The 57,671-nt window shown below is 64.8% G+C and carries 43 protein-coding genes (1 of these 43 only partly in view); 10 read left to right on the forward strand and 33 right to left on the reverse strand.

Features of this window, described 5'->3' with window-relative positions; translation table 11 throughout:
- Positions 1-113: 113 nt before the first annotated feature.
- Positions 114-473, reverse strand: a complete 360-nt coding sequence (locus NTV05_09130) for an STAS domain-containing protein (GenBank protein ID MCX6544563.1) — start codon at positions 471-473, stop codon at positions 114-116.
- A gap of 425 nt (positions 474-898) precedes the next feature.
- Between NTV05_09130 and nifJ the strand changes: the two genes are divergently transcribed.
- Positions 899-4,462: a pyruvate:ferredoxin (flavodoxin) oxidoreductase gene (nifJ, locus tag NTV05_09135; GenBank protein ID MCX6544564.1), complete on the forward strand. Its 3,564-nt coding sequence runs from the start codon at positions 899-901 to the stop codon at positions 4,460-4,462.
- Positions 4,463-4,519: 57 nt separating this feature from the next.
- Positions 4,520-5,515 carry a dihydroorotate dehydrogenase-like protein gene (locus NTV05_09140; protein ID MCX6544565.1) on the forward strand — a complete coding sequence of 332 codons (996 nt, stop codon included), beginning with the start codon at positions 4,520-4,522 and terminating at the stop codon, positions 5,513-5,515.
- A 7-nt stretch (positions 5,516-5,522) separates the two neighbouring features.
- On the opposite strand, the gene NTV05_09145 is transcribed toward NTV05_09140, so the two are convergent.
- Positions 5,523-5,771 carry a zf-HC2 domain-containing protein gene (locus tag NTV05_09145; GenBank protein MCX6544566.1) on the reverse strand — a complete coding sequence of 83 codons (249 nt, stop codon included), beginning with the start codon at positions 5,769-5,771 and terminating at the stop codon, positions 5,523-5,525.
- Positions 5,768-6,394: an RNA polymerase sigma factor gene (locus NTV05_09150; protein ID MCX6544567.1), complete on the reverse strand. Its 627-nt coding sequence runs from the start codon at positions 6,392-6,394 to the stop codon at positions 5,768-5,770. The genes NTV05_09145 and NTV05_09150 overlap by 4 nt, the downstream gene beginning before the upstream one ends.
- A 96-nt stretch (positions 6,395-6,490) precedes the next feature.
- On the opposite strand from NTV05_09150, the gene NTV05_09155 reads away from it, so the two are divergent.
- The 6 genes from NTV05_09155 (at position 6,491) to NTV05_09180 (ending at position 13,742) form a co-directional block, all read left to right on the forward strand.
- Positions 6,491-7,825: a TolC family protein gene (locus tag NTV05_09155; protein MCX6544568.1), complete on the forward strand. Its 1,335-nt coding sequence runs from the start codon at positions 6,491-6,493 to the stop codon at positions 7,823-7,825.
- Complete coding sequence (locus NTV05_09160) at positions 7,825-9,018, forward strand: efflux RND transporter periplasmic adaptor subunit (protein ID MCX6544569.1); 1,194 nt, start codon at positions 7,825-7,827, stop codon at positions 9,016-9,018. The genes NTV05_09155 and NTV05_09160 overlap by 1 nt, the downstream gene beginning before the upstream one ends.
- Positions 9,018-12,212 (forward strand): efflux RND transporter permease subunit, encoded by a 3,195-nt coding sequence (locus tag NTV05_09165; protein MCX6544570.1) that lies wholly within the window; start codon positions 9,018-9,020, stop codon positions 12,210-12,212. The genes NTV05_09160 and NTV05_09165 overlap by 1 nt, the downstream gene beginning before the upstream one ends.
- 32 nt (positions 12,213-12,244) lie before the next feature.
- Positions 12,245-12,964 carry a universal stress protein gene (locus tag NTV05_09170; GenBank protein ID MCX6544571.1) on the forward strand — a complete coding sequence of 240 codons (720 nt, stop codon included), beginning with the start codon at positions 12,245-12,247 and terminating at the stop codon, positions 12,962-12,964.
- Between the two features lie 42 nt (positions 12,965-13,006).
- Entirely contained in the window at positions 13,007-13,195 is a 189-nt protein-coding gene (locus NTV05_09175; GenBank protein MCX6544572.1) for a DUF2892 domain-containing protein, read from the forward strand.
- A 118-nt stretch (positions 13,196-13,313) separates the two neighbouring features.
- The gene (locus NTV05_09180; protein MCX6544573.1) at positions 13,314-13,742 is read left to right on the forward strand and encodes a DUF302 domain-containing protein; all 429 of its coding nucleotides are present in this window, start codon (positions 13,314-13,316) and stop codon (positions 13,740-13,742) included.
- Between the two features lie 222 nt (positions 13,743-13,964).
- On the opposite strand, the gene NTV05_09185 is transcribed toward NTV05_09180, so the two are convergent.
- The 12 genes from NTV05_09185 to NTV05_09240 form a co-directional block, all read right to left on the reverse strand.
- On the reverse strand, positions 13,965-14,528 hold the full coding sequence (locus NTV05_09185) for a hemerythrin domain-containing protein (protein MCX6544574.1): 564 nt from the start codon (positions 14,526-14,528) through the stop codon (positions 13,965-13,967).
- 88 nt (positions 14,529-14,616) lie between these two features.
- Positions 14,617-14,859: a FeoA family protein gene (locus NTV05_09190; protein ID MCX6544575.1), complete on the reverse strand. Its 243-nt coding sequence runs from the start codon at positions 14,857-14,859 to the stop codon at positions 14,617-14,619.
- The gene (locus NTV05_09195; protein ID MCX6544576.1) at positions 14,846-16,636 is read right to left on the reverse strand and encodes a ferrous iron transporter B; all 1,791 of its coding nucleotides are present in this window, start codon (positions 16,634-16,636) and stop codon (positions 14,846-14,848) included. The genes NTV05_09190 and NTV05_09195 overlap by 14 nt, the downstream gene beginning before the upstream one ends.
- 354 nt (positions 16,637-16,990) lie before the next feature.
- Positions 16,991-19,408, reverse strand: coding sequence for an MtrB/PioB family outer membrane beta-barrel protein (locus NTV05_09200; GenBank protein MCX6544577.1), 2,418 nt, complete (start codon positions 19,406-19,408; stop codon positions 16,991-16,993).
- Between the two features lie 15 nt (positions 19,409-19,423).
- Positions 19,424-20,380 carry a DmsE family decaheme c-type cytochrome gene (locus tag NTV05_09205; protein ID MCX6544578.1) on the reverse strand — a complete coding sequence of 319 codons (957 nt, stop codon included), beginning with the start codon at positions 20,378-20,380 and terminating at the stop codon, positions 19,424-19,426.
- A 372-nt stretch (positions 20,381-20,752) separates the two neighbouring features.
- Entirely contained in the window at positions 20,753-22,123 is a 1,371-nt protein-coding gene (locus NTV05_09210) for a NapC/NirT family cytochrome c (GenBank protein MCX6544579.1), read from the reverse strand.
- Positions 22,124-22,128: 5 nt separating this feature from the next.
- Positions 22,129-22,977: a hypothetical protein gene (locus NTV05_09215; GenBank protein MCX6544580.1), complete on the reverse strand. Its 849-nt coding sequence runs from the start codon at positions 22,975-22,977 to the stop codon at positions 22,129-22,131.
- Positions 22,974-24,254, reverse strand: coding sequence for a cytochrome c3 family protein (locus NTV05_09220; GenBank protein ID MCX6544581.1), 1,281 nt, complete (start codon positions 24,252-24,254; stop codon positions 22,974-22,976). The genes NTV05_09215 and NTV05_09220 overlap by 4 nt, the downstream gene beginning before the upstream one ends.
- A gap of 104 nt (positions 24,255-24,358) precedes the next feature.
- On the reverse strand, positions 24,359-24,580 hold the full coding sequence (locus NTV05_09225) for a hypothetical protein (protein ID MCX6544582.1): 222 nt from the start codon (positions 24,578-24,580) through the stop codon (positions 24,359-24,361).
- Between the two features lie 546 nt (positions 24,581-25,126).
- Positions 25,127-25,372 (reverse strand): hypothetical protein, encoded by a 246-nt coding sequence (locus NTV05_09230; protein MCX6544583.1) that lies wholly within the window; start codon positions 25,370-25,372, stop codon positions 25,127-25,129.
- Between the two features lie 107 nt (positions 25,373-25,479).
- Entirely contained in the window at positions 25,480-26,736 is a 1,257-nt protein-coding gene (locus tag NTV05_09235; GenBank protein MCX6544584.1) for a hypothetical protein, read from the reverse strand.
- A 33-nt stretch (positions 26,737-26,769) separates the two neighbouring features.
- A complete protein-coding gene (locus NTV05_09240; GenBank protein MCX6544585.1) occupies positions 26,770-29,001 on the reverse strand; it encodes a DUF5916 domain-containing protein in 2,232 nt (743 codons plus the stop codon).
- 598 nt (positions 29,002-29,599) lie between these two features.
- Between NTV05_09240 and NTV05_09245 the strand changes: the two genes are divergently transcribed.
- Entirely contained in the window at positions 29,600-30,331 is a 732-nt protein-coding gene (locus tag NTV05_09245; protein MCX6544586.1) for a radical SAM protein, read from the forward strand.
- An 8-nt stretch (positions 30,332-30,339) separates the two neighbouring features.
- Here NTV05_09245 and NTV05_09250 read toward each other — a convergent pair whose 3' ends face one another.
- The 15 genes from NTV05_09250 to NTV05_09320 form a co-directional block, all read right to left on the reverse strand.
- A complete protein-coding gene (locus tag NTV05_09250; GenBank protein MCX6544587.1) occupies positions 30,340-30,669 on the reverse strand; it encodes a hypothetical protein in 330 nt (109 codons plus the stop codon).
- Between the two features lie 268 nt (positions 30,670-30,937).
- The gene (locus tag NTV05_09255; GenBank protein MCX6544588.1) at positions 30,938-31,945 is read right to left on the reverse strand and encodes a sigma-54 dependent transcriptional regulator; all 1,008 of its coding nucleotides are present in this window, start codon (positions 31,943-31,945) and stop codon (positions 30,938-30,940) included.
- A 164-nt stretch (positions 31,946-32,109) separates the two neighbouring features.
- On the reverse strand, positions 32,110-33,738 hold the full coding sequence (locus NTV05_09260; GenBank protein MCX6544589.1) for a family 43 glycosylhydrolase: 1,629 nt from the start codon (positions 33,736-33,738) through the stop codon (positions 32,110-32,112).
- A gap of 8 nt (positions 33,739-33,746) precedes the next feature.
- Positions 33,747-34,352, reverse strand: a complete 606-nt coding sequence (locus NTV05_09265) for a LamG domain-containing protein (protein ID MCX6544590.1) — start codon at positions 34,350-34,352, stop codon at positions 33,747-33,749.
- Between the two features lie 107 nt (positions 34,353-34,459).
- Positions 34,460-35,986, reverse strand: a complete 1,527-nt coding sequence (locus NTV05_09270; protein ID MCX6544591.1) for a pectate lyase — start codon at positions 35,984-35,986, stop codon at positions 34,460-34,462.
- Between the two features lie 62 nt (positions 35,987-36,048).
- The gene (locus NTV05_09275) at positions 36,049-40,686 is read right to left on the reverse strand and encodes a GDSL-type esterase/lipase family protein (protein ID MCX6544592.1); all 4,638 of its coding nucleotides are present in this window, start codon (positions 40,684-40,686) and stop codon (positions 36,049-36,051) included.
- Between the two features lie 38 nt (positions 40,687-40,724).
- Positions 40,725-42,314 (reverse strand): carboxylesterase/lipase family protein, encoded by a 1,590-nt coding sequence (locus NTV05_09280; GenBank protein MCX6544593.1) that lies wholly within the window; start codon positions 42,312-42,314, stop codon positions 40,725-40,727.
- An 87-nt stretch (positions 42,315-42,401) separates the two neighbouring features.
- Positions 42,402-45,908, reverse strand: a complete 3,507-nt coding sequence (locus tag NTV05_09285; protein MCX6544594.1) for a TonB-dependent receptor — start codon at positions 45,906-45,908, stop codon at positions 42,402-42,404.
- 41 nt (positions 45,909-45,949) lie between these two features.
- On the reverse strand, positions 45,950-46,978 hold the full coding sequence (locus tag NTV05_09290) for a sugar kinase (protein ID MCX6544595.1): 1,029 nt from the start codon (positions 46,976-46,978) through the stop codon (positions 45,950-45,952).
- Between the two features lie 6 nt (positions 46,979-46,984).
- Positions 46,985-47,659, reverse strand: coding sequence for a bifunctional 4-hydroxy-2-oxoglutarate aldolase/2-dehydro-3-deoxy-phosphogluconate aldolase (eda, locus tag NTV05_09295; protein MCX6544596.1), 675 nt, complete (start codon positions 47,657-47,659; stop codon positions 46,985-46,987).
- A complete protein-coding gene (locus NTV05_09300; GenBank protein ID MCX6544597.1) occupies positions 47,656-49,017 on the reverse strand; it encodes a divalent metal cation transporter in 1,362 nt (453 codons plus the stop codon). The genes eda and NTV05_09300 overlap by 4 nt, the downstream gene beginning before the upstream one ends.
- Positions 49,018-49,072: 55 nt before the next feature.
- Positions 49,073-49,834, reverse strand: coding sequence for a 2-dehydro-3-deoxy-D-gluconate 5-dehydrogenase KduD (gene kduD / locus NTV05_09305; GenBank protein ID MCX6544598.1), 762 nt, complete (start codon positions 49,832-49,834; stop codon positions 49,073-49,075).
- Between the two features lie 18 nt (positions 49,835-49,852).
- Complete coding sequence (locus NTV05_09310) at positions 49,853-50,212, reverse strand: cupin domain-containing protein (GenBank protein MCX6544599.1); 360 nt, start codon at positions 50,210-50,212, stop codon at positions 49,853-49,855.
- On the reverse strand, positions 50,209-51,042 hold the full coding sequence (locus NTV05_09315) for a 5-deoxy-glucuronate isomerase (GenBank protein ID MCX6544600.1): 834 nt from the start codon (positions 51,040-51,042) through the stop codon (positions 50,209-50,211). The genes NTV05_09310 and NTV05_09315 overlap by 4 nt, the downstream gene beginning before the upstream one ends.
- A gap of 20 nt (positions 51,043-51,062) precedes the next feature.
- Positions 51,063-52,280 carry an ROK family protein gene (locus NTV05_09320; protein MCX6544601.1) on the reverse strand — a complete coding sequence of 406 codons (1,218 nt, stop codon included), beginning with the start codon at positions 52,278-52,280 and terminating at the stop codon, positions 51,063-51,065.
- An 806-nt stretch (positions 52,281-53,086) separates the two neighbouring features.
- Here NTV05_09320 and NTV05_09325 point away from each other — a divergent pair.
- A complete protein-coding gene (locus tag NTV05_09325) occupies positions 53,087-53,311 on the forward strand; it encodes a NifU family protein (GenBank protein MCX6544602.1) in 225 nt (74 codons plus the stop codon).
- Between the two features lie 114 nt (positions 53,312-53,425).
- Here NTV05_09325 and NTV05_09330 read toward each other — a convergent pair whose 3' ends face one another.
- The 3 genes from NTV05_09330 to NTV05_09340 all read right to left on the reverse strand — a co-directional run.
- Positions 53,426-56,602, reverse strand: a complete 3,177-nt coding sequence (locus NTV05_09330; protein MCX6544603.1) for a type I restriction endonuclease subunit R — start codon at positions 56,600-56,602, stop codon at positions 53,426-53,428.
- Between the two features lie 221 nt (positions 56,603-56,823).
- Entirely contained in the window at positions 56,824-57,135 is a 312-nt protein-coding gene (locus NTV05_09335; GenBank protein ID MCX6544604.1) for a hypothetical protein, read from the reverse strand.
- On the reverse strand, positions 57,129-57,671 hold the end of the coding sequence (locus NTV05_09340; GenBank protein MCX6544605.1) for a restriction endonuclease subunit S. The gene runs 720 nt beyond the window's last position; 543 of the gene's 1,263 nt are visible here — the last part of the coding sequence; the start codon falls outside the window, past its right edge; its stop codon occupies positions 57,129-57,131. Before NTV05_09340 ends, NTV05_09335 begins: the two co-directional genes overlap by 7 nt.

A 57,671-nucleotide genomic window follows, 5' to 3' on the forward strand; every position in this document is an offset into this window, starting at 1 on the left:
CGAGATGGACTGGCCAGATGAGGTGCCCGTGACCTCTCTGTTCACTCTTGAACACCTCCTGGTGCCGGTTCATCCCGGTCTGGCGCCATGCACCCGCGCACGCCCGGTGGCGCTCAATGGGGCACGGTTGCCTGCTCAAAGCTGGCCAACGCCTCTGGTTCGTCCTCGAAGCAGTCGAACACCGTCACGAGCTTCGTCAACACCAGGAGATCGTTGAGCCGCTTGTTGACGTTGACCAGCTTGACGGCCGCGCTCCGGTTCCGCGCGGCGGATTGCGCCTGGACGAGATCCCCGAGCCCGGCGCTATCCACATATCGCACGTGCCCGAGATCGAGCACGAGACGGGTATGCCCTTCCTGAATGACGCGTCGAACGGTGTCCGCCACTCGAGGGACTCCGCTTCCAGTCATGGTGATGTCGCCCAGAATCGACAACACGACCACGTCTCCCACGGCCCGTTGCTGGATGTCCATGACACCCTCGCTCCCATGACGTGTGTCTTCCCGGAAGGACGGACCGCCCCGCGAACCATGATGGTCGCCGCGGCGGTCCGCCACGCGCGCATTCGGCATCGTGCTCGTTCTATCCGATGAGACGATCGGTCCCCCGTCGGGGACATGAAGTCGGGATTAATTGCACTTAATATTGATCGTGGTTCCGCCGCCGCGCGCGGGACTTCACAAAGGCGCGCCAGCGTAGTACGCTTTAAGGGAGATCGGTGAGCGGTTTGCCACCGGCGTGGGCGTCTGTTCAGTTCCCCCCGCTTGACCCTCGCGGCGCTATCCAACGTGTGGCCCCAGCGGCAGTTCGCACCCGACGCCGAGACGAGGCACATCGTGTGGCCGTGACGTCGGCACCGATAGTCTGCGCTCGAACCAATTCCGGAGACACGAAACACATGACACGTGCGCACATCACGATCGACGGCAACGAGGCGGTCGCCTCCGTTGCGCATCGCACCAACGAAGTCATCGCCATCTACCCGATCACGCCGTCGTCGAACATGGGGGAATGGTCTGACGAATGGTCCGCCAAGGGGAAGACAAACATCTGGGGCACGATTCCGCTCGTGGCCGAACTGCAGTCGGAGGGAGGCGCGGCCGGGGCCGTCCACGGCGCACTCCAGTCCGGCGCGCTGACGACGACGTTTACGGCGTCGCAGGGCCTGCTCCTGATGATCCCCAACATGTACAAGATCGCCGGTGAGCTGACCTCGTTCTGCATGCACGTGTCGGCGCGCACGGTCGCCTCGCACGCGCTGTCGATCTTCGGTGACCACTCCGACGTGATGGCGTGCCGGCAGACCGGATTCGGGTTGCTCTCGTCCGGCTCGGTCCAGGAGGCGCACGATTTCGCGGCCATCGGCCAGTTGGCTACCCTCCATGCCCGGGTGCCGTTCCTGCACTTCTTCGACGGCTTCCGCACGTCGCACGAGGTCGCCAAGATCGAAGAACTGACCAACGAGGATCTGCTGGCGCTCCTGCCGGCCGACCTGATTGCGGCGCACCGGAAGAGGGCGTTGACACCCGATCGCCCGGTCCTGCGGGGCACGGCCCAGAATCCCGACGCGTTCTTCCAGGCGCGTGAGGCCTGCAACTCGTACTACACCGCGTGCCCGGGGCACGTTGAAGCCGCGATGCGCGCGTTTGAGGCCCGCGTCGGGCGCCAGTACCAGCTGTTCGAGTACGTCGGCGACCCGCATGCCGAGCGCGTCATCATCATGATGGGATCGGGCGCCGAAGTGGCGCACGAGGCCGTCGAATGGCTCAACGCACGGGGCGAGAAGGTCGGCCTCATCAAGGTCCGGCTGTTCCGGCCGTTCTCGATCGCCCACTTCGTCAAGGCGCTGCCCGCCACGGTCAAGGCGATTTCCGTGCTCGACCGGACGAAAGAACCCGGCTCCATCGGCGAGCCGCTCTATCTCGACGTGGTGACCGCGCTGCGAGAGGCCCGCGATGCCGGCTTGTCGGCCTTCACGACCGACCCGAAAGTGGTGGGCGGACGATACGGACTCTCGTCGAAGGAATTCACGCCGACGATGGTCAAGGCGGTCTACGACAATCTCTCGCAGCCGACACCGCGTAACCACTTCACCATCGGCATCATGGACGATGTGACGCACCTGTCGCTGCCGTACGACATGGACCTCGACATCGAGCCGGATTCGGTACGACGCAGCGTCTTCTTCGGTCTCGGCGCCGACGGCACGGTGGGGGCCAACAAGAACTCCATCAAGATCATCGGTGAGGAAACCGACAACCACGCCCAGGGCTACTTCGTGTACGACTCGAAGAAGGCCGGCGCGATCACCATCTCGCACCTGCGGTTTGGCCCGAAACAGATCCGGTCCTCGTACCTCGTCAAGCAGGCCGGGTTCGTCGCCTGTCACCAGTACGAGTTCATGGACCGGTACGACGTGCTCTGCTACGCCGCGCCGGGCGGCACGTTCCTGTTGAACAGCCCATTCGGTCCGAAGGAAGCGTGGGACCACCTCGCGAAGGAAGTCCAGGAGGCCATCGTCGAGAAGAAGCTGGCGTTCTACGTGATCGACGCCTATCAGGTGGCGCGCGAGACCGGCATGGGCTCGCGCATCAACACCGTGATGCAGACCTGCTTCTTCGCCATCTCCGGCGTGCTGCCGCGCGACGAGGCCATTGCGCAGATCAAGAAGGCGATCCAGAAGACCTACGGCAAACGCGGGCCGGAGGTGGTGCGGAAGAACTTCGCGGCGGTCGATCAGACCCTGGCAAACCTCCACAAGGTTGACGTGCCCGCCGCCGTCACCGCCACGCGCGCCATGCCGCCGGTTGTCTCCGACAAGGCGCCCGACTTCGTGAAACGTGTGACGGCCGTCATGCTCGCCAACAAGGGCGACCTGCTGCCGGTCAGCGCCTTCCCGGTGGATGGCACCTGGCCGACCGCCACCGCACAGTGGGAGAAGCGGAACATCGCGCAGGATATCCCGGTGTGGGACGAGTCGATCTGCATCCAGTGCAACAAGTGCATCCTGGTCTGTCCGCACGCCGCCATTCGCGCGAAGGTGTACGAGTCGGACTGCCTGAAGAACGCCCCGGCCACGTACAAGACGATGGATTTCAAGGGCAACGAGTTCAAGGGCTTGAAGTACACCATCCAGATCGCGCCGGAGGATTGCACCGGCTGCACCCTCTGCGCGGCGGTTTGCCCGGCCAAGGACAAGTCGAACCCGAAGCACAAGTCGCTGGACATGCACCCGCAGCGGCCGCTCCGCGACAGCGAGCGCGAGAACTATGCGTTCTTCCTTGATCTGCCGGAGGTCGACCGCACCAAGGTGAAGCCCGACATAAAGGGCTCGATGTTCCTCCAGCCGCTCTTCGAGTATTCGGGCGCGTGCGTCGGGTGCGGGGAAACGCCCTACGTCAAGCTGCTCACGCAGTTGTTCGGTGACCGGACCCTCGTGGCCAATGCGACGGGCTGCTCGTCCATCTACGGCGGCAACCTGCCGACCACGCCCTTCGCGGTGGACCGGAACGGACGCGGCCCGGCCTGGTCGAACTCGCTGTTCGAGGACAACGCGGAGTTCGGCTTCGGCTATCGCCTCGCGATCGACAAGCACGCCGAACAGGGCCGGGAACTGCTCAAGAGCATGGCCTCGCAGATTGGCGAGTCGCTCGTCGACGACCTGCTCAAGGCCGATCAGTCGTCCGAGGCAGGCATCAGCGAACAGCGGAAGCGGGTGGTGATCCTCAAGCAGAAGCTGTCGGACATCAATTCCGATCAGGCGCGCTGGCTTCAGAACCTCGCCGATTACCTCGTGCGCAAGAGCGTCTGGATCGTGGGAGGCGACGGCTGGGCCTACGACATCGGCTACGGCGGACTCGACCACGTGCTGGCGATGGGCAAGAACGTCAACATCCTGGTGCTCGACACCGAGGTGTACTCCAATACCGGCGGCCAGCAGTCGAAGGCCACCCCCATCGGGGCATCGGCCAAGTTCGCGACGGCCGGCAAGGCCACGGGCAAGAAGGATCTCGGGATGATGGCGATGGCGTACGGCAATACGTACGTCGCCCATGTGGCCTTCGGCGCGAAGGACGTCCAGACGGTGCGGGCGTTCCAGGAAGCCGACGCGTACCCCGGGCCCTCCATCATCATCGCCTACAGCCACTGCATCGCGCACGGCTACGACCTGGCCCTCGGGCTCGAACAACAGAAACTGGCCGTGGATTCGGGCTACTGGCCGCTCTACCGCTTCGACCCAAGGCGGGCAGCCAACGGCGAGAGCCCGCTGGTTCTGGATTCTCCGGCCCCGAAGATCGACCTGGTCAAGTACACCGGCAACGAAAGCCGGTACCGAGTGGTCGAACAGATGGACCCGGCCCGTTACAAGATGCTCCAGGCGCTTGCGCAGCACGAGGTCACGACGCGCTTCAGTGTCTACGAGCAGCTGGCGAAGCTGGCGTTCCCGGTGACCAAGCAGTAATCGCCTTGCACATCTGCCCGGTCTCCCGTATCGGGAGCCGGGCGTTGGAGAGCCCACATGGATCTGTCGACGACCTATCTCGGACTGAACCTGCCGCACCCGATCATGCCCGGCGCCTCACCGTTGGTGGACCACCTCGACGTGGTGAAGCAACTCGAGGACGCGGGCGCGGCGGCCATCACCATGCACTCGCTGTTCGAGGAGCAGATCACCCGCGAGCAGCAGGGCATGGTGTACCACATGGAGCTGGTCAACAACAGCCATGCCGAAGCCCTGTCCTACTTCCCGCAGGCCGATCAGTTCCGGCTCGGGCCGCACCAGTACCTCGAACAGATCCGCCTCATCAAGCAGGCGGTGAACATTCCGGTCATCGCGTCGCTGAACGGCACGACGGCGGAGGGCTGGATCAACTATGCCGCGCTGGTCGAACAGGCGGGCGCGAATGCGCTCGAACTGAACGTGTATCACGTGGCCGCTGACCCGTCCGAGCCCGGCGCCGCCGTCGAACAACGGCTGCTCGACATCGTCCGGGCCGTCAAGGGTTCGGTCAAGCTGCCGATTGCCGTCAAGCTCTCGCCGTTCTACTCATCGGTCTCGCACCTCGCCGTCAAGCTCGACGCGCTGGGTGTGGATGCGCTGGTGCTCTTCAACCGCTTCTACCAGCCCGACTTCGACATGAGCGTGCTCGAAGCCGTGCCGACGCTCCACCTGTCGAACTCCCATGATCTGCTCCTGCGGCTGAGGTGGCTCGCCGTGTTGTTTGGCCGCACGAAGGCTCGGCTGGCGGTGACGGGCGGAATCCACACGTCCGAGGACGCCTTGAAGGCCGTCATGGCGGGAGCGAGCGGCGTGCAGGTCGTGTCGAGTCTGCTGCAACACGGCCCCGGACACATCAAGACGCTGGTGAACGGGATGCGGACGTGGCTCGAAGAGCACGAGTACCACTCTCTCAAGCAGGCGTTGGGCAGCATGAGTCTTGAGCGGAGCCCAAGCCCGGCGGCGTTCGAGCGCGCCAACTACATGAAGGTGCTGGCGGCCTACCGGATGGAGTAGGCAGGAACTAGGGATTCAGCAGCGTCGCCACACGAGCCTTGGCTCTGGCCCGCACGGCGGCCGGCAGACGCGTGGCGCTGGCGTCCCGGCAGAGCGACACCGTGTGCCTCAGACTCTCTTCCAGGCTGTGACAGCACGGACAGCGACGAAGGTGCGCCGTCAACGCCCGGCGCTCGGCGGCGCTCAGGTCGCCATCGATGTAACGGGACACCCGCTCCAGCAATTCACGACAGCGATCCGATCGGACGGACTTCATCGCGCCTCCAGTTGTTGACGCAAGAGTAACCGCGCTCGGTGCAACCTGGTCTTGACGTTGGCTTCTGAAATGCCCACGACCGTGGCGACGTCTCGGGTGGACAGCCCCTCGATTTCGCGCAAGAAGACAATGACCCGAAACTCGGGGGACAACGTCTGAAGCGCTCGCCGCAGTGTCCGTCGCAGGCGCGAATTCGCCACGACCTCGTCTGGCCTCGGTCCGCTGTCGGGTACGTCCATCGTCTGAACCGAGCCGTCCTGCCCGACCGCCAACTCGTCGAGCGACACCATGTGTGCGGGTTCGTGCACGCGCTTGCGCCGGCCGATCAGGCACGCGTTCTTCACAGTCCGGTACAGCCACGTGCGGAATGCCGCCGGATCCTTGATCTGGCTGGCGAACCGATAGGTCTTCAGCAACGCCTCCTGCATGGCATCATCGGCGTCGTCGGCATGGCCGCACACGAGGAGACTGAACCGGTACGCCACTTCCTGTGCCCGCATCAAGAGGCGTTCCATAGCCTGCTTGTCGCCAGTCTGCGCCGCCACCAGCAGCGCCTCGTAGTCGATCTCTCGACGATGGCCGGCTGCCCCGCTTGAAGGATTCGCGTTTCCTGAATCGGTCACAACGCCCGTGATTGTACAGCGAATGTCGTTCCGATTCGCCGGTCGAGAGCGAAACTGTAACCTCCGGACCCAACCGTGAATCTCTGGATGGCACCTATGAATATCCAGAGCACGAAGCGCATCTCCATTGCCGCCATTCTGGCGCTCCTCGCCTTTCCCGGGTGGACGGCGGCGCAGAATCCGTTGGCACTTGAGGAGGCCATCGGTCGAGCCTCCCGGAACAACCCGGGCGTACGCGCAGCCCGTGCCTCCGAGGTAGAGGCCGCGTCGCGCGTGGATCAGGCGCGGTCGATCTTCCTTCCCCGGGTCGACGTGACCGAATCGTGGCAGCGGGGAAACCAGCCCGTGTTCGTGTTCGGATCGCTGCTCGGGCAGCGCCAATTCGGGCCGGCCAACTTCGATATCGTGGCGCTTAATCACCCTGACGCCCTCACGAACATCCGAACCGCCTTCAGCGCCGAGCAGGTGGTATTCGATGCCGGGCGCATGAGCGCCGGGATGCGCATGGCCAATCTGGGCGCGCAGGCGGCTGCGCTTGGCACCCGCGATGCCATCCAGGCGCTGAGACTGGCCGCGACGCAGGCGTATGGCGGGGTCCTGATGGCGCAGGCCCAACGCCGCGTGGCCGAATCCGCCATCACTGGCGCGCAAGAGGATGTGTCGCGCGCCGAGCACCGCCGCGACGCGGGTCTGGCCACCGAGGCCGACGTGCTCGCGGTTCGCGTCTACTTCGCCCAGATGCGGCAACGCGCGATTTCGGCGGCCAGTGCGGAAACCATTGCGCGGGCCCTTCTGAACGAAGTGATGGGCGAGCCAATCGACTCGATCTTCCAGCTGCAGGAGCCGGTGCAGCCGCCTGACGACACACGGCCGGCAGCGTCCGGCGACGATTCGGAGATTCTGAAGAACCGAACCGACGTGGCGCGCGTCGCTATCCAGACGCAAATCGCCTCGGCTCAGGTGTCGGCCGCACGATCGGCCTGGCTGCCCCAGGCGGTCGTGCAGGGGGACTATGAATTCAACGGCGGCTCCCTCTCGAGCCACGTCTCCTCCTGGACGGTCGGCGCGGCCGTTCGCTGGAACCTCTTTTCTGGTATGGCCGACGCGGCGAAGCTCAGGGAGGCTCGTGCCGCCCTGGAGCGGGCACAGGCCGAACGCGATCGGGCCGAGGCCCACGCGCGCGTCGAATGGCGTTCAGCCGTGGCGCGTCTTGACGAGTCCCGGGCGCGCGGTGACGTCGCCCGCACGGCCCGTGCTCAGGCTCGCGAAAGCCAGCGCATCATCCGCGATCGGTACGAAGCGGGTCTCGTCACCGTCAATGACGTGCTGCGTGCCGCCACGGCGGTCGTCGACTCGGATCTCCAATACACGTCCGCCATCGTGGATATTTTCGTCAACCGGGCGCTCGTCGATCGGGCGCGAGGTCAGTAATGCCGATGACACAATACCTGTTCGCGGCTGCGCTGGGATGCGCGGCCCTCGTCTCAACAACCAGTTGCGCCAGGCCAGAATCCCGCGCGACGAGTGCCTCATCTCCGGTCGCCGTCACAGTGATTGACGTTCGGTCACAGGACCTCCGGCAGACGTTCGAAGCCGGCGGTGTGGTGCGCGCCACGACGTTGGCGAACATTACCGCCAGAATCATGGCGGAGGTGCGCCGCGTCCCGGTCAAGCCGGGCGACCGTGTCCGTGCCGGACAGGTGCTGATTGTGCTCGACGGACGCGACCTCCAGGCCAATAGGGCTCGTTCGATGGCGGGTGAAGCCGGCGCCAGGCAGGCCGCGTCGATGGCCGAGGCTGACCGGCAGGTGGCGCTGGCCATGCTCTCGCTCGCTCAGGTCGGCCACAAGCGCGTCAGCGAACTCAAGGCGAAGAACTCCGCAACCCAGGGAGAACTTGACGACGCCGTCGCCGCGCTGCGATCGGCCGAGGCACGCGCGAAGGGCGCTGAGGCTCGCGTCACTGCGTCGCACGACGAAATCGAGGCGGCGGCTGCCGCCGTCGCCGGGGCCAGCGCCATGGCGTCGTATGCCACATTGACCGCACCGTTCGATGGTGTCGTCACGGAGAAGTCTGTCGACGTTGGCTCGATGGTCGCGCCGGGCCAACCCTTGCTCAGCGTCGAGGACACGCGGCGATTCCGGCTTGATGTGCGCCTCGACGAATCCCGCGCCGCTCTGGTCAGCGTGGGCGCAGTGGTCCGAGTGTCGCTCACAGACGCCAGTGGCTCGGGCCGGCCCGAAGCTGCCTCGGACGAGGAGTTCGACGGCACGGTTTCAGAGGTCTCCCGGATGCTCTCAGCCGAGAGTCACGACTTCCTCGTCAAGATCGAGTTCCCACCGACGACGAAGGCGCGCTCCGGGATGTACGGCAGGGCGCGATTCCTGGCTTCGACCCGACCCGGCCTGGCTGTGCCTGTCTCCGCGCTCGTGCGACGAGGCCAGCTGGCGTTCGTGTACGTAGTTGAACGTGACAATCGAGCGCATCTTCGGATGGTGAATGCGGGTGAACCGTCAGACGGCGTCGTCGAGATTCGATCGGGCCTGCTCCAAGGCGAACGCGTCGTCGCGGCGCCATCGCCCGCGCTGACCGACGGATCACCCGTGCCGGCGGGTGCACGCTGATGACGCGACCACACGGGCTCGCTGGCCGCCTCGCGGCGGCCTTCATGGATTCCAAGCTGACGCCGTTGTTCCTCCTGGCCGCTATCGGTGTGGGCGTCCTGTCGATTGTCGGCCTTCCGCGCGAGGAAGAGCCGCAGATCATCGTGCCGATGATCGATGTGATGGTCGCGATGCCCGGTGCGTCCCCGACCGAAGTCGAACAGCGTGTCACTCGGCCGATCGAGAAATTGCTCTGGGAGATTCCCGGCGTCGAGTACGTCTATTCCACCTCGAGTCCGGGCATGTCGATTGCCATTGTCCGCTTCCTGGTCGGCCAGGACCAGGAACAGGCCATTGTCCGGTTGAACCAGAAGCTCCTGGCCAACATGGACCTGATGCCGCCCGGCGTCACGCCTCCCCTCGTCAAGCCGCGTTCGATCGACGACGTGCCGGTGATGGCGCTCACGCTGTGGGGTGCCCGTTACCAGGACACCGAACTTCGTCGCATCGCCGAGCAGATGCACGACGCGATCAAGGAACTCGCCGATGTCTCGGAGGTCACTATCACGGGCGGTCGGCCGCGTCAGATCTCGGTCGATTTGGATCCGGCCAGGCTGGCGTCGTATGGGCTCGATCCGCTGTCGGTGTCGAGAGCTATTCAGGGCGCCAACGCGCGCCAGCGCGGCGGTGACGTGGTCAGCCGAAACCAGGTCAGCCTCGTCGAGTCCGGGGGATGGATTCGCACGACAGCCCAACTGGCCGATCTCGCTGTGGATAGCCGCGGCGGACGTTCGGTCTGGCTCCGGGATGTCGCTGCGGTCCGCGACGAAGATGGCGAGCCGACCAGCTATGTCACCTATCACACGCCCGATGGTCGTGCCTACCCCGCCGTCACCGTCTCGGTCGCCAAGCGCAAGGGCGTCAACGCCATTGAACTGACACGACGAATCGCCCAGAAGGTCGACACCCTGCGCGGCGTCGTCCTGCCTGCCGACCTCAACGTCACTGTCACGCGAAACTACGGCGACACGGCCTCGCACAAGTCCAACGAACTGCTCTGGCACATGCTGATTGCGGTGTTGTCGGTCGGCCTGCTGATCTGGATCACGCTCGGCCGGCGCGAGGCCGCCGTCGTGCTCGTCGCCATCCCGGTGACGCTGGCGCTGACGCTGTCAGTCTTCTACATCTACGGCTACACGCTGAACCGGATCACCCTGTTCGCCCTCATCTTCTCAATCGGTATCCTGGTGGATGACGCCATCGTCGTCGTCGAGAACATCGTGCGGCATGCCCGTCTCTCGAATGAGGAGTCGGCCAGTTTCTCCGCTATCGTCGTCAAGGCCGTCGACGAGGTCGGCAACCCCACCATCCTGGCCACGCTCACCGTGATCGCGGCGATTCTCCCGATGGCGTTTGTCGGCGGTCTGATGGGGCCCTACATGCGGCCGATCCCGGTTGGAGCGATCGCCGCCATGGTGTTCTCGCTGATTGTCGCGTTCGTGGCGACCCCCTGGGCGGCGAAGCGGCTGCTCGGCGGCGCAGGCAGCCACGAGCACGTCGCCGAGGACCGGCTCACCGGGCTCTATCGCCGGCTGATGACGAGGATCATCAGCGACGCCCGGGTGCGCTGGTCGTTTCTGGGCGGCGTGGCCATCTTGTTGCTGGGTGCCATGGCCCTGGTGCCGTTGAAGCTCGTCACCGTCAAGATGCTTCCGTTCGACAACAAGAGTGAGTTTCAGATCATCGTCAACATGCCAGAGGGCACGCCGCTCGAAGATACCGCGCGTGTGGCCAACGAAATCGCTCGAGCCACTGCCGTCGAACCCGAAGTCACCAGTGTCCAGACCTACGTGGGCGCCGCCTCCCCGTACAACTTCAATGGCCTCGTGCGGCACTACTTCCTGCGCACTGGTCAGAATCAGGCTGATCTGCAGGTGAATCTCGTCTCGAAGGATGAGCGCAGCGCTCAGAGTCACGCCATCGCGAAGCGGGTCCGCCAGGCCATCTTCCCGATCGCGCAGAGGGCTGGCGCACGGGTTCAGGTGGCCGAAGTCCCGCCCGGGCCGCCCGTCCTGCAAACCCTGGTTGCCGAGGTGTACGGCCCGGACCAGGCACGGCGCATGGAACTCGCACGACAGGTCCGGACGATCTTCGAACAGGCCCCCGGCGTCGTCGACGTCGACTGGTACGTCGAAGCGCCGCAGATCAAGGTGCGGCTCGAGGTCGACAGCGAGAAGGCCGCCGCGGCCGGCGTTCCGGCTTCTGCCGTGGCTGCCATCGTCAGCATGTCTGGTGCCGGCCAGCCGGCCGGTCTGCTGCACGACGACCAGGCCCGGCGCGATGTCCCGATCATCCTGCGCCTGCCCCGCGCCGATCGGGGATCGCTGGACGCGATCCGGAGCGTGCGCGTGGTAGGGCAATCGAACGCCGCGATCGGCGAACTCACACGGACGGTGACGACGAGTGAGCCGCCGAGCGTGTACCACAAGAACCTGCAGCCGGTCACGTACGTGGTGGGCGACGTCGGCGGGGCATTCGAGAGCCCCGTGTATGCGATTCTCGCGATGAACCGCGCGATCGACCAGGTGCGCATGCCCGAGGGATATCGGTTCGAGATCTTCAACGCCAGGCAGCCATTCGACACGTCGCGCTACGCGATGAAGTGGGACGGCGAATGGCATATCACGTACGAAGTATTCAGAGATCTCGGCCTGGCGTTTGCCGCCGTGCTGCTGCTCATCTACATCCTGGTGGTCGGCTGGTTCCAGAGTTTCCTGACGCCGCTCACGATCATGGTCGCCATTCCGTTTTCGCTGGTCGGCATCCTGCCGGCCCACGCCATATTCGGAGTGTTCTTTACGGCGACATCCGTGATCGGGTTCATTGCCGGGGCCGGCATCGTGGTCCGCAATTCCATCATCCTGGTCGACTTCATCGAGCTGCGCCTCAGTGAGGGCATGCCGCTCGAAGAAGCGGTCGTGGATGCGGGCGCCGTCCGATACAGGCCGATGGCACTCACCGCAGCCGCCGTGGTCGTCGGAGCGGCCGTCATCCTGTTCGATCCGATCTTCCAGGGACTGGCGATTTCACTCATGGCTGGAGGACTCGCCTCGCTGCTGCTGTCGCTGCCGACGGTGCCGGTGATGTACTACGTGACCAACAAACGCCTGCAGCGGCGGGCTGCCAGGCAGGCGTCCGACGTGGCCGGAGTCTGAGGCTCTCTCGGGAGCTGGGAGGAGGAAGCATCATGTGGACCTATCCGCCACGACACATCCTGGTGCCGGTCGACTTCGGGGAGGCGTCCGCTCGCGCGCTGGCGATCGCCGGTGTGTTGGCGACGGCCCATCACGCTTCCGTGGCGGGCCTGCACGCCGAGACGCTGGACGTGCCGCCCTACTTCACGCACGATCAACTCAGCAGCGTGGAGCGGCATCTGGCCGCCTCGCGCACCGAAGCGGCGCGCTACCTGGCCGCGTTCGTCCACCGGGCTGTCCCCCACGCCACGACGCAACTGGTTGACGGACCGCCGGTGCCCTCCATCCTCGTGGCCGCCGACGGCGCCGATCTCGTCGTGATGGGAACGCACGGACGCCGCGGCCCGAGCCGCTGGTGGATCGGTTCGGTGGCAGAACGCGTCGTGCGCGAAGCTCGCGTTCCGGTGCTGGTCACACGGGCCACCTCGCCGGAGGCAGATCCGGTGCGGATCTTCAGCCACCTGGTCGGGGTGGCGGGACCAGAGTTTGATGGTGAGGCGCGGCACTACGCCGGGGGGATCGCCGGGAGTTTCGGCGGGCGTGTCGGCGAACGAGCCATCGGCGCGGTGGATGACATGTTGTGCGATCCCCAGGCTTCGATGATGGTGGTCGGCCTGGCCCGCCGGCATGGACACGCGTGGTTTGGCGACATCGCCGAGCGTCTCGTCAGGGCCTGCACGCTTCCGATGCTGTTTGTACCGGTCGATCAGTGAGTGCGCGCGGCTGGACGCCGCGGTGGAGAGGGAAGAGAATCGATGAATGTCGAACGGACGTTGAGGCTCATCGCCGGCATCTTTGTCCTGGCCAGCGTACTGCTGGGAATCTGGGTACACCCGGGGTTCTTCTGGTTCACCGCCTTTGTGGGCCTCAATCTGGCGCAGTCCGCGCTGACCAACTGGTGCCCCATGATGAGCATCCTGCGGACGCTGGGAGTTCGAGGGTAAAATGGGGACGGCGTCAACGCCTGCGTACGCGGGCGGGATTTCGATCCGCCAGAACGGGCGTTGACACCGGTTTTTCAAACAGTCGCTGCTCCCTCGGCGGCTCGGATTGGAGTGGTTCATGAACGAAACACGTTACGGAATGGGCATCGAGGTCGCGCTGGTCTACGAGGTGGCGCTCGAGCGCACGATGGAGGCACTCAAGGCCGAGGGCTTCGGCGTGCTCACCACGATTGACGTCAAGCGGACGCTGAAAGAGAAGCTCGACAAGGACTTCCGGAAATACACGATTCTCGGCGCGTGCAATCCCCCGCTGGCCCATCGCGCCATTCAGGCCGAACTCGAGGTCGGATTGCTGCTGCCGTGCAACGTGATTGTGTACGAAAGCGAGACCCCCGGCCGCAGTGTCGTGTCGGCGATGGCGCCGATGGCCGCGCTCGGCATCGTCGGCGGCAATCCTGAACTCAAAGAGGTGGCGCGCGAGGCCGATGAACGCCTCCGCCGCGCATTGAAGACGTTGGAAACCGCGCACCGGGAAGGGACGGCGTAGCCTGATGGATTATCTCGGTCCGATCGCATTTCTGGTGATCTGGGTGGTGCTGCAGGTATGGGTGCTGCCGCGAATGGGCGTCCAGACTTGAATGAGCGGTGCCTGCGACGTCGAGTCTCGACGTCCCGCTTCGCCTCACCCCAGCGCCGACAAGACCGTCATGAACAAGAGAGCCGGCGGATAACGAAGGAAAGGGGGCGAGGTCCGCCCCCCTTTTCTCTCCTACTTCCAGGCGGCCACAATTCCCGGATAGTCATCGAGCATGCGCAGGAACCGTTCCTGCTCTGCACCCGCGGCAGGCCCGCCGACAGGCACGCTGAATTCGCTCATGACGCCCTGCTGTTCGGCTTCGGTCAGCAACGAATCCGCCAGCTTGTAGAAGTACCCGTCCTCAATCCGGATATGTTCCCGGATCAATTCGCAGTAGCCGAGTGCGTGCGACACGAAGTCGTCGGCGCCTGCGGGATCGCCCGCCAGCAGGCGCGACTGATCGTTCCGGAGCTTCCGGGCGTAGGCGCGCCCGGCGTCGTGCTGCGCGAGCAGCGCGTGAACGACGGTCTGGTCTCGACTCATGCCGTGGCGCGCCAGCACGGGAAACAGCGCCTGTTCCTCCCGTGCGTGGTGCCGATCGCTGAACGTCTCGAAGAAGTCGAGAACATCGGCCATCATCCGGGGGGCCACCTCACCCCGCCCGCGGAGCCGCGCGGCCATCGCTTCGAGCACCGACAGCATCAGTTTGAAGCCGCGGTGTTCTTCGATCAACACGTCAACAAACGACGTCGCCATCGGCCACCCTCACACCTGCGGAAACCCGGCACACAACGGACCCTCTGATGCCCCCATGGCAAATGCCGTGCCTGGAGGCTGGGACCGCCTATCTGGCCAGTTCGATCAGGATGGCACTGGCCACCGCCGGTTCGATGGCGACCTCGGTCTGGTCACACATGAACACGACGCCGGGAAAGGTCTGGAGCACGTGAACCGGGGCCCCGGGAGTGACGCCGAGCGCCCCGAGCCGATCGGCCCGGGCGGGGTTGTCCCGCAGGACTCGCGCGACGCGGCCCCTGTCGCCAGCCGCCAGCGAGGACAGCCGGCGCGTCGATTCAAAACGTGACATGAAGCACCCTCAGCGCCGCGTTGAGCCCGGCGCCAGTTCCAATCGCAATCACGGTAACGACCCCTAGAATGGCAAAGGCCGCCCGCGAGCCCTGTTCCTTGATCATCATGAGGAAGTTGGCGACGCACGGCACGAAGAGCGTCATCACCGTCAGCGCCACCACCGCCTGCGCGCCTGACAGCTGGCCGCTGCGGGCCATGGCGAACAAACCTGCCGCGCCGTAGTCCCGGCGCAGGAACCCCATGATGAGGACCTGCGCGGTCTTGGCAGGCAGCCCGAGGAGACCGACAACGAGCGGTTCGGCGCTCCGAATGAGGACCGCAAGCCACCCAAGCCGGCTCAGGCCAAACAGAATCACGGTGCCGACCAGAAACAGCGGCACCGCCTCGCCGAGGTACCATCGGACCCGCAGCCCGGTCTTGTAGACAACGTTGCGCATGTGGGGCCAGCGGATCGGCGGCAGCTCGAGGATGAACTCCGATCGCTCTCCGGGCAGCGCCCGCGCGGCAAGGAAACCGACCAGAAACATCTGCCCCAAGACGACGGCAAACAACGTCACGACCGCCGCGAAGGAAATCCCGCCGAGAATACCGAGGATCGTCGCGAGTTGAGCTGAACAGGGAATGCCGAGCGCGAGCAGGAGTACCGCGATCAGTCGTTCCTTCGGCGTCCCCAGGATTCTCGTCGTCATCGTCGCCATCGTGTCGCAGCCCAGTCCGAGCACCATCGGCAGGACCGCCTTTCCGTTGAGCCCCATCGCGCGGAAGATGCGGTCACTGAAGATGGCCAGACGCGGGATGTACCCGGAGTCCTCGAGGAAGCCGAACACGAAGAAGAACGTCGCCACCACGGGCAGCACGATGGCCACCGCGTAGGTCAGACCCATCGTGATCAATCCGTATTCCCCGACGAACAGGTCGCGCACGAACGCCACAGGCACGAAGCGATCGAAGAAAGCGACCGCCCCGGGATTGATGAAGGCCTGGAAGACGTGCGTCTCGATCAGGCCGACCAGCGTCTGCGCGCCGAACACGCCGACGGCCAGATACATCAGGTAGAGCACCACAGCCAGGATAGGCAGCCCAGTCAGCGGTTCGCGCACGAGTCGGCTCAGCCGTTCCTGCACGCGTCGGCCCGCTCTGGGACGCTGCCGACGAAACTCCGAGGCGAGCGCATGACCCCAGGCCGCATGATCGCGGCCCGGTTCGAAGCCTGTCGACGGCACGACGGCATCCGGCAACACCCGGCGCAGCGCGGCGACGCCTCGACCTTCTGTCGCGACCGTTTCGATGACCGGCACGCCGAGACGCCGCGCGAGCGCCTCCGAATCGACATCGATCCCGTGGCTGCGGGCTTCGTCGACCATATTGAGCGCCAGCACCAGGGGCTTGCCGTAGAGAGCCAGCTGCGACGTCAACATGAGGCCCCGACGCAGGTTGCTGGCGTCGACCACCTGGACGACGACGTCGACGCCGTCGCCAGCCACGATCCGGCGCGTCACCATCTCGTCTTCGCTGACTGCTCCCTCGAGTGCATTGACGCCCGGAGTGTCGATCAGATCGCAGACTTCGGCCCCGATCAGGGCGCGGCCGTTGGTGACGGCGACGGTCGTGCCGGGGTAGTTCGACACGATGGCGTACTGGCCCGTGAGACGGCCGAAGAGGACGCTCTTGCCGACGTTCGGATTGCCGACCAGGGCGATGCGGAGCGGGCGTGCCCGGAGCCGGAGCAGCGGCTGGGCAGCTGTCTTGGAGACAGCGGTCTGGGCACAGGACATCAGGACCTCTTCGAGCGGATCACGTCATTTCACCTCTTGCCGGGCTGGAGCCCGTCCTTCGGCGCTGCTCAGGACGCCCCGAGCAAGGTCGAGGGGCGGCGATCCCGGGTCCGAGTCCCCAATTCCGGCTCACCAATTCCGAATCCCGCTTGCCCGCCGAAGCCATCGGACATCGCGTAGGGCGAAGGCGGGAATCCGATCAGAGAACCCAGGGACCGCGAGATGTGATACTGAGACTCTGTCTCAATATTAGCCGATACGCGGCCCCGCTGGACAAAAAAAGAGACCCGGCCGCCAACGCGGGCGACCGGGTCGAGTCAGATCCTTGCGGGCGCGATCGCGCCGTCGTCAGTCCTACAGCTTCACGATGACACGGCCGAAGAACGTGCTGCCCTTGTAGGGCCGGCTACCGTAGCCGGTCGTCAATGCGCCGAGGTAATCAATCCGCGGTGTGCCGTCCGCGTTGTTAATGGCGGCATAGTCGCTGACATCGAGCTTCTCGTACCAGTACGACACGCCCAGATCCACGCGTTTGTTGACGAAGATCTTCGCGTCCGCTGTCAGCCGCTGCCATTTGTTGGTGACGTTTGGCAGAGGCTCGAAGCAGGAGGTGTACCCGGTCGCGCAGGGCTTGGTGTCGCCCGGCGTCAGGATGGCGTTGGTCAGCAGCGCCGTGATGCGCGGCCCGCCGTGGATGAACGAGTTGTTCGAATCGCTATAGGTGTAGGCGAATCGGAGATCCGCGTTCGGAATGAGTTTGAAGAGATCGAGGAACAGGTCGAAGTTCTTGACCTTCTCGTCAGTGGCCAGCGACCATTCACGGTTCGGGTCGTTCCAGCTCTCATACGCGCCGGCCACGCCGGAGAACGGGTTTGCCGTGCGCGACCGCTGCAACGAGTTGAACGTGTCCTGTCCGTAATTGGCCCCGAAAGCCACCTGGCTGTTCGGCGTCACGGTGATCCCCGCATTCGTCGAGGTGTTCTTGTTGCTGAGCAGCCCGAACGCCTGTTCCGCTTCGTCGTACTTGTCGTTGCCAGACGCGTACGATCCGGTGATATCGAGATACGCCAGCGGCGAAATAGTCAGCAGCAGCGTGCCGCGATCCCGCGTCCGGTCGGCATCGTCGTACCAGCGTGACGCCGGCTGACCGCCACCATCCGGTATGGCAGCCTCATCGAAGCCCTCGCCGACCCTGCGGCTGCGTTCGAAGATCGCCCGCACCTGTACGTACTGGTTGCCGACCGTATCGATTGACGACCGGATGGTCGTCTCGTTCAAGACCGCGAACGCCCGCGCCGAGTGCTCGTACTTCTCGTTACCCATGCCAAAGCGAATCGCGGTGAAGGGAATCGGCGTGAACGTCGCATCCACGTTCAAGCTGGTGCGGGTGGCGTTCAACGCTTCGGTCTCATACAACAGGGGGGTCGCAATCCCGCCCTCGGGCACGCCGTCGAACCGGACCGTGCTGTCCGACACGAACTGCGGCATCCGGTCCTTCCGATCGCTGTAGCGATAGCGCGCGGTCACGCCCGCCCACGGCGCCGGCCGCGAGGTGAAGTTGAACACCGCGTTGATGATGTCCATCTGCGCTTGCGCCGAACTGCGCGGGAGCGACGCGAGACCCGGGAACCAGGCGTAGGTCGCGCTGTTGGCGATCACGGGGTTAATCGTCCACGGAATGAACGCATCGTTCTGCTTCGAACTGCCGAACGACACGCTCGCGTTGAACGTGCTGTGGGCCGGCAAGTGATGGGCCACGGCCGTGGCACTCATCATATCCAGCGTGTTGCTGGGCGCCATCGCGATGCGGCCTCTGGCTGGCCCGTTGCCGTTGCTGTAGGCGCTCGGGTCCCAGGGGCCGTTGACCCCGTCAATCGCCTGGCCGTCGTTCCAGTCGGTCGCACGGATCGGGTTGTCCCAGGTGACCGACGCGATGTTCTGCGTGAACACCGAGCGGTCGTAGGCGAGACGCACCATGCCGTGGGCACCGCCCCAGGAGACGCCGAACCCGTAGTCGTTGGTCCGGTTGTCCAGGCTCATTGGGAGTTCGTTCGCATTGTTGAAGGCGAACGACATGCCGTACGGCTGGTTGCCGCTCTTCTTGGCGCTCTGGAACGTGACGTCGACGTCGACATCTTTCGCCGCCGCGATGCCCACACCAAAGCCGAAGGTGTCGCGTTGCGCCGTGATGTCGAACGGCTTCGCCAGGTTCCGGTAGATCGACGGATAGCCGAGCACCGCCGCTGCCGTGCTGACGTTGCAGGTCGCGGTAGCCGCCAGGCCTGGCGCGCACAGCACGCCAGTTGCGGTCTTGGCTTCAACCGCGGCCCGGGCCGCCGCGTCGAGGGTCCACACGCCCTTGGATGACTCGACCCACGGGGTCCTGGTCATCCCGTCGAGACCGTAGTTGAGCGGCAACTGATCAAAGAACGCCGTCACGTTCACCATCTTGTTGACGAAGCTGGCGTTGATGTTCTCGTCTTTGTAGCCCAGATTCGAGCCGTTCAGGCTGAACTCGTGGGTGCTGGTCTGCTTGCCGAGCGCGAGGTTGATATTCGCACCGTTACGCAGATCCTGATACCGCATGAAGCGGGCCTTGTCGCCGGTCACCGAAATGCCACGGACGCCGAAATCAATGGTTCCGAGCGACACCGTGTCTTCCGTTGTTGCCGGCGCCGCCGGCGGGGTCTTCTTCTGCTCTGTCTGGGCCATCGCAAGGGTTGCGGAGGCCAGCAAGAGCGCCGCAGTCACTGTCATCACTCTGTTGCGCATTGCATTCCTCCTTCGTTACCGCAAGAACGCCTTGCCGGTTGGCGCGTTGGATCCATGAAGCATCTGGTGACACGCCGCGCAGGCACGTCCGTAGATCTTGTTGGCGTTGCCGGACGTCTTGAGCGTGAGGTTGTCATAGATCGTTGGAGGATGGCGCGAGGTGACGTGGCAGCGCTGGCAGAGGAACGGCTGCTTGGCCACCAGCATGCGGTCGTTGTTCGTGCCGTGCGGATCGTGGCAGGTCGTGCAGTTCTCCACGACCGGCATGTGCTCCCACAGGAACGGGCCGCGCTTCTCGGAGTGGCAGCTCGTGCAGGCCTCGTTGACCGTCGTGCCGGTCTTGAGCAGCTTGACGTTGGCGCTGCCGTGCACGTTGTGGCACGACGAGCAGCTCAGCTTGCCTTCGCGAACCGGCATGTGGTTGAAGCGGTTCTGCTTGTTGGTGATGTTCTTGTGGCAGTTCCCGCAAAGCGCAATCTCGGTTGCCGCCTTCAACTGCTTGGGCCCTTTGGCCGCGTGCACACTGTGACAGCTCGTGCAGCCCACATTGCGCTGATCGTGCTGGCTGCCGCCCCACAGGGCGTGCTTGGTCCGGTCGTGGCAGGTCGTGCAGATTTCACTTGCCCGCTGCCCCGACAGCTTGCCAATCGCGATGATCTTCGTCGTATCACCACCCGCGGCGGCATGTTCCTTCCCGGCGCCGTGGCAGCTCTCGCAGCCCTGGGCCGAGATCGGCGACTTCGGATTGAAAACGCGGGCATGGGGGCCGTCCTTCAACGCGCTTCCCTTGTCCTCGTGGCAACCCAGGCAGGTGTCCTTGCCGGCAAACTCGCCGGTCGCGTGCGCGGCCGGCGCTTTGGCGGCCGCCTGCGGCGACGTCGCGGCCGAGGCCGTCCCCGGTGTCGCCAGCCAGGCCACCACGAACCCGGCTAGCACAACCCCGCGGATGAGGGTCTTGCAGAGAGAATGCATAGCGTGCTCCTTAAGGAAGTGAACCGAACGAGGTCTCCCGTCAGCCATCGCTCCCCCGCTTCAGATGGTCACGCCATCGCCAGTCTGGCGCGATTCCGGGAGACTGCGGCTTGATCGAAATTAGGGGGCAACCGACAGCCATTAGTCGAGACCCGATTGCAAAGATGCAACAATGATGCCGAATATGAAAGGGGGATTATCTAGACGTTTCGTGAATCAACGTTCAAATAATCAATGAATATTCACTCATACACCTTCGAGCCGCCGCGCTGCTTACGATTCAACGTCATCGCCGGCGGATTCTCGGCGAACGAGCGGCAAGGCGGTCCAATCATTTGGATTGAAACCGCCGCCGACTGACCCTCTGGGGGGCTACGAGAGCTGAGTGTGGCAGAGTGAACAATCCTGAGGTATCGCCTTGCCGGACTTCGACTTGTGGCTATCGTCGTGACACCGGAAACACCCCGGGAACGCCGCGTGTCCGATGTTGTTCGCGTACGATCCCCAGCCCACTTTCATGGTCGGAAAGATGTTCCGCTGGTAGAGGGATTGGACCGTCGCGGTCGCCTGCTGGACAGCCGATTTCGGCGCAGCCGGATAGCTCTCCCGGTAGAACTTGTCGATCGCCGACGCCATGCCGGGCAGCGCCGCACCCGACGTCGGATAGCTGGCCGTCAAGGCCTTCACGGCTTCGCGCCGGATGAAGGGAAGACTCCGATCGATCGCGCCGTCGGCGATGGCGTCATCCACGGCCCGCTCGGCTGACAACGCGAACGTGTGCGAGGGGCGATTGTGGCAATCGACGCAGTCGAGGGTCCGCAGTTCGCCGGCGGGCGGGGTGTCTCCGGCCACACCGTCCGACCGAAACACTGAGACGTTTCCCCGGCCGTCGTCGAGCTTGACGTACGGGATCACCTGTCGCTTCTCGTCGCTGGCAACGTACTGGATCGTGTTCATCGCGCCGACGTGCCAGTGGATTCCGGAAGCGGTGTTCTTGGCGACGCTGACGCCGCCGATGTGCAGCTGCAGCGTCGTCACCGACTCGGTACTGGCCTGGTCGTTGGCGTACTCGCGAATCGTCTTGATCTTGTCGCCGTGGAACTTCTCCGGCCAGTGGCACTGCTCGCAGCTGTCGCGGGCGGGCCGGAGATTGGTGACGGGTGAGGGAATCGGCCGCGAGTGCGTATTGAACGTCACGGCGTAGACCTGCCGCAAACCCGAGAGCTTCGCCTGGACGAACCATGGCGCCCCGGGACCGATATGACACTGGATGCAGGCGACACGCGAATGGGGCCCCGCCTGGTAGCCGGCGAATTCGGGCTGCATCACCTCGTGGCACAACTGTCCGCAGAACTGGACCGAGTCCATGTACTCGATGCCACGGTACGCGGCCACCGACACGATCAGGACGTTGGCGACTGTGCACGCCAGCACGATCGCGCCGACCCGGCGCTGGTACGGGTCGTTGAAGTCGATGCGCGGCCAGCTCGGCATCCATGACGCCCTGCCTTCAGACCGGCGGCGATGCTCCAGCCACATGCCAATCGGAATCAGGATCAGGCCGAGGATGAAGAAGGTCGGCAGAATCAGGAAGAACAGCAGGCCCATGTAGGGATTGCTATGGAATCCGAAGACGTCGAGCGCAAAGAACGTCAGGAACAGCAGCGCACTCGACGTGGTCAGCGCCACGCCGAAGATCGTGATCGCATTGCGGAGCAGTGAAAACCGGGAGCGCGTCGCCATCGTGCCTACTTTGTCAGAAGCGCAAACAGAATCAATCCGACCATGATCAAGCCGAACGTGACGGCCACGGCTCCGACCGATCGGCCAAGGGTATAGATCCACTGTGGCGCCGCCGCCGACGCCAGCTCGTCAATGCGCCCGCTGATGACGAGACGTTCGTATTCGTCCTGGCGCTCTTCGAGCATCTCGTTGACGGTCACCCGCCCCGTGAAGATCACGGAATCCATCGGGAACTTCTCCGGCCGGAGATGACCATTGAAGAAGTGAATCGTAAAGATGAAGCCCACCGCCAGCAGCGCTTCCTCGCCGTGGACGACCATCGCGATATTGAACAACCACCCCGGCAGCACGTGCGCAAACGTCTCGGGGAACCACAACACGAGACCCGACCCGCCAATGATCCCCATGCCCCAGAACACGGCCCAGTAGTCGAACTTTTCCCAGTAGGTGAAATGGTCGAATCGCGGCTGCCTTCCGAGCCCGACAAACCACCGGAGGTGGGCGATCAGTTCGAAGAAGTCGCGCGGCTGCGGCACCATCGACGCCGGGCCCCACAGCATCGCCAGGTCCTTCCGGATGAACAGGCGCTGGGCGATGCGGCTGAGATGGATCACAAACACGGTAATCATCATCATCGCGCAGAAGCGGTGGATGTTGCCCGCGGCGCTGAACCCGCCGAAGATCCGGGCCAGACTCGCCGCCCAGGTCTCGTGGCTGAACAGCAGCGGCATGCCGGTAAACGCCAGCCCCAGGAAGCTGAACATCAGGAAGCCGTGCAGCAGGCGATCAGTTCGCTCAAATCGCCGGTAGTGCGTCACCGTCATCGGCGCGTTCGCAGGTGTGCTGCCGCTCATCGCCCGTCCTCCGTGGAGTCGTCCTTGCCCTGTCCGCGGAGCCTCGCCGCCGCCTTCAGCTGCATCCCCCGGCCAAGCCACAACAAGGTATGAATGCCGAAGAAGGCGAACACCCCCAGCAGCAGCATCTTCATGAACTGCGACGTGTAGAACAACAGCGGATTGCGCGCACGATTCGACGAGTCGCCGTGCGGGTCGTACTGCGCAAAACTCTCGGTCGCGCCGGCATGACACTTCTTGCAGGTGTTGACCCGGTTGGCATCGTTGACCATGGACCGCTTGTCCGCCTTCGGCACGATCGTGTGGGAGCCGTGGCAATCGGCGCAGGAGGCGACTCGCGAGTAGCCAAGGGCGGTCACCTGCCCGTGGAAGGTGTCACGATAGGTCTTGATCGACTCCTCGTGACACGTGCCGCATTCCTTGATCACCGCGACCTTCCACCCCTCGACGTCGGCTCGCGAGATCTCGTGCGCGGTGTGGCAGCTCGAACAGACCGGTGCCAGCGGACTTCCCTTCGCCACCTGCACCCCATGAATGCTCGTCCAGTAGTCCCGCACAATCCCTTCATGGCACTTGCCGCACGTCAACGGCACGGTCCGCCGGTACACGCTGCTGGCCGCATCGCTCTTCCGGCGGATATCGTGGCTTCCGTGACAGTCCGAACAGGTCGGCGCGACCGTCAGCCCGCTGCGCGTCAGCGCCCTGCCGTGGATGCTGTCCCTGAACAACTCCACCACATTGCCAATCTGGATGTTGCCGCGCTTGATGATCGCTTCGTCGCCGTGGCACCGGCCGCACGTGTCGAGCAGCTTCGAATGGTGGGTCCGCGATTCCGGATCGGTCGACGGCTTGATGTCGTGGGTGCCATGACAATCGATGCACGTCGCCGCCGTCAGGTTCTTCCCCGATCGCCTCGCCTGCGCATGGACACTGGTTTCGTACGCCGCGACGGCCTTGTCGTGGCAACCGGCGCACCGGACTGGCTTCAGCTTCTCGGCGTGCGGAAACTCCGCGCTCCTGGCGAGGTCCGCGTGACAATCCACACACGCGACACCGCCGGACCCGTGGATGGATGCGGCGAACTCCGTCGCCTTTACGAACACCGATCTTCCGTTGGCACCGACAGCGGAGGCATCGCCGTGACACGCCAGACAGTCGTCGTTGGCAGGAGGTTTCGGCGCCGCGGTGGCCCGGGCCGCTTGATCAGCCGCGGCTGCGCCCGCCGACCCGACAATCACTGTGATGCAGACCAGCAGTCGTATGAGTGCACGCGTCATAGTTGCCTGACCGGCGCGACTGGCTCCCCGGCGGCCACGCGCGACGTCGATGAAGAATAATGAGATGATCCTGAATGAAACAAGAGAGCGAGCCCGGAGGCCGCTCACGGCCGGTGTTCGCGTTCGCGCGGCGGCTTCTCCACCCGCGCATTCCGCGATTCCCACTTCGGACATTCCTCGCAGCGATCCAACGCCGTCGACACGTCGCGTTTGTGCTCAACCAGGCAGGCCCACTGCGCCATCCAAGCATCCATCCACATGGGTGCCGGCATGGCAGGACGGAACTCGCTCCACCGGCACGTCCACGGCATGCGCTCGGTCTTCACCTGAACTCCTTCACGCCGCCCGAGTGCTTCGACTCGCCATGGCGGCTGCGTGTCCTCGTCGGCCACTCGGTCAAGGTTCTCGCTCAGCACTCGGTCCTGAGGGAAGAAGTTCGGCGCCGAACGTATGAATCGAAGGACTGAGGGAGACACCCACCCCGGCTCACCACCCACCTGCCGGGGTCCGATTCTATCTTGAACAACCCATCCGCCGCTCAGAAGACTCGCCCTGTGGAAAAAGAGTCTGGAAGGAAGATGTAAAGAGGATAGTCACGATCGACCGTTTTATGGGCTGGTCGACCGCGGTGGGTATGAGAGGAATCCTATGCGCGGGCCTCCCGAGCGACGTGTGGGTTGTCTTCACAGCCTCGTTACCTACACCACGGGCCAAGACCCGCGGTAATTTGATCCATACGGTCAATTGAACTGCAAAACTGATACCAACTAGTGAATCGGCCGATTTGCCCGATTCCCAGCCGCTTGCTAGCGCCGCCCCGTCAGAATCTGGCCGTACTGGTCAGGTCCCCGACGGAATCCCGGTAGGTCCCCCTACCTGCCATTCGCCTTCTTCATGAAGAGGCGGAACTGGGAACCTTGTTGGATCTGGTCGGCGAGGAAGCAAATCTCACCGCACTGGACCGAGAAGTGATAACCCAGTTCGGCCTCTCGCGACGTCACGTCCACCCAGTCGTCTTCGAGCCCGACGATGGCGTTGACTGCGGCGGCCAGCTGATCGGGCGCCGAACCCGGGAAGCGCTTCTGGAGAACCGTCAGTACTTTCTCACGATCAATCATGCAGGTATCCGTCACCTGCAGTCGCTCAACGCAAGCTCGATGCCAAGTCGCGGCCGTGGTGCCAGTACGTCCAGATCATTGAGATGATGTTGCGCCGGGCCTCACATTCACGACGAGCGATGTGCCGTTGTTCCGCCGCTCACGCCGGAATCTCGTCGTCGCGGCCGACGTCTCCACGCGAAGAGCGGTGCGGCCACGACCCTTGCGGTCCGCCGGTACGCCTCGTACACCCAGAATCCCGTGTTCCGTGGCGCCAGCATGGCCGCATCGTCCGGATTCACGACGAGGCTGACCTCGATGTTGGGAGCCGCTCCAATGGGAATCCAGTTTCGCCGGCACGCTTCGTACACGCGCTCCATCACGCGACGCATGTCGTCGAACGAAGGAGGCGGCCAGTCCTGCATGTCGGCCCCGAGCGTCGGGCGAAACACGCAGACCGTCGGGAACGCGCCCATATCGGCGATGAAATCGATGGCCTTGAAGGTGTTCTCGATGGGCTCGAGACCCGCGATGATCTCGCCCGACACCGCGCCGCGCGGCATACGTTTGGCACAATGAGCCATCGCGTCGAAGAACAGCTTCTGCCCGAGCATTTTCTCCTTGCCGGGGCAGATCTCTCCAAACCACTTGGCGTCCCAGAACTCGACGCAGAACGAGAGATGATCGACGCCCAGATCAATCAGCCGGTCGTAGCGGGCGAAATCGCGTTCGGGTGCGAGTTGGACGCCGACCAGCATGCCGACGTCGTTCTTGATCGCTGTGATGTACGGCTCCGTGAACTCAATTCCTCTGGTGCCCTGGAAACCTCCGTTGAAGTGCACGAACGACACGTTCGACTCGTCGCGCGCCGCGCGGCACGTCTCGACCACGTCGCCGACGGCCTTGTCGGCCGCCTCGCTCTCGCCCACGTTCTGGCCTGTCGTGCAGAACCGGCAGTTGAGCGGCGGATTGTAGTTCCAGAACGTGCAGACCATGTTGACGTAGATGCCGAGGTAGGTCCCCTGCAGCACGCCAATGTGGTTCATCGGGATCGACCGCGACGTCTCGCGCGAGTACCACTCAGGTTCGCGGGGGATCCGAATCGGGTAGCAGTCGCCGGTGTCGTCGTTGGTCAACTGGTAACCGCCCGCGGGCGAACCGCCCAGTACATAGGGCGACGCCTTCGCGAACGATTCCACGACCGGCACATTGGCCCAGACCTCTGGCTTCAGCCATGTTCGCGTCGGGATGATGATCTCAAGACCCGAGCCTAGACCGGCGCGCGTGCGGGAGATGCCGCGGGCGCCCTCGAGCGAGACATCGTCGGGGATGCGCATCCCACGGCAGAACAGGTCGATTTCGAGCTCGCAGGCGTTGAGCGGCATGATGGTCCCATTATCTACCAGGATTCGACGCGCTCAGTACCGCAACAGATAACTCATCTTCACGAACACCTGCCGCCCGACCGATGTCAAAGGCGCATCGCCTCGGGTCACCGGGCGCTGCACCAGACCCGGGGCGAGCCAGTTCTCGTAGGCGTCGGTGTACCCCACATACACCGCCGTCCAGGGATTGACGAGGTACGTGAACAGCAGGTCGACGTTGAACCGCCGTTCGTGCTCAAGATCCACGAGGAGGGGGTTGGGGCGCACCACTTCGTAGTCGACGATCGCACGGGCCGACAACGCCCGCGTGAACTGGTAATTCAACCGGCTGCGCACGATGTGATCCGAGAAGATGTCGCCGGTCGTCGGCGCTGTGCAGCCGCAGCCGGACGCGTCGCCTCGCGTCGCCAGCTTGGAATAGAGGTACGTCTGATCCAGCCGCAACTGGGACGACGGCTTCAGCGTGACGCCAATCTCGGCGCTCTGCTCCCGACCCAGGAACGGTTGGAACCCCGCTGCCGGGTAGTAGTTGATGGCTGTGCCGAACGAGTACTCGCCGTTCAGGTTGAGCCACGACATCCACTGGGTGGAAACGTGCGTGAAGAAGGAATGGCGGCGGAAGTCTACGCCCTCGAACCGCTCGAAGGCCTGGTTCAATCCGGCAAACAGTTCCGTCTGGCCGGGCAACTCCAGTTCGAAGCCGGGGTCGATGAGCCAGTCCTGGAGCTGACCGGCGTGATCCCACACGGCGCTGGCCTCGAGACTGGTGCCCACCCGAAGCACGCGGCTGTCCTTCGGGTGCCAGGTGTAGCCGATCTCCTGTTCCAGTTCACGCATGTCGACGCGCGGAATGTACCCCAGGTCGGACCTGAACTCCGGGCTGCGCGCGGTGTACTTCGTGCTGAACTCGAAGCTCCGTCCTCCGCGCTGCAGTTCCGCAAAGACAGTAGAGCCGCTGGCCGCCACGCCCTGCGCGTCGGTCGTCCGGCTGCCGACCCATTGCCCGGTCAACGACCAGTTGTCGTCAATCTTCCAGCGTCCGTCCACGCCGAACACCCGGTTGGAAGCCGAAGCGAATTCGCGGTCCGTAAAGATGGCGCCAAGCGACGATTGCCGGGCGAATTCGCGCTGGACACGGAACACCCCGGCGGCCGTCTGGCGATCGTGCCCCGGCAGCCCCGCGTCGATGGCGTGCCCAGGCCGTTGATCATTGACCACCAGCCCGGCAAACGCCCACCCGGCGATCTTGCCCGTGACCCGTGCCCCGACGCCTGGGTCGGCGATCCGCCTCGAGAAGAACAGCTCTTGCGGCGTCTGGAAGTAGTTGGCGTTTTCGATGAAGAACGGGCGCTTCTCCGGAAAGAACACTTCGAACCGCTGGTTGACCGTCACTTGGGGTTCGTCCGACTCGATCTGACTGAAGTCGGGCTTGACCGTCAGGTCGACCGTCACAGCGTCCTTGACGACGGCCTTCGCGTCCAACCCCACGCGCCCGGTCGTCTCGGTCACGCGGTTGCCAGCATCTTCGAGTATCCGTGCCGAAGCAAAGCTCCCGTACGGGATGGCCTGGAGATTGCGCCCGCGAGACACACCCTCGATGCCGCTCATCACGGCCATCTGCTGGCCGAACCCGGCGATGCGGCGCGTCACGTACGGCCAGAAGGCGGTCTCGTTGGTGCGCGTAATGATCCGGCCGAGCGCGAAACCCCACGTCTGCGCGTGGGCATTGCTGAATCGGAGGCTCTTGAACGGTACCGCCATCAGCACGGCGTAACCATCCTTGGTCAGCCGCCCCTCGGACTTCCACAGCGTGTCGTAACTGTAGTCGTCGTCCTGCCCTTCGCCGGTGACGCCATCCAGCTGAATCCCAAGCGGATTGGCCAGGAACAAGTACTCACGGCGGCCGTCGTTGTAGGTGTCTAGGATCAGGCCGACCGTGTCGTCCCCCGTGATCGCTTCACGTTTTGTCAGGTTCGCGCGCACCTTGCCGGGCTCGTCGTGGCAGATGAAGACGACGTAGAAATACTGCGAGTCGTACGAGACATAGGCCTCGGTCGGTTGTGACACTGGCACGCCGTCACCGGGCTCGCGCTGCTGGAATCCGGTGACCTTGAACCCCGGCGGGGTCACGCTGCCATCGAGATACCTGTCGAGCACAGGCGGTTCGCTGACGCGTGGAATCTGGAGCGCAGGACGCTCTGCCGCGATCGCGGTCCCGCAGACAAGGATCGTGGCGCCTGCGAGACGAACGAGGTGTGCGGCCATCCTGCGTATCGACGCCGCTGCTGGGATTCGGAGCACGACCGGGGAGGCCATCCTGCGTATCGACGCCGCTGTTGGGATCCGAAGTAGTAAGAATCGACGCATGCGAGGGTTGTCCAATCGGGGGCGAATGTGATGACCGAATCGAGCCGGGAGGGCATCTACTGGAATGACGGACGAATTTTACCAGATGTTCCCACAGTCTGTATCTCGACAAGGCCGCCCTGGACGCACTGCGTTTGACCTGATCGTGCCATAATGGAGGAGGTTCCCCTATCGGAGGACCAGCTCCACCCCGTCCTGCAAGCGGCAGACGGATTCCCCGCACGGTTCCGGGTGCGCCGGCGGCGCGTGTCGGCAGACCCCGGACGGTCGGAGGTTCCCTTGAAGAAGTCAAAGCCCCAGTCGCCGTCCATCGGCGCGCCGCGCCCGGCTCCGCGCACGGTACCGGCACCCAGAACCCGCTCCGCCAGACCGGCGGCGGCGCCCGTCATCAAGCGGAACGGATCGAACTCGGCGCTGATGGCCCTCCACGAGAGCAGTCAAATCGCGGCGTCTCGGGCGGTCGCTTGGCGTCAATCTGACGCCGGCCCATGTCAAGCTGTGCTCGTTCAACTGCGCCTACTGCCAGTACGGCTGGTCGGAGATGGCCCGTACATCAACCCAGTCGGCCCTCGCGAACTGGCCGACCTCGTCGGTGGTCGCCAAGGCTGTCGCCGGAGCCCTGCGGGCGTGTGCGGCGCACGGCGATCGGATCGACCGCATTACGCTGGCGGGACACGGCGAACCGACCATGCACCCGGAATTTAAGCAAGTGGTTGCGGCACTGCGGAAGATTCGGCACGACCTCGCACCGAAAGTCCCGCTGGCGATCCTGTCAAATTCCAGCACGCTGGACCGCCAGGACGTTCGACAGGCCCTCGCCGATCTGGACGAGCGCTACATGAAGCTCGACGCGGGCGACGCCGCGACGCTGCGGAAGATCAACGGCACGCCGGTGCCGTTTGATCAGATCCTCGACGGTCTCTGCAAGATGAAGGACATCGTCATCCAGGGCATGTTCGTCAAGGACCGTTCCGGTCGTCTCGACAACACGAGCGATCTGGCCGTCATCAACTGGGTTGTGGCGCTCCAGCGGATCAAGCCGCGAGCCGTCCACGTCTACACCCTGGATCGGGCACCCGCCTTTCCGTACCTGCAAGCCGTCCCTGCGGCCCGGCTGAAGGAGATTGTCCAGCGGGTTCGCCTGGCGGGATTGACGTGCGAGGTGTTCGGGATTCCAGATGTGATCGCGCCGGCGGGCGATCCCGCGCGAGCCGCGGAGCGGGCGTAGATCGTCTCTCAGGTGAATTTCTTTTCGAACCAGCTGCCGTCTGGCCCTTTTGCGACCGAGGCGTAGCCACGTCGGCGAAGCACCGCGTCGGCGAGGGTCGCCCGCGGCAGCAGCACCAGCCGGCGTGCGCCGCTGGCCATACACGCCAGCTCGAGGGCGTCCAGGAGACCAGCCGCAACCTCGTCGGTGCCGCAGATCGAGTCGCGATCGAGACCCAATTCCGTCACCCGCAGTTCACGCTCCGACCGCTCGTACGCCGCCAGGCCTGCCACGCGGGTCCCGCACATCGCGAGGATGCGGCCAGACTGACCGAGCCTGGAACGGCGGGCCGCCGTCATCCTCTGCCCCCTGAACAATCGACGCAGGTCGGATTGTGGGGGTCCGCCCGAGTCCGGGCCCAGGACCCGGAACTGCAAGGGAGCGGCGGCGCGGGTCCGCGCGAAATCCAAACCCGACTCCATGAAGGGGTGTGCAGCAACCCGGGTGCCAGCTCTGAAAACGCACGTTTTTCAGGGGAATCGAAGGGCTTGCCAGTTTGTGGGTAGCGATTTGGTCGGGGTTTCTTGCGAAATCTCGGCGCGGTCGGAGGTGATCGGCGCGCGGTCGTCAGTCAGCCGCTTCGAGGTGGCCGAGACCGAGCTTCTTGATCCGATCACCCAGCGTCGACCGTTTGATATTGAGAAGTTCGGCGGCCTTCGACTTGTTCCCGCTGCTGACCTTCAACGCCCAGCTGATCAGATTCGACTCCACCTCTTTCAACCGATCGTCGAGTGAGATCGAGGACGGAAGCGTGTGGGTCTCGACGATGGGTTCGTGATCCTCGGCATACTTGTGGAACAGAACGCTCACCGGCACGCATCCGACCCGGACGGTGTCGCAGGTGCACGTCTGGGCAATCCGTTCGCAGGCGTTCTCGAGTTCGCGCACGTTACCGGGCCACGGGTACCGCATGAACGCCAGATGAACGGCCGGCGCAACCGCCCGCGCTTCTTCGCTCCGCTCCCTGAAGTACCGCTTGATGAAGTGGTCCATCAGGATGGGGATGTCTTCGCGACGTTCGCGCAACGGCGGCAGATTGATCGGGATCACGTTCAGGCGATAGAAGAGGTCGTCGCGAAACTTCCCGTCGCCCACCAGCTGCTTGAGATCGCGCTTGCTGCCCGTGATCACGCGAACGTCGATCGGGATCGTCCTGGATCCGCCCAGCCGCTCGATGGTCCGATTCTGGAGCACGCGCAGCAGTTTGACCTGCATCGACATGGGCACATCGTCGATGTCGTCGAGGAAGATCGTCCCGCCCTGCGCCAGTTCGAATCGACCCGGCCGATCCTTGATCGCGCCGGTGAATGCCCCGCGTTCGTGTCCGAACAACTCCGACTCGATGAGCGTTTCCGAGAGGATCGCGCAACTGACCGGCACAAACGGCCTGTGGCGCCGCGAACTCGACTGGTGGATCAAGTTCGCGACCATTTCCTTGCCGGTGCCGGTCTCGCCGGTCACCAGCACGCTGCTGTCGCTGTCGGCGATGACGCGCACGAAATCGAACACCGCCCGCATGCGGGCGCTTCGGCCCACGACAACCTGGTCGATGGTGAAAGGGGCGGAGGCAGTCATGTGATCGGATATCTATGAATACGGTGAAGTACGATTTTAGCAGATGTCCAGATAGTATACTAACGTTCAGGAATTCCGGTGCCGGGCTTGGCTGAAGTCGCACTCGTCGAGCGTCGTGATCCAGCGGTAGACTCGACCCGTGCAGTCCCGACAGGTGGAGAAACCTAGGGCAGGGCGCGGTACTTGAAGTTGCGGAACCGCACCTCGCCCGAGCCCGCCGCGTAGATCGCGGGCCGCAGGCTCAGAAACTCGTACGCGACGTTGTGGTGGTACCCCGACAGTTCCATCCCGCGGTCGTAGCGTTCCCACCGCTGCCCGTCGACGCTGAACTGCATCGTCACGATGTGGCGGTCGTTGCGGAGACGGATGAAGAGGTGGCGTCCTATGTGGGACGGCTTCCCCTGCTGGCGATCAAGCCCGTAGCTGTGCATGAAGAAGTTCTTGGCCGAGAATCCGAGGCCCGCGTACAGGCGGCTGCTGTAGAACAGGAGCAGCCCGGCCGTCGCCTCCTGGTCAATGTCGATCTCGACCTCGATCTCGTAGGCATGGTCGCCGGTGACGAACGACAGCGGCGAGCAATCCGCCGGTGACTTGCCCTTCGCCTTCAGCACCAGGCTGTCATTTTCGTACCGGTAGCGCTGCCGATCCGTGTCGGTCCCCTTATAGAAGCTCCATTGCACTCCCATCCGGTCCGTCGAGAAGTCGTCGGTGAAGGCGAAGCCATGCGGGCCGGCTGAACCGGCAGGCTTCGCGATCGGTTTCGAGGCGTCGAACCCGAGCGTGCGGAACCAGCCGTCGTCGGTCCACTCGATCGGCTCGAGCAGCGTTTGCCGGCCGAGGGTGTAGAACCCGTTTTCGTACGCGTGATACACGATGTACCAGCGTCCGTCCGGGGCTTCGACCAGCGTGCCGTGCCCCTTGGACCACCAGCGCTCGGTCGCGGACTGTGTCCGGATGATCGGGTTGAACGGCGAGTTCTCCCAGGGGCCGTCGATCGACTTCGAACGGGCGGAGACGATCATGTGGCCCGTCGGGGGTCCGGCCGTGCCGCCCTCGGCGAGCACCATGTGGTAGTAGTCGCCCTTCTTGATGATCTTGGGGCCCTCTTGCGAAAACCCCTCGACCACCCAGTCTTCGGGGTACTTCCAGCCGTCATAGATCTTCTTCGCCTCTCCCGTCACCGACAGCCCATCGTCGGCGAGCGGCGCGAGATATCCTGCGCTCAGGAATAGATAACGCTTGCCGTCGGGACCGACCGCGTGCCCGGGGTCGATGCGCCCGATCCTGAGGTCGATCGGCTTGCTCCAGGGTCCGCGGATATCGTCGGCCCAGACCACGTAGTTCGACCGGTAGGGCCCGACGCCGGGGAAGTAGATGTAGTAGCGGTTCTTGTGCTTCACCAGGTCTGGCGCCCAGACCGAACCGACGTTGGTGAAGAGGGCCGGACCGATCGGCTTCCAGTTCACGAGGTCGCGTGAGTGCCAAATGACCAGACCCGGGTAGGCATCGAACGACGAGAACGTCATGTAGTAGTCGCTGCCGTCCTTCAGGATCGACGGATCTGGATGATCTCCCGCCACGATCGGGTTGAGAAACGTGCCGTTGCCGAGATCCGCCTTGCGTTGCCCCTCGACACCACGCGCCCAGGTCTGTTCAGCTGATGGCCGTTGGAGCAGCGTCGCGGGCGGCGACTGAGCAACGCCACGAACGAGAAGCGAGCTCGAGACCGCCACCAGCGCAAGCGCGGTCAGCACGCGTCGCGCCACGATCCGTCCGCTTACGGCTGCAGCCATCCGTGCGATCACCGAGAGGCCCTGAGGAGCTCTTCGGGTGGGAGAGCAGCCGGTGTGATACGTATGAGGCGGATTCGGCCCTTGAACCATGACACGAGATTCTGGCGAACTCCAACTGACGTGCGCCCGGGGCCGAGGGGTTTGAATGCGACGGCGCCAGAGCCCTGGCGGACTCGGTCCACGTAGTGGGCCATGGTCTGCCCATCGAAGCTCAGCGCGGCAGCGTGCCAACTGGCAGACCGATGGGTCATCGCGCGATCAATAAGTGTGAGCGATGCGTCATCGTGGCGAAGGAACGAGTCGAGACACCACACCGCGCCAGGAAGCAGTCGCAGCTCGATCAGGGCTCGGTTGCCGGTGCCCGTCTCTTCAATATGAACGAAGCGCTGCTCGTCGCCGCCGTCCGCCGCGGGCGAGAAGACCACTTCGATCGTGAAGCGTTCGAGGCCAGCCAGCGGGTTGTTCTCCACGACCACGCCGTCGCTCGCGCCGTTGAACTCGATGGCCTTGCCATCGGGCGTCTCGACCACTCGAGGCGAGCCGACCACGGTGACCCGCTGACCGCCGATCGTCACGAGACTGTCAACAGACCAGACGACAGGAGCGCTCTTCATATGAAGCCTCCCAACCTGCGCCATGGGGCACACTGCCCCGCCCCATCCGAGCCACATTGCAGTGATTGCGGCCCATGCCATGCGACGCGCGATTCCCCCCATGTCCTTCACTTCGCGCCGTTCAGCGAGCGAATGAGTACGCTCATGTTTCGCACGTACGCGGCTGTCGAGATCCCCACGATCTTGTCGTCGGGAAATGGCGAAGTGTCGGTTTCGTCCCCGACGTGTGTCCTGGAAAAGTCGCCCGGGGCCGCGGTCGTGGACCCTCTACCCCGATACGGGTGACTGTTTGTCCCCAGCGGAACCAGCCAGTAGCCCTCGGCGTTCAGGCTCGTGATAACTGACTCCGGCGTCGCGCTCGTGCGCTGGTCTACAGCGAAGTATCTCGCCAGCGGGCGCAGCCCTGCACCAGGGCGGAGAGGCGAGTCCTTGGTCGCCTCCGCGGGCGGGAGCTTCCTCGCTGCGGCGTACTGCGTCCTCAGTCCCGCGATGTCGATGCGCCGGAACGAGCTGTAGTGCGCGAGCGTGTTCGCCGAGTTGCCGTCCACATAGTACCGGCCGTTCTCGATGTTCGATCCCTCGCGGTGCACGAAGAGCGGCTTGTTCGTGCCGATCTCGATGAAGGTCGGATGCGTGCGGCCCTGCGGCGCCACGCCTGGCGGCAGGGTCAGACGCTCGAGCCAGTCAATCGCCTCAGGGATGCGCGCCAGGAACTTCGTTTCACCGGTCAGCCTGTAGAACTGAATGAGCAACTCGAGATTCCGCGCCGTCGTGTGCGTGACAAGTGCGTCCGGCTCGTAGGTACGGGCGCCAACCGGCTTCAGATCCGGGGTGTACTGCAATCCCCAGCCGGGCTGCGGCTGTCCCTGCTGGGTGACGAGAAATGCGTTCATGCCGCGGATGATCGGATCGAGAAGGCGCGGGTCGCCAAGCGCCTGGTAACACATCACGAGAAAATCGATATTCTCCGCCGCCACATCGTCATTGAACGTGAGGTAGGAAGTGTAGTCCGGCTTGCCATGGTGCGCGAATTCCGACTTGAGCGGATACCGCTGGGGCCACGCGCCAATGGGGTACTGGCTGTCGAGCACGAATTGTATGGCACGGTCGAGCGCCGGCCTGTAGGCTGGATTCCGTTTCTCGGTATACAGACGCAGCAGAAACTTCGAGGCCTCGGCCGTTCCCGCGTCGTCGAATGTCGCGTTGCCCCAGTAGTGCTGGAACTCTTCGAGCCGCCAGCCGTTGTGCCCGATCGTGTCGTACCAGTCGCGCAACGAACGGTCACCGGCAAAGTCCACCAGGTAGTTCCAACCACCCGCCGGATGCTGGCCCCAGATGAGCGCGCCCGCGACCTTCTCGGCGCACTGATAGTAGTACTCGTCTCCCGTGGCGTGATACGCGTCGAGAAACAGGTGGCCCATTGTCGGCGTGCCCGGCGGCTGGATCCAGATCTGCGTGTCGCGAGCTTCGAGTTCCCCCCAGCGCCGCGACATGTCGGGCAGGTAGGACCAGACATAACCGCCTTTGGTGCTGACCTTCTCGACCATGAAGACCGTCGCGCGCTTCATCGCGTCGAGAATCTGGGAGCGGCCCGACTGCTGTGCGCGGTCCGTCCCGGCGCCCAGAAGGATCATGACTGCGACGGCCAGCACGAGAACCGGTCTGGCCGCCGGGCGGGAACATGGGTGGTCGATCCTCACTGCGTTCCTCCATTCCACAGGTGCACTGGGCTGTGAGTCTTCAAGTGCGCCGCGAGGCCACTGCCGCCCAGCGCCCGAATGCCCTTCGCGACTTGCTCGGCGCTCGCCTGCGCGCCCGCGCCGTTCGTGTGCGTGTCGTCGCCCGCCGTAAAGTAGCGCGACGACACTGTCACGGACCCGAGCGCCGTATAACTGGCCGCGAGTGTCTCGTTGAGATCGAGGACGCCCACGCCTTCCTCGCCGGCGATCCTCCGCACGAGCGCCGCGTGCTCGGCCATCACGTTGTTGAACCGCCCGTCTTCCAGCCAGTAGTTGCGTGGCACGGGTGTGCAGAGGATGACCGTCGCGCCCCTGGCCCGCACGTCCCGAACGTACTGGCGGAGGTAGTGGCCGAAGGTCGAAACCACGACCGGTCGTCCGGTCGAATCCGCATAGACCCGCTCGCGCTCCTCGCCGCTACCTGCGAGCGTGCCCCGGTCCGTGGTGATCTCGCTCTGATCGTTGTGACCGAATTGGATCAGTACGAAATCGCCCGTCTTCATCTGATCGAGGACCCGGGCCCACCGGCCCTCTTCGAGGAAGGAGCGGGTGCTGCGGCCGCCCATGGCCCAGTTGAGCACCTGGATCCCGCGCTCATCGAAGTACGGCGCGATAAAGTCTCCCCATCCGTCGCCCGCTCCATGGTTCTTCACGGTGGAGTCGCCCACGATGAAGAGCGTCGGAAGGGCCGGGGCGCGGAGCGCCGGGTCCGAGCGCGGCCGCTCTTTGACGGCCGGCTCCGGCGGCGGGCGCGGCAGGCGCACGCGGTTGTTCATCTGCGTGATCTCGGGCACGCTCGCGTCGGTCTCGATCGTGACGGTTGCGCGATCGAGATTGGCGTCGGCAGGCAAGGACAGGCTCACGAGGGAGGTGATCGGCTTCATGTCTGAGGGGGCCTTGATGGCGGGCACCCGGCCGCGCGCGAGTTCGGCACCGAAGCGATTCCGAACGACCACGCGCGAAGGCGGAGCTGTTACGGCGCCCAGGCTGTGAACGGTCACGCTCATTCGCCGACCGGACGTCTGGACGTCCTTCTCGCCGATGCCCAGATCGGGACGCATCCAGTACGGCACACCCTTCTTCACGAGTTCGAACTCCAGTACCGTCGCCACTCCAGGCGCAAGGCTCACTTCGAGTTCGCCGGACCGTTCCCATTCGATCGCTCGCGGGGTGGCGTCGCCCCCTGGCAGCGCGTCAGGGTTCGGCCCAGTCGCCTGGGTCAGCTTCCATGATCCGGGCTCGATGTCCCAGCCCCGCATGCGCGCGATCACCGGCGCGGCACCGAGGTTCCAGGCCACCACGCGCACGTGCGTCGGCGTGGCATCCGGCACGAGAACGGCCACGCGCTCCTCATCGCGCGGGCCTGAAAACGTCCACGAGATCGCCTGACCTGGCTCGTACGCATTGCGGGTCAATGCCACGCCGCCAAGCCGGGCACGCTGCAACTCGGAGTGGTTGATCGCCGATCGATCCGTCCAAAGACTCCCCTGCGTGTTGATGTACTCGCGCGCGGCTGCCGCCTGGATTTGATCTTCGTAGAGCGATTCGAGCCAGCGGCGGTCGCCGGTGACTTGCCAGGCCAGGTGCTGAATCGACGGATCTGCGGCGGTCTTTGCCGCCGCCACGATCTGCGGTCCCATCGACTGACGCAGCGATAACAGGTCGAGGGCGTTGGCTGCGATGCCCGGCAAGCCCCGGATGCCGGCGTCGAGCATCGGGGCGAGGTACTTGCGGTCACCGGTCCAGCGGTAGACGGCCCACAGCAGCGGCCATGTGCGGTCAGAGCTGGCGGCCTCCTGATCTTCGTCGGTCTCGAAGCGCACCGCGGCCCGCAGTGCCCGGCCGCCCTGTCCATCGGGCTTGTAATGGGCCAGCAATCCGTCAGCCAGTTCGACAAGCCATCTCTTCGCTCGCGGCGCACCGTTGTAGTCCACGAGCGCAATCGCCGGATGCAGGATCAGGTACGACGAGGGCTTGGACCAACCCCATACGCCGTCGGTAGCCACGCGCGTGCCGCTGAAGTACGACGAGGTGATGTGACGGTGTCCGGCCGCATTGACCGCGGTGATCCGTTCCTCGATCGCGCGGGCCGTTTCCATCGCCCGCTCGAGACTCTCAGGACCGCCGAAGTCGAGCAGGAGCGCCTGCCCAAGCACCTGAATGCCCTCCTCGTAACTGTGGAGCTCGTCGGTCTGGATCGTGGACAGGCCGCTGGTGAACATCCCCTGGCGGTAGAACGCGTCGAGCTCGCGCAGGAGCGATGCGCGTATCCGCTCCGGCGCCACTCCCATCATCGCCGTGCCCGGCCACCAGTTCGTCAGGTCACCATCGTCGGACAAGCCGCCGCCGAACTCCCCGTTCGCGAGCTGACGGTGATCGATGAACCAGTTGACAAACCTCTTCACGTACCTCAGGTACTCGACCTGACGGGCAGCCCAGCGCGGCGTGCCTGTCGGCGTCGGCGACAACGGGATCTCGGGGCGTGGCTGCTCGCGGTTGTACTCGTACCAGTACTCGCGCCCGCGCGGGTTCTCGGGGTCGACCGCCAACAGATCGGTCAGATCCGTCTCGAAACGGGTGTAGAGCGACAGTCGGCGCGTGTTGGGCCGCTCTTCGATGATGTGCGCGAAGTTGTCGCGGACCTGGGTGAAGCGGTCGAGCACGTGCTCGACCTTCGCCTCCTTCGCGGGCTTGAAGATCAGCCGGACTTCGGCGCCTTCGAGCGCCGCGGGCCCGAAGTCGCCGCCGGCCGCCGCAATCGTCAGGTACAAGCCCGCACCGCGGGGCAGGATGCGATCCCGCAGATCCAGCCACAGCGTGTGGGCCTCGCCAGGCTTCACCGAAAAGCTGAAGTCGAGCATCGAACGCAGCGGCCACAGCGGGTCTCTCACCGAGATATTGATCGGGAACAGCTCCCCGTGTGTGGGCAAGACGTTCAAGGGCGGCAGATCGATGGCGATGCCGTCGAGGCCACCATCCAGGTTTGTCCACGTGTACGAGTTGTTCCCGCGCCAGGCCCCGAACGATGCGTCCCTGAAATCCGACGGGATGAGGATGTGCACGATGGGCAGACCTGCCGGCTGCGGCCCCCGACTGATCCGCGGCACACCCGACCCTGCCGGCAGGCCCACCATCGTCGTGCGCGCGTCCGTCGGGTAGCGTCCGTTGATGAACGTCAGGGCCTCCTGCACGCTCGGGTACCGAGGCTCGGCCCGGGCCGTAAGCCGGTAGCTCAGAACGGCGGTCCCTTCGGGCTCATTCCCGGCCGTCACGTAGTAGGCGGCGAACTCGCCAATGGGCGTCTCTCGCTCGACGTTTGTGAATCGTATCTGCTTGCCTGTCACCGGCCGCTCCAGCAGGTGGAACGTGCGTTCCTGCCCTTTCGGCCGCTCGAAGAGCGGCGTCACCTCGACCGGGCGCCCGGCGGGCAGGGGGGCCGTCGGGTCCGGAGGCATGACGCCCGAGGGCACGAGCGTGAAGGGTCCGAACGCCGCACCGCTAATCTCGAGGTGGTTCCAAGGCTCGTCCGGCATCACAAATTGCACGGACTCACCAGAGACCGAGTAGCAGTCCCAGTCGGGCAGCTGGAAGTAGTCGTTGCGGCCGGGCAGGCGCGAGCGATTGTAGACGCCCGGCCAAGTCGTCTCACGGATGCCATCCGTGCCCTTCCACCACCAGCGCTTCACGTCGTAGACGTCGTGGATCTCGACCTTCCTGATGCGCACCGCCTTCGTGTCGAGCGGCGGCGGCGGGTCGCCGACGCGGTTCCACCCGTACCGAAACCACCATTCGTCGCGCCACTGCCGCTCGCCGAGCGTCCGGTTGAGTGGGGGCATGGCGCCAGGGGCGTCGCCGCGCGCGAGAGCCGCGACGTTGTCGTCGCCGATCATCCGGTCGTAGATACGCAGTTCGTCGATGTCGCCGCCTCTTACGAAGTTGTACGCACTCTGCACCTGGTAGGGGCTGATGACGCGCGAGTGCGGGCCGAACTGGTCGAGGGCAGCCGAGAAGATGGCCTGGCCGTCCTGGCTGGCCACCATCTGACCATTGACGTAGAAGCGGATGCCGCGCGTCTCGTCCCACGCGAGCGCGAGGTGCACCCATTGCTTCGGACCGGGGAACCCGGGCATGGCGTACGACACTCGCGTGCGCGCCAGGCTCGCGTCAGTGACAAAGGCGTCGAAGCCGGGCCTGCCGTTGTAATCGATGCGCATCCAGGTCATGTCCCAGCTGGAGTGATCGCCGTAGCCGACGCGGAAAACGGGAAACGGCGTCCCGGCAACCACTTCGCGCGAGCGCCAGAAGAACGCCAGCGTGCCGCGTTCCGCATAGATGTTGCCCGGCGCCCGGTACGAGAAGACCTGCGTGTGTCCGCATTCCAGGCCGGGACCAATCGCGCCATCAGCGACGACCTTGACGTCGGTGGCGAAATTAGGCTCGGGATCTCCGCCAGCCGCCCAGTCGGCGGTCAGAGAGTGGCTCGCCGACAGGTAGAAGAGCAGGCCCGGCGCCGGCGACTGGGCACCGCCGCCGATTCCGGCCAGGAAGACGAGGATACCGGCCAGCCCGCATCGGCGCAGCCAGACAGCGGTCATGACAAGGCTCCCTTCAGCGCGCCTCCGGCGGGTGCGCCTTACGTGCCGGGCTGGACGTACGGCACCTGACTGAACAGCCGGCGCTCGCCGCCGCGTGGATCGTCGACCACTTTCGAGATCTCGTCGAACACCATCGTGGCACGCCGCGAGAGGTCGAACGTCGGCCAAGCGGGGATGGCCCTGGTGTTGGGATTGCCGGTTCGGGCGAACGCGATGCACGCGTCGCTCATCTGATCGGCCACGCGCTCTGCAGCGGGGCCGGTTCCAACCATCTGAGGCGCCAGGGACGCGTTGTCGAACACCAGGGGCACGTCCAATCCGTGATGCGCCTTCCACTTGCCGCTATCAATGGGCGTTCTCCAGTCAAGTTGGTACACCCACGTGCGTCGGGCGCTCTCGGCCGACGCGGCGCGCCGGTCTGCCTCGATCACCTGGCCTCGCCAGGAACGAGACGCGGTGGTCGCCGCGAAGAACACATCGGCGGGCAACGACGTCGGGTACATCTTCCGGTAGGTCGCGATGACCTGCGCGCGATCGAGATCCCCCATGAACGGCGAGTTGGCCTGGAGCCTGGGCACCAGCGTCTCCCAGCTCAACTCGAACAGCGACGGATCGCCGCGGCCGATGAGCGTTCGCGTCTCGTCGCGCGTGTTGCCGAGCACCATGGGGATGCGCGCCGAGAGCGGCGGCGCGTCCGGATCGAACGGATCCCTCGACAGCGAACGTCCGTCCTTCACCGGACCCAAGTACCGGGGCGCGCGGCTCGCCTTCACCAGTTGCTCCATCGGGAGCGACTTGAGTTCCTCGATCCGGTCCCGGATCCCCAGCGCCTCGATCAACTGCAACGCGTGGGTCCTGGCCGTCGTCACGCGGCTCGCGGTGATCTGCTGGCCGCTCATCGTCCATACGCGGTGAAACAACCCCGCGGCCGCTGGCATCGCCATGAGCGTGGCGCACTTGGCCCCGCCGCCCGACTGGCCGAAGATCGTCACGTTGCCCGGATCCCCTCCGAACTCCACGATGTTGTCGCGGACCCACTTCAGCGCCAGCACCAGGTCGAGCATGCCGACGTTACCCGAGTCGGCGAGATCCGGCCCACCGAACTCGGCGAGGTAGAGGTAGCCGAAGACGTTCGGCCGGTGATTGACCGTCACGACGACGACGTTGCCGCGCCGGCTCAGGCGGACGCCGTCGGTCTCGATGCGATTGCTGGTGTCGCTGGAATACGCACCGGGATGGAACCAGACCATCACCGGCCGTTTGCCCTCGTCGCGGAGGCCGGGCGTCCAGACGTTCAGGTGCAGGCAGTCTTCACCCAGCACCCATTTCTTCTCTCCAGTCGGCTGCGGCGCCACCGGTCCGAACTCCAGCGCGTCGCGCACGCCGATCCAGGGAACCGGCGGCATGGGAGGGAGAAAACGCCGTGGGGCCGTGTCCGCGCCGTAGCGGACACCCTTGAAGACGGCGATGCCGGTGTCGACGAACCCCCGGATCCGGCCGGACGCCGTCGAGGCCACGGGGGCGCTCGACTGGGCCGATCCCGCGAACCCGGGCCGTGGCACGAATCCCGCCCCGGCCAGTGCGCCGACGCCTGTGAGGAGAGTGCGCAGGACGGCTCGTCGGTTCATACAGGCACACGGCGGGAAGGGCGTTCACCGATCCCAGGGCGCTCCGGACGCTCCCGGGAACGGTGACTCGGCCGGATCAGGACACCATCAGAAGATGAACCGCAAGCCGACCTGAAGCTCGCGGCCATTGCCATCCACGCGCTTGCGTGTCACCTTGCCGAACGTTGCGCTGGAAATGACGACATCCGGGTTTTCCCAGATCATGACGTTGAACGCGTTGTAGGCCTCGATGCGGGCCTCGAGCCGGTACTTCGACCCGAAGCTGAACGTCTTGGTGAGCGTCATGTCAGTGACGTTCCACCCCGGCCCATTGAGCCCCGCGTAGGACCACGGGTTGGTGCGCGGCGTGTTGGCGTCGGGGAGCACGGCGAACATGCTCGTATCGAACCACTGGTTGCGCGTGGGCTTGTCGAGTTTGGGGTTCCCGCTCACGACGTAGCTGTTGGCGAACAGCAGCGGGCGTCCCGAGTAGGAACGGTGGGCGGCGGTGTACTGCCAGCCGCCAATGACCCAATCGAGGGCCGTCGGCATGGTCGTCAGGAACTGGCGATCCTTGCCGATTGGCAACTGCCACGTGACGGCCGCCGTGAAGCGGTGGCGCGGTACGTCGGCGACAGGCCGCCACTCCCAGCCGTCCTTGCCACCGCTGGTGAGCACCTTGTAGTTGGCGATGTCGTCGAACCACTGCTGCGATTTCTCGTTGTTGTATGCGTACGAGGCCAGGAAGCTCAGGCCCTTGGTAAACGGCCGCTGGAGGCGCATCTCGAACGTGTGCGTTTTGGCGAGATTGCCGTTGGTATTGGTCTGCGTGATCGTGCCGTACTGCGGGTACGGCACGAGCAGACTGCCGAGGGTCACGTTGGCGGTGTTGCGAAGGGATCCCGGGAACTTGTCGACCGTCAGGTAGTTGCGGAACGGGTTGGGCACCTGGGTATTCAGGACGGTCTTCTGCTCGTACCTGAACGCGGGGTTCATCATGTTCAGGTTGAGGTTGTACGGCACGCGCGAGCCGCGGTTGTAGAAGTAACTGATGTCGGTGATGATGCCCATCCAGACCCTGCGCTGGTACGAGACATTGAAACGGTCGTTGATCTGCGGCCGCTGTTCATACTGGTCGAGGCTCATCGCGCCACCCAGATTCGTATAGCGGCCGTAGGCCTGACCGTACGGCTCGATCACGGGGTTGTTCGCCGGGTAGGGATTCGCGAGGGTCTGCTGCGGTACGCCGACGGCGAGGCCAAGGGTGTTCGTGGTCTGGGCGAATCCCGAGTACTGGTTGACAAAATCGCCCAGTGTCTCCCGCACGTCGCTGGTGGCCCGCATGTAACGCGCGTAGGCAAACCGGAGGACCGATTCTCCCTGCAGCCGATAATTCAGGCCGATGCGCGGCAGGAAGTTCTTCCACGTCGCGTGCCACGCGTTGGGGCTGTCCTTGGTGGCGAAAACCCAGGCCCCGGTGTAGCTGTAGCTGTACCCCTTGCTGGCCATGAGCGCCAGGGCCTGCGCGTTCATGGTGGGTGGCGTCGTCTGCATTTCGGGGATCGGCGACGTGAGATCGTAGCGCACCGACAGACGGTTGTTCGCATCGGTCGGGCCGGGCTCGTATTCCCAGCGCAGACCCACGTTGAGCGTGAGACGGCTGCTCGCGCGCCAGTCGTCCTGCACATACGCGGCATATCCACGGAGGTCCGGCGTCTGCAGCGGCACGAGTCGGGCGCTGGTCCCGCTGTCGAGGGCCCCGAGCATGAACGACGCCCACTGGTTGCCGGAGTTCACGATGTCTGGGCTGTCCGAACTGTTCGCGGTCAGCGCCGAGTTGAACGTGAGGTTGATCGGCTCGAATCGCGCGGCTTTCCCGAAGTACGAACGCACCTCGCCGCCGAACTTCATGTTGTGCTGGCCCTCGTACCAGTTCATGCGGGCCGACGCCACCCACGACTTTGGATGCTGCCACCACTCGCGGCCCTGGCGCCCGAGGCGGTTGGTCGTCACGGTGTTGCTGGTGCCCGACACCACGTCGAGCGCCGGGTAGTACACGTAGCCGCTGTTGTAGAGGGACGAGTACCAGGGAGTGGGCCAGTAGTTCTTCAGTCCGTCCGCCCCGAGTTCGAGCGACGGATTGTAGAACTCATCGGTCAAGTTGTTGAAGCTGCCGCGCACGTTGAGGGTCTGCTTGTTCGAGATCACCCACACCGAGTCCGCGGCGATGCTCAGGCCGTAGCGGTTGCTGCCCGACAAGGGAAAGAACCCGGCCTCAGTGGGATTCTGCTGGTAGAGATTCGCCTTGAACTGGCCGTAGCGGACGAACACCTTCCAGTTGTTGGTGATGTTCCAGTCCACGCGCTGGGAGAGGTTCCAGTACTTCGTCTGGTCGTAGACGCTGTACTGCAGATTGTCGACGTTGCCCGGAACGTTCGGCAGCGGCATGTCCTGCAACATCTTGAGCGCTGTGGCGTCGAGCATCGCCGTCGGGATGACGTTGTTGATAAACGCCGTGCGCACGACTTTGCCCGTCACAGGATTGAGGACCGACGAGAAAGGATCGTAGATGGAGCGCACCTTGCCGTTGAGCACCGACTGGCTGAAGTCGCCTTTGCGTTCGGCCTCCGTGGGCACGGTCCTGACATAGCTAATCGGCCGCTTGTCGTTCCAGTGCTCGTAGGCCGTGAAGCTGAACAGTTTGTTCTTCCGAATCGGCGCACCCAGCGTCGCACCGAGCATCTGGAGCTGCGTGCCTCGCAGCGCCCTCATGTCCTGGCCCGGCGTGACGGCAATCGTGGGGTCGGCCCGCGCGTTCATGCTCGGGTCGCGGAAGAACGCGTAGCCGGACCCGCGCAGGACGTTCGTGCCCGACTTCATGCTCAGGCTGATGATCCCCCCGAGGCTGTGGCCGTTCTCGGCGTCCACGCTGGTCTTGGAGACCGTGATTTCCTCAACGGCGTCCATCGCGGGCGTGTAGGCGGTCTTGTAGCTCAAGCCGAGGGGCACGCCGTCGAGCATCACGTCATTGCCCCGGCGCGTGCCGCCGCCCGCGTCGTAGTCGCTCGCGAACGCGTGGTGGTACGGCCGGTTCTCGTTGGCGGTGGTGCCGACGCCCGGGTTCAACGTCGGATCCAGAATGGCGAGGCTGTACGGGTTGCGCCCGGCCAGCGGCACCTGATCGATCAGCTGGCGCTCCAGCGTGACCTGCGCGGTGCTGCTGTTCAACTGGACCTGCGTCGTTTCGGCAACGACCGTCACCGTCTCGGCCAACGTCCCGATCTGCAGCGTGAGGTTCGCGGTCACGTCACCGCGTTGCTGAACTCGAATGCTCGTGCGCTCGGCCTTCTTGAATCCCGTCAACTCCGCGAAGACGGTATAGGTGCCAGGCTCCACGAAGTCGAACAGGTAGCGGCCCAGTGCGTCGCTGACCTTGAACGCCTTCGTACCTGTGGCGTCGTTGACGAGCGTCACGGTGGCGCCCGGCAGCGCAGCCTGGCTCTCGTCCTGCACCGAGCCCTGCACTCGAGCCCGGTAGTCCTGGGCGCTCGCCGGCGAGGCCAGCAGCATCAGGATGCCGACAGCGGCTATTGAATAAATGCACCTCTTCATCATATGCCCCCTCGGCCAGTGGCCGCCTTCCGCACCTCGCCGCGTTACCGCTGGACTCGGCCGCTGGCGTCACCGGCAGCGAGCCGCTCCACTTCGTTCACTGATACCCGATTGAAATCTCCCGGGATCGTCTGTTTCAAGGCGCTCGCCGCGACGGCAAATCGCAATGACGCCCCGCTGTCGCGCCCCGCCAGCAGGCTGTAGATCAGGCCCGCCGCAAAGCTGTCGCCGCCGCCGATGCGATCGACGAGCCGGATGGTGTATCGCTGACTCTGGTGGAAACTCCCGGACTCGCTGTCCAACAGCACCGCGCTCCAGGCGTTGTCGCTCGCCGACAGACTCTCGCGCAGCGTCACGGCCACCTTCTTGACTCCGAACTCCGTCGCGACGCGCCCGGCCGCCGTCCGGTAGCCTTCCACGCTCAACTGCCCGCCGGAGACGTCGGCGTGCGCCACCTCGATACCCAGTACGGCCTGCAGGTCTTCTTCGTTGGCCACCACCACGTCCACCAACGGCATCAGCGGCCGCATGGTCTGCTGGGCCTCGTGCTCGGACCAGAGCTTTCTCCGGTAGTTGAGGTCGACGCTCACCCGAACCCCGGCGCGCTTGGCCGCCTCGAGAGCCTCCCGTGTGCACTCGGCCGCCGACCGGCTGATGGCCGGGGTGATGCCGGTGCAGTGGAACCAGTCGGCGCCCGTGAACACCTCGGCCCACGGCACGGTACCCGGCTGGATCTCGCTGATCGCCGAGAGGCTCCGGTCGTACAGGACTGTCGACGGGCGCTGGCTTGCGCCGGTTTCTGCGAAGTAGATCCCCAGCCGCGAGCCGCCGCGCTGCACGTGCCCGGTTCTGACGCCTTCGCCACGCAATGCGCGGACGACGGCATCTCCGATCGGGTTGTCCGGGACTCGCGTGACGTAGTGGCTCTCGCAGCCGAAGTGCGCAAGGCTGACCGCCACGTTCGCCTCGCCGCCGCCGAACGTGGCCTGGAAGACTGGGGACTGGAACAGGCGCTCGAACCCGGGAGGGCTCAGTCGCAGCATGATCTCGCCGAAACACACGGTCTTCCCCATGGATTCCTATGCCTCCGTCGCCTGGAGATTGCGGGCCGCCCGCACGGCTTCAACGAAGTGACGCGCTGACGCCGTGATGTCGTCGTAACGGCGCTCGGCGACGGCCTTCTTGTCCACGAGCGCGGTCCCGACACCGATGGCCACCGCTCCGGCCCGGATCCAGTCGCCGGCGTTCTCCCGCGTCACGCCGCCGGTCGGCATCAGCCGCACCTGCGGCAGCGGCCCGCGAACGTCCTTGAAGAACCCGGGGCCAAGCGCGGTCGCCGGAAACACCTTGACGATGTCCGCGCCTGCCTCCCACGCTGAGAGGATCTCGGTCGGCGTGAAGCAGCCCGGCATCACGGCGGTGTCGTAGCGGTGGCACATCTCAATCACGTCCCGCCTGAACACGGGGCCGACGACGAAACGGGCACCCGCAAGGATGACCTGCCGCGCCGTCTCGGCATCGAGTACCGTGCCGGCGCCCACGAGCACGCCAGCCGGCAGCCCCGCCGAGAGTTCTTCGATGAGCGCCACGGCCCGGGGCACGGTCATCGTCACTTCGAGCGCCCGGACCCCGCCGGCCAGGAGCGCTTCGGCCACCGCCCTCAGTTGGCTGGCGTCGGTGAGGCGAATGACGGCAACCACGCCCGAGGCCTCGATGTCGCGGACGACGTCGGTCCGGCTGGAACTCGTGTTCATCGCAGCAGTCCCATCACTCCATAGATGACGAGGACGAGGGAAAACAGCACCGTGATGCCGAGCACCACGTTGCGGCCTGTGTTCGCCTTGAACGCGCCCAGCTGTTTCTGGTTAACGAAGTACATGATGACCAGCACGGCGACGGGCGCGAGAATGAGGTTGCCCACCATCGCGAGAATGGCCTTGAGCAGCGCGGGAAGTGACCAGAACGGCGCGATGAGCGCTGGCACCGCAATCCAAATCGCGAACACCTTCCTGAACAACGTGTTGTCCGCGGAGAAGCGCCAGTCTTTCTTCGCCATGTCCATGCAGAAGTAGGTCATCGTCAACGAGACGGAGATCAGCGTGGTGAACGCGGCCGCCACGAGGCCGATCGAGAAGAACCGCGGCGCCAGAAACCGCAGCGCGCCGGGAAACGCCGGCCCGAGTACCTGACCCGCCACGGGGATGCTCTCGATCTGCGAGTAATGGCTGACGCCGAGGTAGGCCGGCCCGGCACCCGTGTACACCGCGTGCAGGGCGGTGGCCCCCGCGACGATGACGACCACCGAGAACAATCCCCAGATGACTCCGAGGTTCTGAACCGTCTTCCAGAACGCTTGTCGGACATCGGCCGACGAGTAGCCGGCGTTCTTCGCGAGATAGCCGTAGGCCAGGAAGACGGAGGGCGGGAGCGCCTGACCCGCAATCCCCATGATTTGCCTGAATCCATCCCGCACCTGATCGGTGCCCACCACCGGCACCGGAGCGGGAACCTGTGGTACCAGCCCGCGGGCGAGCGCCGGCCACGTCTGCCAGTCGAGCAGCCCCTTGATCGCCACAACGATGAAGGAGACGAGGATGACCAGCAACAGCCCGGTCATGATCTTCTCAACGCGCTTGTAACCGCCGAGCACCGCCGCCGCGAGGGTCGCCGCGGTCATGACCGCCGTGACGATGAAGGCCGCCGAACTGCCGCCCGCCGGGGGCAGCATGCCGAACGCGCCATACACGCCCTCGAGCATCGCGGACGACTGGCTCATGTTGACGATCACGTTCACGAGCACGGTCGGTACGAGAATGCCCCACGCGAGCCAGGCACCGATGTCGCCCCGGATCATCGTGAACATGCCGCGGCCGCCGGAGAACACGGCGACGCGAGACGCCGAGTCCAGCGTGAAGATGACCATCGGGATCACGTAGAGCGCGACCCACAGGAGATCGAATCCGAACCAGGCGCCTGCCAGCAGCCGCGTCGCCACGGCCCCGGCCCCGATCATCCCCGCTGCTGTGAGAGCCGCGGGGCCGACCAGTTTCGCGAACACGCTGGCGCCGGGAATTCGACGGAGGATCCCGCCCTCAGCTGGTGTGCCGTTCATGGCGTCCTCGTCACTCCTCTGTTCCCCTTCGCGCCTTGGCTGAGGCTGTCCCGCGTCACCGCGCCAGCCAGCCTCCGTCCACTACGAGCACGTGCCCCGTGACGTAATCCGAGGCCGCCGATGCCAGGAAGACGACAGGTCCCCCCAAGTCGTCCGGCGTGCCCCACCGCCCCGCCGGAATCCGCTCGAGGATCTGTCGCGAGCGCACTTCGTTGTCTCTGAGCGGCGCCGTGTTGTCGGTGGCCATGTAGCCCGGGGCGATGGCGTTGACCGAAATGCGATGAGGTGCCCACTCGTTGGCGAGGGCCTTGGTGAGCTGGGCGACGCCTCCCTTGGCGGCGGCGTAGCTCGGCACGGTCATCCCTCCCTGGAAGGACAGGGGCGAGGCGATAGGCACGATCTTGCCACCCTCGCCGCGCTCGATCATGTGCGCGCCGACAGCGCGCGACAGGCGGAACACGCTGGTGAGGTTCACCTCGATGACGGCATCCCAGTCCTCGTCGCCGTGCGTGGCAGCTGGCTCGCGCCGGATGATGCCGGCGTTGCACACGAGGATGTCGATGCGCCCCAGCGCAGCGATGGTGTCCGCGACGAGGCGATCCGCGGCGGCACGGTCGGCGAGATCCGCGGCGATGCACGCGGTGCGAGTCCCGAGCGCCTTCAGGTGAGCTGCGGTCTTGAGCGGCGCCTCACGATCGTGAAGCGCGACATCGGCGCCCGCGGCTGCGAGCGCACTGGCCATCCCCGCCCCCAGCCCCCGGGCACAGCCCGTGACGAGCGCCACCTTGCCGTCGAGCCTGAAGAGATCTGTCGCCATGGTCCCTCGCGGCACAGCCTACGTGGCTGGCAGAAAGTCCTCCCGGATGGGCGAGAAGATGTCGATGAGCACCACTTCTTCATCGAGCATCGTCGCGCCGTGCCGGATCTCCGACGGAAATCGCAGCACGTCGCCGGCAGTCGCAGCCCGCTGCTCGCCCTCGACGGTGAAGACGACGCGTCCGCGCTCCACCATCGTGATCTGCTCGTGAGGATGCGTGTGCACGGGTGTGACGACGTGCGGATCGAACCGCAGCCGGCAGACCATCAGCCGATCACCCCAGACCATCTGGCGATCGATGCCATCGGCGATGTGTTCGGCTGGGATGGCGCTCCACTCTCGGTGCTGGAACTCGAGGACTGGTGCCTTCGCGTTCATGTGCGCTCCGATCGCCCCTTGTCGAGGCCGGATCCCAGGGCGCCGTACTCTGGTTGCACGTTCACGACGCCGTACTGGCGGTCCACGTCTTCGCGATGAGCCGCCATCATCCACAGAAAGTTGATCGAACCCCCGGGGGCGGCCACGTTCGGGTGATAGCCCTTCGGCATCAACACCACATCGCCTTCGCGCACCACCGCAGCGAGTTCGGGCTCTCGGGCGTTGGTGTAGACCAGTTGCACGCCGAACGACGGGGCAGGCATGTCGATGTAGAGGTAGGCCTCTTCGAGTATGGCCGCGTGCTCGTGCGGCGGCCAGGACGTCCAGTTGCCGGGCTTGCTGAACGTGACACCCGCCATGATCCGTCCCGCCTGAACGTTCTTGCCGATGAGCACGTTCACCTCGCGCTTCGCCGCGTCGCCGCCCGTATCGAAATGCAGACCCGGGTCCAGTCTGACGTCGCTGAAGCGGACGATCTGCACGGGATGATGCGTCGAGACCGGCGCGGCGACTTCAGCGAGGTCGCACCCGTGCGCTCCGGCGGCTACCTCTACCGCGCTATCTCTGGGCACGTAGATGGCGTCGTACAAGTCGATGGCGTGCTCGGCTCCATCCACCGTCACCGCGCCGCTGCCGCGCAGGCAGATCAGGCCGGTTTCCCTGTCGTCGGTCTCGAAGCGCACGAGCGGGTCACCACCGTCGAGGATGATGCGGCCATAGTGCAGGTAGCGAGAGGCGGTCGTGCCCGGTTTCACGGCAATCGTGCGTCCTTGTCGGGACGCCGTGTTGCGGACGATGCAAGTGGATGGTGCGATGGTCTCAGACCTCATGCCTCCTCCGATGCCCGCGGTCACGCCACCACCGGCGCGGCAAACGCTGGCGCAGTCACGAGTGCGGCCGCTCCCTGCAGCCGTGGATATTCGGTGGCCGCAACGGGCCGAATCTCGGTGGCGGCGGCGGCCGGCGTCAGCACCCGCTCCGCCAGCGCCGCCCGCACGGATCCTTCGATGAGATCCCACGCCAGCGTGATTTCACCGCCGACATGCACGCAGGCGGGATCGAGGGCATTGATGACCGAGGCGAGCCCGAGTCCCAGGTAGCGGGCGGTGGCCTCGATCGCCGCGATGGCCTTCGCATCGCCGCCGCGGGCGCGCACGATGAGGTCTTCCACAGTGAAGTGGCGGTGCGCCGCGTCCTGCGGGCCCTCGTGGGCGGGCCGGCCAAAATAGCGCGCGAGCGTCGCGCGGTTCGAGATATAGGCTTCCCAGCACCCGTTCGAACCGCACGAACATCTCGGCCCGTCGAGCGAGAGCGCGACATGGCCGAACTCACCAGCGATGTTGTGACGACCTCGCAGGAGCTCTCCGTTCATGATCACGCCGACGCCGACCCCATCGGACACGCTCACGAAGACCACGTCACCGTCTGAGGCGCCTGCCCCGCCAAGGGCCCACATTTGCGCCAGCGCGCACGCCCGTCCGGAGTTCTCGATCTGGACGCGCAGGCCGGTGGCGGCCGCGAGGGGTTCCCGCAGGTCGACGTTGCGCCATCCCAGCGTCGGTGCATGAAGGACGCGCATCGTCACGTGCTCGACCATGCCAGGGACCACCACGCCGATGCCTTCGCAGGTGCCGGCCTCTGCGTGGTCAGCCAGCAGGCGCTTGATGCGCGAGGCCAGTGTGGAGACGACCTGCTTCGGGTCACGCGCGGTGGGAAAGGAGGTGACGCCCGTGAGGGGCTTGCCGAGCAGGTCGGCCAGCATCACAAAGGTCTCGCTGGCCCGGATGTCGGCAGCCACAACCGTGCGCCGCCTCGCATTGATGTAGAGGAACTTCGGCTTGCGGCCGCGGACGGCCTCGCCCGTGGCACCCTCGTACACGAGTTTGTTGGCGATCAGGTCGTTGACGATGAGCGTGACCGCGCCCCGGCTGACGCTCATCAGACGGGCCACGTCGGCCCGGGAGATGGGTTGGTGCGAACGGATCAGATTCAGCACGATCCGGCGGTTGATCTCGCGGCTCGTGCCCCGCGTGGCCACCGAGAAACGGGACGGGTTGATTCGGCGCATTCGTCAGATTCTCGACCTAGCGTTGTGAAACATGGCTCCGGAACATCTCCATCCGAACGCTATGACGTCAACGGACGGGAATATTTGTTCATTAGACAGACAAACTATATGCATCTAGAATTATTCGTCAAGACTTTTTTCATCGCGTCGATCCAGCCCGATTTTCGAGGCGTGAGCGTTCCTGGCGGGCGGCGCGTCAGGCAGGGTGCGGGAGTCCGGAGGCACGCTGGCACAATTGGCCAATAACATCAGTAATTTAGGCCACATCATCGTGCCGCGCGCCCGCTCTTGCCGTCTGCCGCCAGGGCCATTCTTGCGTGAGGCCGACTGCCGCCAGTCACTCGTGCCGGCAGAACAGGCGTCCGATTCTGCCCCATTTGTTGCGTTTGCAAACAAAGTCGGATGGGCGGTCCTCCGCCCGGCCCCTTCGATCGGGGTGCGAAGCGATCCCGCCGACGCCAGTCTGGCCTTCACGCGCGTCCGGGCGCTGTGGGATAGCTTGAAGACCGGATTCGCTGACAGGAAACGCACGGCGTGAGACAATGGGAGAGACCTAGACGTTCTGGCATCGACAAACGCCCCGGGACGGCGGGAGATCGTGTTCATGTGACGGTCTCGCGTGACGTTTTCGAGCAGTCCATTGGCGAGCGTCTAGACGGGACGCCAGCAGAAGGCCAGGACGAGGGATAGAACCCGCGCACCTTGGCTATGGGCCGGCTCGGCGGTCCAAAGGACGGCGAGGCCCGAGCGGCACAGCTCTCTACCAGGCGCCGGATCGAGATTGCTAACAACGCAGGAGCTCCCAGATGGTAACCCGTGAACGTGTCCAGTCGGTGCTCGACCGCATTCGCCCCCTCATCCAGAGCGACGGTGGCGATATTGAACTGGTGGATGTCGCCGACAACCGGGCGAAAGTCCGGCTGACAGGCAACTGCGTCGGCTGCCCCAGTGCGCAGATGACGCTATATTTCGGCGTCGAGGCCACGCTCAAGGACGAGATTCCGGAACTCGAGGAACTGCTCGTGGTGTGATGGCGCCGCCGGCCGTCTGCGGATCGGCACGCCGCACCAGATCGAATCCGGGCACGGTATCCCCCGGCGGGTAGATCCCGTAGGGGCACGGCATGCCGTGCCCGATGCGTGCAATCAGCAGCCCGCCCAGTCACCGCACAGCAGTTCCGCCTGCTCCAGCACGGTTCGGGTCGCCTTCTCCTGTTGGTCGGGCGGGTAACCGTACTTTCGGAGGATGCGCTTGACCACCACCCGCAGGTGCGCCCGCACAGTCTCGCGAATCGTCCAGTCAATCGTGACGTTGCTGCGGACCGTAGTCACCAGCTCACGGGCGATGGTCGTCAGTGTCGGCTCGCCGAGCACCTTGACTGCGCTGTCGTTGGTCTCCAGAGCGTCGTAGAAAGCCAGTTCGTCCTCAGACAAACCCAGCGCCTCGCCTCGCGCGCTCGCATCGCGCATCTGCCTGGCCAGCGCAATCAACTCCTCGATCACCTGCGCGGTCTCGATCGCCCGATTCTGGTACTTGCGCACCGCCTGTGCCAGCAAGTCAGCGAATGAGCGTGCCTGGACAACATTGCGCCGCGACCGCACCTTGATTTCGCCGGTCAGGAGCTTCCGCAGCAATTCGACGGCCAGGTTCCGTTGGGGCATCCCGCGGACTTCAGCGAGGAAGGTTTCCGAGAGAATTGAGATGTCTGGCTTCTTGAGCCCGGCGGCCGCGAAGATGTCCACCACTTCGTCGGACGCCACCGCCTTCGAGATGATCTGCCGGATCGCCTGTTCGAGTTCTTCGTCTGTCTTCCGCTCGCCCGGCGTGTTCTTGGCCAGCACCGCGCGCACGGCCTGAAAGAACCCCACGTCGTCTCGGATTCTCATTGCCTCTGCGTGGGGCACCGCGAGCGCGAATGCCTGGGACAGCTCTGTGACGGATCGCAGGAGCCGATTCTTGCCGTCCTCCTGCGCGAGGATGTGTTCCTGGGCGGCGGGCAGCACCGAGAGGCGAGCCTGCGGCGTTCCCGTCGCCCACACCGACCAGGCGAAGCCATGGAACAGGCCGCAACAGACTTCGTACTTCTCCAGCATCACCGCCACCGCCTCGGCTTGGTCGAGAGCGGTTTCGCCCGTGCCTCCACTCTCCGTGTACGTCGCGAGCGCCTGCTTCAGCTCGTCGGCGAGGCCGAGGTAGTCGACAACCAATCCGCCGGGCTTGTCCTTGAAGACGCGGTTGACGCGGGCGATTGTCTGCATGAGACCGTGCCCGCGCATTGGCTTGTCCACGTACATCGTGTGCAGGCTCGGAGCGTCGAAGCCCGTGAGCCACATGTCGCGCACGATGACGATCCTGAACGGGTCGTTTGGGTCGCGAAAACGGTTCGCCAGTTCCTCGCGCCGCAGCTTGTTGCGGATGTGCGACTGCCACTCCAGAGGGTCTGACGCCGAGCCCGTCATGACGACCTTCAGCGCGCCCCGCTCGTCATCTTCGTGGTGCCAGCCGGGCCGAAGCGCCGCGATCTCGCGGTAGAGCTCGACGGCGATACGGCGGCTCATGCAGACCACCATGGCCTTGCCGTCCATCGCAGCGAGACGGTTCTCGAAATGTTCGACGAGGTCGCGGGCGATGAGTCTGATCCGGTTCTCCGATCCGACGACGGCCTCGAGTTGCGCCCATCGGCTCTTCAGCTTCTCTTTGCGTTCGACCTCTTCGCCTTCGGTGGCCTCCTCGAACTCGGGATCGATCTTCGGGCGTTCGGACTCCTTCAACTCGATCCTGGCGAGCCGGCTCTCGTAGTAGATCGGGACGGTGGCCCCATCCGTGACGGCCCGCTGGATGTCGTAGACGCTGATGTAGTCGCCGAAGACGGCGCGCGTGTTCGCGTCGGTCTTCTCGATGGGCGTCCCGGTGAATCCAATGAAGGAGGCATTCGGCAGGGCGTCGCGCATGTGCCGTGCGAATCCGTCGATGAAGTCGTACTGGCTGCGATGCGCCTCGTCTGCGATGACGACGATGTTGCGACGGGTTGAAAGTACGCCGTGTGGAGCTGTTCGTTGTAGATCTGCCGAAGGCGCGCCGCCCTTCTCTTCGGAGAAGAACTTCTGGATGGTGGTGAAGACCACTCCCCCGGACGCGACCGACAGCTTCTGGCGAAGGTCAGCACGGTTGGCGGCCTGCACGGGCGGCTGGCGCAGCAGGTCGTGACAACGCGCAAACGTGCCGAAGAGCTGATCGTCAAGGTCGTTTCGGTCGGTCAGCACCACGATCGTGGGGTTTGCCATCGCGGGGTGCAGGATCACGCGGCCCGCGTAGAACGCCATCGTCAGGCTCTTGCCCGACCCTTGGGTGTGCCATACGACGCCAACCCGCTGATCACCAGCATCACCGCCTGGCCGTCGGCTGCTCCAGTACTCGCCTTTGTCTCGGAGGTCGCCGGCTGCCGAGCGAGGAACGGCCGCGCGCAGCGTTTCCTCGACGGCGACGTTGACGGCGTGAAACTGGTGGTAGCCCGCTATCTTCTTCGTGAGCTTCCCGCTTCCTGCGTCCTCGAACACGATGAAATGGCGGACGAGGCTCAGAAACCGGCTCTTCTCGAAGACCCCTCCCAGAACCACCTCCAGTTCGGGAAGATGCGCCGCCGCGTCCTCGTGCCCTGTGACTGTGCGCCACGGCTTGAACCACTCCTGCCCTGCGCCCAGTGTGCCGATGCGCGCCTGGACACCATCCGACACGACGAGCGCGGCGTTGGTGGCAAAGAGTGCGGGGATTTGCGCCTGATAGGTCTGGATCTGGTGGTACGCGCTCCAGATGGTCGCGGTCTCGTCGGCGGGGTTCTTGAGTTCGACGACCGCGAGCGGGAGGCCGTTTACGAACAGCACGACGTCGGGCCGGCGCGTGTGCTGTCCCTCGGCCACGGTGAACTGGTTAATGGCCAGCCAGTCGTTGTTGTCCGGCTCGTCGAAGTCGAGAATCGTGGCCTGGGCGCCGGCGATGGCCCCATCGGGACGGCGATATTCCACCGTGACGCCATCCACCAGCATCCGGTGCACCGCGCGGTTGCGTTCGACAAGCGACGGCGCATCTGTTCGCGTGAGCTTGCGGAACGCGTCTTCCAGCGCCTCAGCGGGCAGCTTGGGGTTGAGGCTCACCAGTGCCTCTCGCAGCCGGCGTTCCAGCACCACGTCGCGGTAGTTCGGATCGCCGCGCTCCGCGCCTGGCATTCCCACGGCAATCTCGGGGCCGTGCAGCACGGTGTAGCCAAGCCCCTCCAGCCAGGCCAGCGCGGCGTCTTCGACGACGGACTCGGTGAAGTTCTTCACTATTCAAGTCCTGCCATAGACCAATCCGAACCCCGCCAAGCACGCCGACATGGTGTCGAGCTTGACGGATGAATCCAGACGCGGCATCATACACCTAAGGATTGGGGATTCCCGGTCGGCAGTTGGCCTCGGCGGATTCGTCGGGGCCTTTTGCTTTTTACGGGAACGTCTTCAAACCCCATCCCTCTATCCTGCCTTGGGGACTTCTGTCCAACTTCCTCTCAATCACGGCGAACGCGCGGTTGAGTTGCGTCGGGTTCATCATGTGACGCGGCCTTGCGCGCCGGATCGCGCAGTGTTGCGAACGGGCCCGTGTCCTTGCGAATATCCCGTTCATGCAGGATGACCTGGTCATGACCGAAGTGCTTGAACTTGAACTCGGTGACGGCCGGTAGCCAGTTGCGTGAATAGAGATCCTTCCTGACGATGCAGAATGAAAGAACGAACACCGGAAACGAGGGATCGATTCTCTCGATCCCGTGATCGCCGCTCTCATCGACGAATACGAGGTAACCGGTCGGAGCAGTCAACATGGCTCTGAGGCGCCGAATGACGCCGCGTTCGTCACGAATCGCTCCGCGTCCTTTACCGGCAATTCGCCTGAGATGAGCTTCGGCAGCAACGTGTCGCGCACCGCGGCGAGGGTCCGGGATTCAAACAGTCCGGCCCGGATCCGCTCCATACTCGGGCCAACACGGGTGTCGAACGCCTCGACCAGCTCGGCTGAAGGCACCGCAACCGATACGCCAGCGAGAGTATCACGTGTGATTGTATCGAACACCGAGCCATGTGCGTGCTGCTGCAGGCTCGCCACCAAATCGCTCGTCGCGAAGTACGTGCAGAACCCGCGCCTATCCCGCTTGCCCTGAAGGCCATAGCACGACTGGTTCATGGCCATAGGCACGCCTACGAGAGCAATTCGGCCAACCGTACCCCGGGCGGAGATGATCGTCGCACCGACTGGGAGAATCCGGGTTGATGAGTTCTCGACTCCTTCTCGGGTGATCGTCTTCTCGGTATCCACGACCCACACATCTGCACGTTTCGGAGCATCCGCCACCGAGAACCA

The sequence above is a fragment of the Acidobacteriota bacterium genome (assembly GCA_026393755.1).
Taxonomy (GTDB): domain Bacteria; phylum Acidobacteriota; class Vicinamibacteria; order Vicinamibacterales; family JAKQTR01; genus JBAXOX01.

Bases quoted from the DNA above. Each gene is read 5' to 3' on its own strand.
- NTV05_09185 (MCX6544574.1), bottom strand. From the start codon at position 14,528: ATGGCGACGTCGTTTGTTGACGTGTTGATCGAAGAACACCGCGGCTTC.
- NTV05_09165 (MCX6544570.1), top strand. From the start codon at position 9,018: ATGACGCGACCACACGGGCTCGCTGGCCGCCTCGCGGCGGCCTTCATG.
- NTV05_09220 (MCX6544581.1), bottom strand. From the start codon at position 24,254: ATGACGCGTGCACTCATACGACTGCTGGTCTGCATCACAGTGATTGTC.
- NTV05_09210 (MCX6544579.1), bottom strand. From the start codon at position 22,123: ATGGCGACGCGCTCCCGGTTTTCACTGCTCCGCAATGCGATCACGATC.
- nifJ (MCX6544564.1), top strand. From the start codon at position 899: ATGACACGTGCGCACATCACGATCGACGGCAACGAGGCGGTCGCCTCC.
- NTV05_09275 (MCX6544592.1), bottom strand. From the start codon at position 40,686: ATGACCGCTGTCTGGCTGCGCCGATGCGGGCTGGCCGGTATCCTCGTC.
- NTV05_09180 (MCX6544573.1), top strand. From the start codon at position 13,314: ATGAACGAAACACGTTACGGAATGGGCATCGAGGTCGCGCTGGTCTAC.
- NTV05_09325 (MCX6544602.1), top strand. From the start codon at position 53,087: ATGGTAACCCGTGAACGTGTCCAGTCGGTGCTCGACCGCATTCGCCCC.
- NTV05_09315 (MCX6544600.1), bottom strand. From the start codon at position 51,042: ATGAGGTCTGAGACCATCGCACCATCCACTTGCATCGTCCGCAACACG.
- NTV05_09265 (MCX6544590.1), bottom strand. From the start codon at position 34,352: ATGAAGAGCGCTCCTGTCGTCTGGTCTGTTGACAGTCTCGTGACGATC.
- NTV05_09240 (MCX6544585.1), bottom strand. From the start codon at position 29,001: ATGGCCGCACACCTCGTTCGTCTCGCAGGCGCCACGATCCTTGTCTGC.
- NTV05_09140 (MCX6544565.1), top strand. From the start codon at position 4,520: ATGGATCTGTCGACGACCTATCTCGGACTGAACCTGCCGCACCCGATC.
- NTV05_09235 (MCX6544584.1), bottom strand. From the start codon at position 26,736: ATGCCGCTCAACGCCTGCGAGCTCGAAATCGACCTGTTCTGCCGTGGG.
- kduD (MCX6544598.1), bottom strand. From the start codon at position 49,834: ATGGCGACAGATCTCTTCAGGCTCGACGGCAAGGTGGCGCTCGTCACG.
- NTV05_09230 (MCX6544583.1), bottom strand. From the start codon at position 25,372: ATGATTGATCGTGAGAAAGTACTGACGGTTCTCCAGAAGCGCTTCCCG.
- NTV05_09250 (MCX6544587.1), bottom strand. From the start codon at position 30,669: ATGACGGCGGCCCGCCGTTCCAGGCTCGGTCAGTCTGGCCGCATCCTC.
- NTV05_09335 (MCX6544604.1), bottom strand. From the start codon at position 57,135: ATGTTGACTGCTCCGACCGGTTACCTCGTATTCGTCGATGAGAGCGGC.
- NTV05_09145 (MCX6544566.1), bottom strand. From the start codon at position 5,771: ATGAAGTCCGTCCGATCGGATCGCTGTCGTGAATTGCTGGAGCGGGTG.
- NTV05_09160 (MCX6544569.1), top strand. From the start codon at position 7,825: ATGCCGATGACACAATACCTGTTCGCGGCTGCGCTGGGATGCGCGGCC.
- eda (MCX6544596.1), bottom strand. From the start codon at position 47,659: ATGAACACGAGTTCCAGCCGGACCGACGTCGTCCGCGACATCGAGGCC.
- NTV05_09195 (MCX6544576.1), bottom strand. From the start codon at position 16,636: ATGTCCTGTGCCCAGACCGCTGTCTCCAAGACAGCTGCCCAGCCGCTG.
- NTV05_09260 (MCX6544589.1), bottom strand. From the start codon at position 33,738: ATGGCTGCAGCCGTAAGCGGACGGATCGTGGCGCGACGCGTGCTGACC.
- NTV05_09290 (MCX6544595.1), bottom strand. From the start codon at position 46,978: ATGGGGAAGACCGTGTGTTTCGGCGAGATCATGCTGCGACTGAGCCCT.
- NTV05_09285 (MCX6544594.1), bottom strand. From the start codon at position 45,908: ATGATGAAGAGGTGCATTTATTCAATAGCCGCTGTCGGCATCCTGATG.
- NTV05_09155 (MCX6544568.1), top strand. From the start codon at position 6,491: ATGAATATCCAGAGCACGAAGCGCATCTCCATTGCCGCCATTCTGGCG.
- NTV05_09130 (MCX6544563.1), bottom strand. From the start codon at position 473: ATGGACATCCAGCAACGGGCCGTGGGAGACGTGGTCGTGTTGTCGATT.
- NTV05_09170 (MCX6544571.1), top strand. From the start codon at position 12,245: ATGTGGACCTATCCGCCACGACACATCCTGGTGCCGGTCGACTTCGGG.
- NTV05_09175 (MCX6544572.1), top strand. From the start codon at position 13,007: ATGAATGTCGAACGGACGTTGAGGCTCATCGCCGGCATCTTTGTCCTG.
- NTV05_09280 (MCX6544593.1), bottom strand. From the start codon at position 42,314: ATGAACCGACGAGCCGTCCTGCGCACTCTCCTCACAGGCGTCGGCGCA.
- NTV05_09320 (MCX6544601.1), bottom strand. From the start codon at position 52,280: ATGCGCCGAATCAACCCGTCCCGTTTCTCGGTGGCCACGCGGGGCACG.
- NTV05_09255 (MCX6544588.1), bottom strand. From the start codon at position 31,945: ATGACTGCCTCCGCCCCTTTCACCATCGACCAGGTTGTCGTGGGCCGA.
- NTV05_09215 (MCX6544580.1), bottom strand. From the start codon at position 22,977: ATGAGCGGCAGCACACCTGCGAACGCGCCGATGACGGTGACGCACTAC.
- NTV05_09270 (MCX6544591.1), bottom strand. From the start codon at position 35,986: ATGATCCTTCTGGGCGCCGGGACGGACCGCGCACAGCAGTCGGGCCGC.
- NTV05_09310 (MCX6544599.1), bottom strand. From the start codon at position 50,212: ATGAACGCGAAGGCACCAGTCCTCGAGTTCCAGCACCGAGAGTGGAGC.
- NTV05_09200 (MCX6544577.1), bottom strand. From the start codon at position 19,408: ATGCGCAACAGAGTGATGACAGTGACTGCGGCGCTCTTGCTGGCCTCC.
- NTV05_09205 (MCX6544578.1), bottom strand. From the start codon at position 20,380: ATGCATTCTCTCTGCAAGACCCTCATCCGCGGGGTTGTGCTAGCCGGG.
- NTV05_09190 (MCX6544575.1), bottom strand. From the start codon at position 14,859: ATGTCACGTTTTGAATCGACGCGCCGGCTGTCCTCGCTGGCGGCTGGC.
- NTV05_09300 (MCX6544597.1), bottom strand. From the start codon at position 49,017: ATGAACGGCACACCAGCTGAGGGCGGGATCCTCCGTCGAATTCCCGGC.